The sequence below is a fragment of the Rathayibacter sp. PhB179 genome (assembly GCF_004345345.1).
Classification (GTDB): domain Bacteria; phylum Actinomycetota; class Actinomycetes; order Actinomycetales; family Microbacteriaceae; genus Rathayibacter; species Rathayibacter festucae.
Map to the genome: position 1 here is coordinate 1 of NZ_SLVD01000009.1, position 55,426 is coordinate 55,426.

Below are 55,426 nucleotides of genomic sequence, written 5' to 3' on the forward strand. Positions count from 1 at the left end.
ACCACGACACCACCATCTTCGAACCACACCCGCCCAGCCACAAGCAGTTTTCCCTCACCACCGAGACGCGAAGCGGCTTCGCCGCTCGATACGCCGCGTTCCGCGGCTACTCGACCAGCATGTGCGCGGGCGGAAACGGCGCACTCGGCCGGGGGGCGGGTGGCGGCGGATACGATGGGAGGCATGCCTCGGATTCGACAGACGGATGTCGAGGAGGTCAAGGCCAGGGTCAACATCGCGGACGTGGTCGGCGAGTACGTCACCCTGAAGTCGGCGGGCGTCGGCTCGCTGAAGGGGCTCTGCCCGTTCCACGACGAGCGCAGCCCGAGCTTCCACGTGCGCCCCCAGGCCGGCTTCTACCACTGCTTCGGCTGCCAGGAGTCGGGCGACGTCTACAGCTTCGTCATGAAGATGGACCACACCTCGTTCAGCGAGACGGTCGAGCGGCTCGCCGGCCGCATCGGCTTCCCGCTGCAGTACGAGGAGGGCGGCGGCCAGGCCCCCGAGACCGGCGGACGCGCCCGGCTCATCGCCGCGAACAACGCCGCCGAGGAGTTCTTCCGCGAGCAGCTCGCCACCCCCGGCGCCGACGTCGGCCGCCGCTTCCTCGGCGAGCGCGGCTTCGACCGCGCGGCCGCCGACCGCTTCGGCGTCGGCTTCGCCCCCGACGGCTGGGACGGCCTGACCACCGCGCTCAAGCGCCGCGGCTTCTCCGAGGAGGAGCTCACCACGGCGGGCCTCGTCAGCAGCAGCAACCGCGGCGGCGTCTACGACCGCTTCCGCGGCCGCCTCGTCTGGCCGATCCGCGACGTCACCGGGCAGACCGTCGGCTTCGGCGCCCGCCGCCTGCTCGAGGAGGACAAGGGTCCGAAGTACCTGAACACCCCGGAGTCGCCCGTCTACCACAAGTCGCAGGTCCTCTACGGGCTCGACCTGGCCAAGCGCGACATCTCCCGCGGCCACCGGGTCGTCGTCGTCGAGGGCTACACCGACGTGATGGCCTGCCACCTCGCCGGCGTCACGACCGCGGTCGCCACCTGCGGCACCTCCTTCGGCGTCGACCACATCAAGGTCCTGCGCCGCGTGCTCGGCGACGACAGCGGGGTCGGCGAGGTCGTCTTCACCTTCGACCCGGACGCCGCCGGCCAGAAGGCGGCGATGCGCGCCTTCCAGGAGGAGCACCGCTTCGCCGCGCAGACCTTCGTCGCCGTCGCGCCCGAGGGCCTCGACCCGTGCGACCTGCGGCTCAACCGCGGCGACGACGCCGTCCGCCGCCTCATCGACGACAAGAAGCCGATGTTCGAGTTCGTCATCCGGCAGCTGCTGTCCCGCTACGACCTCGACACGGTCGAGGGCCGGATCGCCGCCCTCCGCGCCGCCGCCCCGGTCGTCGCCGAGATCCGCGACCCGGCGCTGCGCCCCGGCTACTCCCGCGAGCTGGCCCGGATGCTCGGCCTGGACATGTCCGAGGTCAACTCCGCCGTCCGCTCCGCCGGCTCGCGCGCGCGCAACGCCCCGGGCGGCCGGGACGAGCGCCCGCAGGAGGACGCCCCCGAGGCGCCCGCCGGCGCCCGGATCGCCGACCTCCCCGTCGACGTCGTCACGCGGATCGAGCGCGAGGCGCTGATGGCCATGCTCCAGCTGCCGCAGGTGATGGGGGAGTCGCTGCTCGCCCGCGCCGCGCACGCCGCCGTCACGAACGAGACCCTCCGCGTCGTCCGCGACGCCGTGGTCGCCAACCTCGAGCGCGCTCAGGACCGCGACTGGGTCGAGCACGTGGCGGCCGACGTGCCCGGGCCGTTCGCCTCGCTCGTGCACCAGCTCGCCGTGGCGCCCATCCCGGCCGCCGACGAGGCCGGGCTCGCCCGCTACTCGAAGGACGTCGCGATCTCGCTGATCGAGCGCGACCTCCTGCGCGAGATCGCCGAGCTGCGCGGCGCCCTGCAGCGCGCCTCGACCGACCCCGTGCTCTCCCGCGCCGTGCAGGTCCGCCTGGTCGAGCTGGAGCGCGAGAAGCGGGCCCTGCGCACCGAATGAGGGCGCCGCGGGTGCCCCGTGCCCTCGATGAGGGACGTGTTGCAGTCGTGTGAAGAAAGCGCTCGACGGCCCGCGCCGGTTCGGAGAGCGCTTCCGCATGTGTTACCACTGAGGAACAGCAATGCGGGCGCTCAGCGTCGTGGCCCCCGTGCGCCCAGAGAACACCGTGCGCCTGAAGGACAGTGCGCCGGATCGACACCGCTCCGCACGGACCCCGTGCGAGACGGACTCTGCGCCGCGGGACCGCGTTCCACGCCGAGGTCCGCATCCGATTTCTGACAGGAAGAGGCAGACGGAGATGACATCCGGATTCACTCGCGGTTCGCGGGCACTCGGCACGGCAGCAGGCTTCGCCGCGGTCGCGCTCGTGCTGGCGGGCTGCTCCGCCGGCGGCGGGGACTCGACCGGCGGCGCGGCCGGCGGCACGCTCACCATCGGCACCACCGACAAGATCACCACGCTCGACCCCGCCGGTTCGTACGACAACGGCTCCTTCGCCGTGATGAACCAGGTGTTCCCGTTCCTGATGAACACCCCCTACGGCAGCCCGGACGTCGAGCCCGACATCGCCGAGTCGGCCGAGTTCACGGCGCCGACCGAGTACACGGTCACGCTCAAGGACGGCCTGAAGTGGGCCAACGGCCACGACCTGACCTCCTCGGACGTCAAGTTCTCCTTCGACCGCCAGGTCGCCATCGCGGCCGAGAACGGCCCGTCGTCGCTCCTCGCGAACCTCGACAGCGTCGCGGCGCCGGACGACACCACCGTCGTCTTCACGCTGAAGTCGGAGAACGACCAGACCTTCCCGCAGATCCTCTCGAGCCCCGCGGGCCCGATCGTGGACGAGGAGGTCTTCTCGGCCGACGAGCTGACCGCCGACGCGGACATCGTCTCGGGCGACGCCTTCGCCGGGCAGTACACGATCGCCAACTACGACGTGAACAACCTCATCCAGTACAAGGCGTACGACGACTACCAGGGCGTGCTCGGCGCGGCGAAGACCGGCACCGTCAACGTCAAGTACTACGCGGACAGCTCGAACCTCAAGCTGGACATCCAGGAGGGCAACATCGACGTCGCGTACCGGAGCCTCTCCGCGACCGACGTCGAGGACCTCCGCGAGAACGACGCGGTCAAGGTCGTCGACGGTCCCGGCGGCGAGATCCGCTACATCGTCTTCAACTTCGACACGCAGCCGTTCGGCGCGACGACCGCCGAGGCCGACGCGGCCAAGGCGCTCGCCGTCCGCAAGGCCGCGGCCGATCTGATCGACCGCCAGGAGATCGCCGACCAGGTCTACAAGGGCACCTACACCCCGCTGTACTCCTACGTCCCCCAGGGCCTCACCGGCGCGACCGAGTCCCTCAAGGGCCTCTACGGCGACGGCCAGGGCGGTGTCGACGCCGACAAGGCGGCCGCCACGCTCCAGGCCGCGGGCGTCACCACCCCGGTCACCCTCAACCTGCAGTACTCGAACGACCACTACGGTCCGTCCTCGGGCGACGAGTACGCGCTGATCAAGGACCAGCTCGAGTCGACCGGCCTGTTCACCGTGAACCTGCAGACGACCGAGTGGGTCCAGTACTCCAAGGACCGCTCGAGCGACGTCTACCCGGCGTACCAGCTCGGCTGGTTCCCGGACTACTCCGACGCCGACAACTACCTGTCGCCGTTCTTCATCAAGGAGAACTTCCTCGCGAACCACTTCGACGACGCCGACGTGCAGAGCCTGATCGCCGAGCAGGTCTCCACCACCGACGCCGATGCGCGCACCGCGCTGATCGAGGAGATCCAGGACAAGGTCGCGGCGCAGCTGTCGACCCTGCCCTACCTCCAGGGCTCGCAGGTCGCGATCGTCGGCAGCACCGTGAGCGGAGCCGAGGACACCCTCGACGCCTCGTTCAAGTTCCGCTACGCGGCGCTCAGCAAGGGCTGATCCACCCCTCCGGCCGGCGCCTCCCCACCCGGGAGGCGCCGGCCGTTCTCCACGAAAGGCATCACGTGACGACAGCCACGACGGCTGCGGCGACGGCGCCCACCCGGCGACCGCGCGGCTCCGGAGGAGGACTCGGGCGCTATCTGCTCGTCCGCTTCCTGCTCATCATCCCGACCGTCTTCATCCTCGTGACGATGGTGTTCCTGCTCATGCGCTCGACGGGCGACCCGATCACCGCGGCGCTGGGCGGTCGGCTCACCGCCGACCAGCTGGCCGAGCGCGTCGCCGCGGCCGGCTACGACCGCCCGCTGATCGTGCAGTACCTCGAGTACCTCGGCAACCTGCTGCGCGGCGACTTCGGCACCACCCTGAGCGACAACCGCCCGGTCACCGAGGTGCTGGTCACCTACGGCGCCGCGACCGTCGAGCTCGCCTTCTACGCCCTGATCGTGGCGTTCCTGGTCGGCATCCCGCTCGGGATGCTCGCCGCCTACCACCGCGACCGCACGCCCGACGCGGTCCTGCGCATCTTCGCGATCCTCTGCTACGCGACCCCCGTCTTCTTCGCGGGGCTGCTGCTCAAGCTCGTCTTCTCGGTCTGGCTCAAGTGGTTCCCGGTCGCCGGTCGCGCGACCACGAACACCGAGCTCTCGCTGCAGTTCCTCGAGAACAAGACCGGCATCTACCTGATCGACGCGATCCAGACCGGCGACCCCGCCGCCGTGGCCGACGTGCTCTCGCACGCGGTCCTGCCGGCGATCGCGCTCGGCCTGCTCACCGCCGGCATCTTCCTCCGCCTCGTGCGCACCAACGTGATCGGGACCCTCGGCACCGACTACGTCGACGCCGCCCGCTCGCGCGGAGTGAGCGAGTTCCGCCTGGTCCGCACGCACGCCTACCGTCCTGCGCTCATCCCGATCATCACCGTCATCGGCCTGCAGATCGCCCTGCTGCTGGGCGGCGCGGTGCTCACCGAGACGACCTTCGAGTGGAAGGGCCTCGGCTTCCAGCTGGCCGAGTACCTCCAGGCGCGCGACTTCGTCGCCGTGCAGGGCATCGTGGCCCTGCTGGCCGTGATCGTGGCGCTGACCAACTTCATCGTCGACGTCATCGCGGCGCTCATCGACCCGCGAGTGAGGTACTGACCCATGAGCACCACCACTCCGGCGCGCCCGCGCCGCCGCCTCGTCGACCGGCTGCCGGTCGTCCACCAGCTCCGGCAGAGCGTGGGCCTGCAGCGCGGGATGCTCGTCACCGGTCTCGTGATCACCGGCGCGTTCCTCCTCGTCGCGGCCCTCGCCCCGCTGATCGCCCCCTACGGCTACTCGCAGCTGCGCACCGGCACCGAGTCGTTCGGCGCGCAGCAGCCGCCGAGTGCCGAGCACCTGCTCGGCACCACCGTCGGCGGCTACGACGTGCTCTCGCGCGTGATCTGGGGCGCCCAGACGGCGTTCCTCGTCATCGTGGTCGCCGTCGTGCTGTCGATCTTCCTCGGCGTCTTCCTCGGTCTCGTCTCGGGCTACCTCGGCGGCTGGCTCGACCGCGTGCTCGTCGTGATCTGCGACGCGATCTACGCCTTCCCGACCCTGCTGCTCGCGATCGTGATGTCGATCGTGATCTCCGGCGGGCAGTCGAACCTCTGGTCGGGCATCTTCGCCGCCGCGGTCTCGATCACGGTCGTCTACATCCCGCAGTACTTCCGGGTGATCCGCGCCGAGACGGTCCGGATCAAGGGCGACGCCTTCGTCGAGTCGGCGAAGGTCATCGGGGCGTCGACCCCGCGGATCATGTTCAAGCACGTGCTTCGCAACGCCACGCGCACCCTGCCGCTGATCTTCACGTTGAACTCGTCCGAGGCGATCCTCACCCTCGCGGGCCTGGGCTTCCTCGGCTTCGGCATCGAGCCGACCTCGGCCGCCGAGTGGGGCTACGACCTCAACAAGGCGCTGTCCGACGTGACCAGCGGCATCTGGTGGACCTCGGTCTTCCCGGGCCTGGCCATCGTCCTCGTCGTGCTCGGCATCACGCTGGTCGGCGAGAGCCTCAACGACCTCGCCGACCCGCGCCTGCGCGGCCGGCGCGCGGTGGCCGCCGGTTCCGGCGACGTCGCCGCGACGTCCGTCGTCCCGGGCGGTGCGCTCCCCGCGGACGGCCTGGAGACGCCGGGACACGATCCCGTCGCCGGAGTGGAGAAGACCCGATGAGCGTCCAGCGTCCCGCCGACAGCCGTCCCGCCGACGCGGGCTCCCGCCCGATCGTCGACATCCAGGACCTCGAGGTCGCCTTCGCGAGCGATCGCGGCGCCGTCCGCGCGGTGGCCGGCGTCAGCCTCCGCGTCGAGCGCGGCGAGGTGCTCGCCATCGTCGGCGAGTCCGGCAGCGGCAAGACCGTGACCGCCAAGACCATCCTCGGGCTGCTGCCCGAGACGGCGACGGCGTCCGGCGTCATCCTGCTCTCGAAGAAGGACGGCAGCTCGTCGACCGACGTGGTCTCGGTGCCGAAGTCGCGCCTGCGCGAGCTCCGCGGCACCGATGTCGCGATGGTCTTCCAGGAGCCCGGCACCGCCCTCAACCCGGTCTTCACCGTCGGCTGGCAGATCGCGGAGGGGCTGCGCGCGCACGCCTCCGTCTCGCGCAAGGACGCGCGGAAGCGCGCCATCGACGTCCTGCGCACGGTCGGCATCCCCGAGCCGGAGAAGCGGGTCGACTTCTACCCGCACCAGTTCTCCGGCGGCCAGAAGCAGCGCGTCGTCATCGCGATGGCGCTCGTGCTCGACCCGGGGCTCATCGTCGCCGACGAGCCGACCACGGCCCTCGACGTGACGGTGCAGGCCGAGATCCTCGACCTGCTCCGCCGCTGCCGCGACGACTTCGGCACCTCGATCGTCCTGATCACCCACAACATGGGCGTCGTCGCCGACCTGGCCGATCGCGTCGCGGTGATGTACCAGGGCGAGCTGGTCGAGGAGGCGCCGGTCGCCGAGCTGTTCGCCGCTCCGAAAGCCGAGTACACCCGCAAGCTCCTCGCCGCCGTGCCGCACGTGGGCCAGGGCGTCGCCCGGGCGAAGGAGCGCGCCATCGAGCGCGCCGGCGCCCCGGAGGCGGAGACGCTCGTCCTCGCCGAGGATCTGCGGATCCAGTACCCGGGCCGCCTCGGCCGCCCCGGCTTCGTCGCCGTCGACGGCGTCTCCTTCCGCATCCGCGCGGGCGAGGTGCTCGGCCTGGTCGGCGAGAGCGGCTCGGGCAAGACGACCATCGGCCGGGCGATCGCCGGACTGACCACCGTCACCGGCGGCTCGCTGCGGGTGCTCGGCAAGGAGATGCGCGGCATCCGCGAGCGCGCCTTCCGCCCCGTCCGCGGCGACATCGGCTTCGTCTTCCAGGACCCGGCGTCGAGCTTCAACCCGCTGCTGACGATCGCCGAGTGCGTCGCCGAGCCGCTGATCGTGCACGGCCGCGCCCGCGACGCCGGTGCCGCCCGGAAGCGGGTCGACGAGCTGCTCGAGGCGGTGCAGCTGCCGCGCTCCTACGGCGACCGCTACCCGCACGAGCTCTCCGGCGGCCAGCGCCAGCGCGCCAGCCTGGCACGGTCGCTCGCCCTCGAGCCGAAGCTGCTGATCGCCGACGAGCCGACCTCGGCGCTCGACGTCTCGGTGCAGGCGCGCGTGCTCGAGCTGTTCGCGGAGCTGCAGCGCGAGTTCGGCTTCGCCTCGCTCTTCATCAGTCACGACCTCGCCGTCGTCGACCTGCTCGCCGACCGGATCGCCGTGCTCTACCGCGGCGAGCTGGTCGAGGAGGGCACGGGCGAGGAGGTGCTGTCCGCGCCGAAGCACCCGTACACCCAGCGGCTGCTGGCCTCGCTGCCGGTGCCGGACCCGGGGGAGCAGGCCGAGCGCCGCGAGCTCCTGCGCAGCATCGTCGAGGCGGAGCGGAAGGCGTGAGCCGAGCCGCCGCCGCCTCGGCGCCCATCGTCGTCGACGACCTCAGCGTCGAGTACCCGCCGCGCGGCATCAGCGGGCGCTGGACCGCGTTGCGCGGGGTCAGCCTGCGGGTCGAGCCGGGTGAGGTGCTCGGCATCCTCGGCGGCAGCGGCTCCGGAAAGTCGACGCTGGCGCGCGTCCTCGGCGGCGAGGGTCTCGACGGCCCGGCCGGCGCCGGGGCGCGCACGCGGCCGGTGATCATCGGCGGCGAGGCCACCGTCTCCGGCCACCGCCTCCGTGGGATGCCCGCCCGCGAGATCAAGCGCTTCACCTTCGACGTCGCGCACTTGGCGCAGGACGCCGGAGCGGTGCTGCGCCCCGAGCTGACCGTCTCCGAGCTGATCGCCGAGCCGATCTTCCTCCGCGACCGGCACTACGACCCGAAGAGCGCGGCGGTGCGGGTGGCGACGCTGCTCGACTCCGTGCACCTGCCGCTGTTCCTGCTCGACCGCTTCCCCTACGAGCTCTCCAGCGGTCAGCGGCAGCGCGTCGCGATCGCGCGCGCGCTCGTCCTCGGCCCGAAGGTGCTGATCGCGGACGAGCCGACCTCCGGCATCGACGCGACCGTCCGCGAGTCGATCGTGGACCTGCTGACGGATCTGCGCCGGCAGGAGGGCTTCGCCGCGGTCGTCGTGAGCCACGACATCGACGTGCTCAGCCGGGCCACCGACCGGATCGCCGTGCTGGTGGAGGGCGAGGTGGTCGCCTACGGACCGCTGCTCGAGGTGCTGAACGACTCCCGGCACCCGTACGTCCGCGAGCTCGGCGCCGCCTTCGCCGAGTTCGAGCGCTTCGACGCCTCCCGCGCCGCGCGCACGGCGCCCGCGGAGGAGGCCGGATGAGCGCGCCGCGCGTCGCCGTCCTGCCCCGGTCGAAGCAGATCTTCACCGACGCGATCGAGGCCGGCGGCGGGACCGTCGTCGGCGTCGAGGAGGCGGAGGCGCTGCTCTGGCTCTCCTACGGCCGCACCGACGAGCTCGCCGCGGTCCTCGCGGAGCACCCGGGCCTCCGCTGGGTGCAGCTGCCGTGGGCGGGCGTCGACGTGTTCGCGCCCGTGCTGCGCAGCACCGCGCATCGAGGGCTGCGCTGGACGAGCGCGAAGGGCGCCTACGCCGAGCCGGTCGCCGAGCACGCTCTCGCGCTGACCCTCGCGCTGCTGCGCTCGCTGCCCGAGCGCGCGCGTGCCGACTCCTGGGGGGCGAAGCGCGCCAGGACGCTGCACCGCGCGCGAGTCGTCGTCGTCGGCGCGGGCGGCATCGCCGTGGAGCTGCTGCGGCTGCTCAGCGTCTTCGACGCCCACGTCACCGTGGTGCGCCGGACCGACGCCGCCCTGCCCGGAGCCGACCGCACGGTCCCCGCGGAGCAGCTGCCCGACGTGGTCGCCGACGCGGACGTGCTCGTGCTCGCGGCCGCCGCGACCGACGGCACGGCCCGGCTGGTCGACGCCGAGCTGCTGCGGCGGCTGCCGGCCGAGGCCGTGCTGGTCAACGTCGCCCGGGGGAGCCTCGTCGACACGGACGCTCTCGTGACCGCCCTCGCGGAGGGACGGCTCGCCGGAGCGGCCCTCGACGTCACCGACCCGGAGCCGCTGCCCGACGGGCACCCGCTGTGGAGCGAGCCGCGCTGCCTGATCACCCCGCACTCCGCGGACACCCCGGAGATGACGACGCCGTTGCTCGCCGAGCGGGTCCGCGCCAACGTCGCCGCCTTCGCCGCGGGTCGCGAACTGCTCGGCGTCGTCGACCCGGTGCTCGGCTACTGATCCAGGATTTGGAGTTCGCGCAGACTTTGCTAAAGTAGTCACGCGCTGTTCGCCTCCGGGTGAGCGGATGATCCTCGATAGCTCAATTGGCAGAGCAATCGGCTGTTAACCGGTAGGTTCTTGGTTCGAGTCCAAGTCGGGGAGCGAAGGGCCTGGGACTCCACTCCTGGGCCCTTTTTCGTGCCCTCGAGTCGGTCCTCCGGGCCCGGTCTCCGCGCCTCGTTCCCTGCGTGCTCACCGGTCCGCCGTGCTCCCTGCCACGACCCCGACCGGAGCCCCCATGCGCGACGACGTCCTCGACCTCCTCCGCCGCCGGCCCGACGTCGAGGCCCCCGACCTCGTCGCGGTCGACGCGAGCGACCGCCTCCTCCTCGACCTCGCCGCGGGGCACTCCCGGGTCGCCGTCGTCGGCGACGCCTACGGCGCGCTGACGCTGGCCCTCGCCGCCGACGGCGTGGCGGTCTCCTCCGCCCAGGACTCGATCGTCGCCGAGCGGGCCCTCGCCGCCAACGCCGAGGCGGTCCGCGCCGCCGGCATCGAGCTCGCGCCCTTCATGATCGCCGACTCGATCGCCCAGGCCGTCGAGGGCGCCGAGATCGTGCTGTTGCGCCTCCCGCGCTCGCTCGACGCGCTGGCCGCCGTCGCGGCCGAGGTCGCGCTCGCGAACCCCGCCGCGCAGCTCATCGGCGCCGGGCGGATCAAGCACATGTCGCTCGGCATGAACGAGGTGCTGGCCCGCCGCTACGACCGGATCGACGTCAGCCTCGCGCGGCAGAAGTCGCGGGCGCTGCTCGCGAGCGAGGCGAAGGCGGAGCAGCCCGCCGCCGCCGGTGCGGAGCGCCGCCGTCTGGCCGAGCACCGGCTCGAGGTCGTCGCACTGCCCGGCGTGTTCGCCGGCGCCAAGCTCGACCTCGGCACCCGGGCTCTGCTCGCCGCGCTCGACCCGGCCGCGCTGCCCGGGGGAGTCGCGGTCGACCTCGGCTGCGGCTCCGGAGTGCTCGCCGCGTCGCTCGCGCTCGCCCGCCCGGACCTCGACGTGATCGCCACCGACAGCTCCCGCGCCGCCGTGGAGTCCGCCGGCGCCACCGCCGAGGCGAATGGCCTGGGCGACCGCATCCGGCTGCTCCGCGACGACAACGCCTCCACGCTCGCCGACGGCTCGGTCGACGTGGTGCTCTGCAACCCTCCGTTCCACTCCGACGGCGCGGTGACCGACCTCGTCGCGCGCCGGATGATCGCGGCCGCCGGCCGCATCCTCCGCCCCGGCGGCGAGCTGTGGACGGTCTTCAACTCGCACCTCGCGCACCCGGCCGAGCTGCGCCGCTCCGTCGGGCCGACCAAGATCATCGAGCGCAGCGCGAAGTTCACCGTCGCGCGCAGCCGCCGCGAGGGCTGACCGCTCGCCCGAGTCGGGCGAGCCGACCGCAAGCCCCCGCCGCGCCTCCGGCTCTCGCGCCCGCTCCCGGGTACCATCGCTCTCCGGCGTCCCCCCGCGCCGTTCCCTGATGCCCCGGAGGCCGTCGTGCTCGAAGTCGTCCTCGTCCTCGCCCTGATCGTCGCGGCGGGGGCGATCGTCCTGTGGCGCCGCTCCGCCGCCGCCGAGCACCGCGCGCTCGACAGCAGGGCCGAGGAGACGTCGCGCGCCGTCGCCCTCGAGCTGTCCGTCCGGGAGCAGGAGGCGCGGCTGCGCATCGTCGGCGAGCTCGAGCAGCTCGCCGTCCGCGCCGCGTCGAAGGTGGTCGAGGAGGCCGAGAGCGTGCGCCTCACCATCGACCGCGATCCCGCCGCCGCCTCGCGCTCCGCCGGGCGGGCCGTCAGCGCCGCGGAGGCGTCGCTCGCCCAGCTGCGCCGCATCGCGACGGTCGCCGCGGTCGATCCGCGCGAGCTCCCCGCGACCGGCGGGACGGACGCCCTCATCGAGAGCGCCCGCGAGCGCGGCCTGGTCGTGCAGGAGGAGACCTTCGGCGAGCCGTTCCCGCTGCAGGACGGCGCGGACGTCGCCGTGATGCGCGTCCTTGAGTACGCCTTCGACGAGGCCCTCGAGTCCGGCGGCACCGGCACCGAGCTGCGGATCACCTCCCGCTGGACCGCCACGGGCCTCCGCGTCGAGGTCGACGACGACCGCGAGCGCCACGCCGGCGCCGAGTCCGACGCGAGCGCCGTCGACGCCGACCTGCATGCGCTGACCGACCGGATCGACAGCCCGGCGCTCTCGGAGCTGCGCGAGCGGGCCGGCCTCTTCGGCGGCGACGTCGTCGAGAAGCGCACGCCCGGCGTCGGACGCAGCGTCACCGCCTCCTTCCCGACCGTGCGCCACCACAACGGCGTGCACGGCGTCGACCTGGCCTAGGCCAGGGAGCGCCGGCCCGGAATCGGAGCGGAGGCGGGGTGCCTCGGACGCTCAGTCCTCGAGGTGCTCGACGCCCGGGGTCCAGGAGACGCCGGGCACGCCCCAGCCGCGCTTGCGGGTGATCTTCGCGACGGGCTTGGCGTACTCGTGCTCGAGGCGGTCCGTGTAGAGGACGCCGTCGAGGTGGTCGAACTCGTGCTGGAAGACGCGGGCGAACCAGCCCTCCGCCTCGATCTCGATCGGCGTGCCGTCGAGGTCGACCGCGCGCAGGATCGCGCGCTCGGACCGCCGCAGTGGGAAGCGCTCGCCGGGGAACGACAGGCAGCCCTCGGACTCGGTGTCCTCGTCGGCCTCGCCGAGCGGCGTCGGCGTGACGAACAGCTCGGGGTTGATCGCGACACCGCGGCGGGGAGTGCCGTCGTCGGCCTCGTAGTCGTAGACGAAGAGCCGCAGCGGCACTCCGACCTGCGGTCCGGCCAGGCCGACGCCGGGCGCCGTGTCCATGGTCTCGAACATGTCCGCGACGAGCGTGCGGAGCGTGTCGTCGAACTCGGTGACGAGGGCGGCGGGGGAGTGCAGGACGGGGTCGCCGGCGATGCGGATGGGGAGGACGGCCATGGGGATCAGGGTATCGCGGGCCCTGCAGGCGGCCGTCCTGATCGTCATCCGCTGGTTAGCCGAGGTCCCCCGTGCGTCGGAGGATGCGCGGATCGAATCTGGGTAGGGTCGTGCTCATGCCCACTGATCTCACTGAATTGGCGGATCAGTTCACCCTCGATCCCGCGCAGTTCATCGGCATCCCGATCGCACTGGTCGGCGCGGTCTTCCTCTCGCTCGGTGCGCAGTTCCAGCACCGCGGAGTCGTCAAGGTCGAGCGGTTCTCCAAGCGCTCCGGCTCGAGCGGTCTGAGCGGCGGGCAGCTCTTCGCGCTGCTGTCGCGGCCGTCCTGGGTGATCGGCACGCTGATGCTGGCGCTCGCGATCGTCTTCCAGCTCACCAGCCTCGGCTTCTCGCCGCTCATCGTCGTCCAGCCGCTCGGCGCGGTCGCGCTCGTCATCACGGCGATCGTCAACGCCCGGGTGAGCAAGGTGCGGCTGAACGCGTCCTCGATCCGCGCGATCATGCTCTGCGTCGGCGGCGTCGGGGTCTTCGTGCTGGTGGCCGCCTTCAATGCGGTCGACGAGTCGATCCGGACGTCGCAGCTGATCACGATCCTGGTGATCCTCGCGGTCGTCATGACGATCTTCGTGATCGCCTTCCGCGTCTTCCGCAAGAAGGCCCGCGCGATCTTCTACATCCTCGGAGCCGGCGTCGTCTACGGCTTCGTCGCCACGCTCGCCAAGGTCGTCCTCAACCGGATCAAGTTCGGCGAGTTCGACCCGCTGACCGTCGTCTGCATCGTGGCGCTCCTGGCCGCGACCGCGCTCGGCGGCTACTTCGTGCAGAACGCCTACGCCTCCGGGCCGCCGGACCTCGTCGTGGCCGGCCTGACCGTCGTCGACCCGCTGGTGGCCGTGGCGATCGGCATCATCGTCCTCGGCGAGGCGCAGTACGCGGCGCCGTGGGCGATCCCGCTCTTCATCGCGGCGGGAGTGGTCGCCATCTGGGGCGTCTTCCTCCTCGCGAAGCACCACCCGCAGGCCCGCTGAGCCGCCCGACGCGAGGCGCCGCAATCCCGGGATCCGGCGCCCTCCCCGCCTACACTGGGACCGCTTCGAGACGCCGTGCACCCGCCCGAACCCACGCCGATCGCTCCTCTCCCTCGAGCGACACGACATCGTTAGGACCCACTCCGTGTCAGATCCCCGCGACGCGTCACGCCCCGAGTCGTCGACCGGCGACTCCGCTCCGGCGGACGCCGCCCGCCGCCCGCTGACCGTCGTGATCGGCTGCGACACCTTCGCGCCGGACGTCAACGGAGCCGCCAAGTTCGCCGAGCGCCTCGCCGCCGGCCTGCAGGCGCGCGGCCACGAGGTGCACGTCGTCGCCCCGTCCGCCGACGGCTGGAGCGGCACCCGCGTCGAGGACCACGAGGGCCAGCGGATCATCGTGCACCGCCTCTTCAGCCTCCGGTGGCCCCCGCACGACTGGCTGCGCTTCGCGATGCCGTGGCGCATCCGCCAGAACAGCGCGCGGATCCTCGACGAGGTGAAGCCCGACGTCGTGCACTTTCAGTCCCACGTCATCGTCGGCCGCGGCCTCGGTCAGGAGGCGGCCAAGCGCGGCATCCGCATCATCGGCACCAACCACTTCATGCCCGAGAACATGCTCGAGTTCACGCTCCTGCCCAAGGCCGCCCAGGCGAAGGCCGTGGCGATGGCCTGGCGGGCCGCCCGCCGCACCTTCGGCCGCGCGGAGGCCGTCACGACGCCGACCCGCAAGGCCGCGCAGTTCCTCGAAAAGTACACGGGGCTGCAGGGCGTGCACGCCATCTCCTGCGGCATCGACGCCGACAACTACACGCCCGACTTCACTCCGCGCACCGCCAACCGCATCCTCTTCGTGGGGCGCGTCACCGGCGAGAAGCACATCGACGTCCTGCTCCGCGCGGTCTCGCTGCTCGACCCCTCGCTGGATGCGCAGCTGGAGATCGTCGGCGGCGGCGACCAGATGCGCAACCTGCAGCAGCTCGCCACCACCCTCGGCATCGCCGACCGCGTCCACTTCACCGGCTACGTCTCCGACGCCGAGCTGAAGCAGGCGTACAGCCGGGCGACCGTCTTCGCGATGCCCTCCATCGCCGAGCTGCAGAGCATCGCGACCATGGAGGCGATGGCCTCGGCCCTTCCCGTGGTCGCCGCCGACGCGATGGCCCTCCCGCACCTCGTCCACGAGGGCGAGAACGGCCACCTCTTCGAGCCCGGCAGCGCGCAGGCCCTCGCCGACGGCCTCACCGACGTCCTGACGGCCGACCCCGAGCGCCTCGAGGCCTTCAAGCGCAGCTCGCTCCGCATCGTCGCTGCGCACGACATCAACCGCACGATCAGCACTTTCGAGAGCCTGTATCGTGGGGAGCCGGTGGCCGATCCGGCCGCCGACGCAGCGTCCGCTCCGGCAGGCCGAGCCGCCTCCTGACGGCCCGCCCCGCTCGCCTCGGGCGCCGCGGGGCGTTAGCTCAGCCGGTCAGAGCAGCGGACTCATAATCCGTCGGTCACGGGTTCAAGTCCCGTACGCCCTACTTCCGTCCCGTCCCCGTCGCGCCGCCGGCCCGCGCCTCGACTCCGCAAGAGTTGTCGTACTCGCACGCTGAGTACGACAATTCCTGCGCACTCGACGCGACCTCGCCGTCGGTCCCCGCCGCGAGTGCGCGAAAGTCGTCGTACTCGGACGGCGAGTGCGACGACTTCTGCGGACTGAGCGGAGAGGGGGCGTCAGGCGTCCGGGCGGGATTTCTTCAGGCGAGACTTCGCGGCGCGCTCGGTGAGGACGGACAGGTAGTCCTGGACCGGGCGGTCGGCGAGGGAGTCGAGCTCCTTCTGGACGGCCGACTCCACCTCGGCGGCGGGGCGGTCGGGGAAGCGGGTGCGCAGGCGCGCGGACACTTCGGAGACGATCTGGTCGAGGTTCACTTCAGCGGTCACGGGCGGATCTTCCTCCCCGTTGGTTAACGGATGGTGTTCCTTCTGCGTCGACCGCGTCGGCGCTAGCACGTCCGCCGCCCGGAAGCCCGTAGTGGCCGGTCTCCGTACGACGTGGTTCGCTGTTCTCGTGCCTGACCTCCCGATGTTCCCGCTCGGCTCCGTGCTGCTGCCGCACATGCCGCTCCCGCTCCGGCTGTTCGAGCCGCGGTATCTGCGGATGCTCGGCGACGTGCTCGAGGACGACACGCTCTCGTTCGGCGTCGTCCTCATCGAGCGCGGGCAGGAGGTCGGCGGCGGCGACCAGCGCTTCCCGATCGGCACGGTCGCGCGCATCCTGAACATCGACGGCGCCGAGTCGTTCGTCACCATCGACAGCGTCGGCGAGAACCGCTTCGAGGTCGTCCGCTGGTACGACGACGACCCGTATCCGAAGGCCGAGGTGCGCCCCGTCGCGCCGCTGGAGTGGGCGCCCGAGCACGAGGAGCTGCTGCGCTCCGCCGAATCGGCGGTGCGGACGGCGCTGGCGGTCGCGAGCGAGTTCGTCGAGCAGCGCTACGGCGCCGTCGTCGAGCTGGCCGAGGACCCGGCCGCGCACGCCTGGCAGCTCGCGGGAGTCGCTCCCGTGACCGAGCTCGACCGACTGGCGTTCCTGCGCAGCACCTCGATGGTGGAGCTGCTCGAGGCCGTGCGCGAGCGCTCGTCCGAGGCGACCGAGTCGTTCCGGGCCGGCTGGGCCTGATCGTCGCCTCGCGCTGATCTCCGTCAGCCGCTGACCCGGTGTCTCGCGCCGACCGCGAGGGCCCGCCTCATTCCTCGAGCGCGACTCCGCGCTCGGCGGCGAGCTTCGCCAGGTCGTCGACGACGACGAGCGCCATCCGCACCGAGCGGTCTCGCTGATACTCCTCGTCGTCCGCGTCGATCAGCGGCGCCCGGTCGAGGGTCTCCTCGATCGACTGCGACAGCTCGCGCCAGGCGTCCTGCCGAGCGTCGTCGACGAGCGAGGCCAGGTACTGCTCGTCCCGCGCGCGGTGGCGCAGGGAGTCGGCGACCGCGAGCGAGAGCCGCTCGCGGTGGTCGAGGTTGTCGATGTCGGCGGAGCGGTAGTCGTGCACGTGGTCGGAGCGGCCGCCGACCAGGGTCGCGTCCGCGGCGATGGCGCGCAGGCGCTCGGCCGCCGCCTCCGACTCGTCGGCGAGCTTCTCCAGTTCGGCGGCGGCGATGACGGAGTAGTGCCGGACGTCGAAGGGGACGCCCTCGGCCAGGCCGTCCATCAGCACGCGGTTCTTCACGGCCATCCGGCTCGCGTACTGGGCGAGCAGCAGGCCCTCCTCCGCGGCCTCCTCGACCGAGACGGGCTCGCGCGACGGGTTCTCGTCCGGGTCGTACGGCTCCATCTTGAACCTGCGTCGACGGCGGAACCACACGCGCGTCACCTGCACCCTCGGTTCGAGCGCCCCGCCCGCCGGAGCACCTCTTCGAGAATACCGGTCGGGCGGGCGCGATGGTCGGCCGGTCAGGCGTCCCGCCAGTCGTCCTGCAGCAGGTGCGAGCCGGCCTGCGGCCCCATCTGCAGCATGCCGCCGTCGACCGCGTAGGACGCTCCCGTGATGTAGGCGCCCGCGGGCGAGGCGAGGAGGGCGATCACGGCCGCGATCTCGCGCGCGTCGCCGGGGCGGCCGAGCGGGATGCCCGGGCGGTCGATGCTGTGCGGATCCACGTCCTCCGCGTCGTTCATCGGGGTCGCGATCTCGCCGGGCGCCAACGCGTTGGCGGTGATGCCGTAGCGGCCGAGCTCGAGGGCGGCGACCTTCAGCAGCCCGCCGAGTCCGTGCTTGGCGGCGACGTAGGCGCTCGCACCGACGCGGGGCTGGTGCTCGTGCACGCTCGTGACGCCGATGAGGCGTCCGCCGGTGCCCTGCTCGACCATGATGCGGGCGGCGCGCTGGAGGCCGACGAACGCTCCGTCGAGGTTCAGCGCGACGACCTCGCGCCAGCTGGCCAGGCTCTGCTCGAGGAAGGGCTCGCCGCCGCCCCCGCCCGCGTTGTTGACGAAGACGTCGAGTCCGCCGAGGCGCCGGGCGAGGTCGTCGATCACGTCGCGGACCCGATCGAGCTCGGTCGCATCGAGGCGGGCGACCTCGGCGCGGCGGCCGTGCGAGCGCACCTCCTCCGCGGTCTCCAGGGCGCCCTGCTCGTCGCTGTGCCAGGTGATGCCGACGTCCATGCCGGCCTCGGCGAGGGCGACGGCGGCGGCCCGGCCGACGCCGGAGTCCGAGGCCGTGACGACGGCGCGGGTGGGGCGGAAGTCGCGGGGTCCCTGGGTCATGACGTCTCCTTTTTCGAGGCGCGGCGCGTCTCCTCGATCACGATCCCAGCACCGGCGTCGCCCGGCCGGCAGACGCTTGACACGCCGGTCACCGCGGTCGCGGGCGTGGCGGATGTCCGGGCGAGGGCCCGGATCGAGTTGACTGTCCTGATGGACTCCCGACGCATCTCCGTCGTCGTCCCCGTCAAGGACGACGCCCGGCACCTCGAGCGTCTGCTCGCCCTCCTGGCCGAGCAGACCCTCGCCCCCTTCGAGATCGTCGTCGTCGACGACGGCAGCACCGATGACAGCGCGGACGTCGCCCGTGCAGCGGGCGCGCGGGTGATCGTGCACGGCGGGACCGGCATACCCGCCAGCACGGCGCACGGCTTCGACGAGGCGGAGGGCGACGTGCTCGCCCGGCTGGACGCCGACTCTCAGCCGGACCGGCACTGGCTCGCGCGGATCGCCGCGCACTTCGCCGACCCGGGCGTCGGAGCGGTGACCGGACCCGGCCGGTTCGTCGAGCTCGGCCCGGTCGCGCGGAACCTCGCCCGGATCGTCTACATGGACGCGTACTTCGTGCTGATGGGCTCCGCGCTGGCCAACTGGCCGCTCTTCGGCTCGAACTGCGCCGTCCGCCGCTCGGCCTGGCAGGAGATCGCGGGGGAGATGCACCGCGACGACCCCTACGTGCACGACGACGTCGAGATCAGCGTGCACCTGGGCCTGCGCCACCGGATCGTCTACGACCGCCACCTGGAGGTCGGCATCTCGGCGCGACCGTTCGGCGCCGCGGCCGACATGGTGCGGCGCCTCGACCGCGCCCTGCACACGCTGCGCCGGCACCCCGGGCTCGGCGACCCGGTGCAGCGCTGGATCCACCGCACCCGGCGCCGGCACGTCGAGCGGCTGAGGGCCCTCTCCGCCGCCCGCCGCGCTCCGCGCTAGGACTCCGCGGGGGTCGCGGCCGGAGCCTCGGCCGGTCGCGGGTCGTCCTTCGGCATCGCGCGGACCGCGAAGAGCATGCCGACGGCGAGCACCGTCAGTGCGATGCAGACGAAGCGGGTGCCGGCCGCGAGGCCCTCGGGCGTCGGATCGCCGCCACCGGCCTGGGCGTTGACGATCGCGCCGAACACCGCGACGGCGATCGCGCTGCCGATGTTGCGGGCGAAGAAGTTCGTCGAGGACACGACGCCGCGCTCGTTCCACTCGACGCTTGCCTGCGCGCGGATGAGGGTCGGCGTCGCGACCAGGCCCATCCCGGCGCCGATCAGCACGCAGAAGCCCGCGATCTCCCAGAGGCTCGACGAGGCGCCGAGGAGGATCGTCAGCCCGGTGCCGACCGTGACCAGCGCCGCGCCGAGGAAGGCCGTGCGGCGGAAGCCGATCCGCAGGTAGAGCCTGCCGGAGAGGCTCGCCGCGACCGGCCAGCCGATCGTCATCGCGGCGACCGCGAAGCCGGCGCCGAGGGCGGAGCTGCCGAGGACGCCCTGCGCGAAGGTCGGGAAGTAGGAGGTGACGCCGAGCGTGATCGCGCCGACCGTCACCGAGACGAGACTCGTCGAGAGCAGCACCCGCCGCGTGAGCACCCAGAGCGGCAGCACCGGGGCGACCGCCCGGCGCTCGATGGCCACGAAACCGGCGAAGGCGAGCGCCGCGGCGACGAAGACGCCGACGCCCGCGGGCGAGAGCCAGGGCCAGGCGTTGCCGCCCTCGAGCAGGCCGAGGATCAGCAGCGCGGTGCCGACGGCGAGCACCGAGGCGCCCGCGAGGTCGAGCGGGGTGCGCTCGCCGCGGGTGGTCTCGCGGAAGCTGCGGATCAGGAGGAAGGCCGCGAGCAGGCAGAGCGGGATGTTGACCAGGAAGATCCAGCGCCAGGCGCCCAGGTCCGACAGCACACCGCCGAGAGTGGGGCCGACGACCGAGGAGATGCCCCAGACGCTGGCGAGGTAGCCCTGGGTCTTCGCCCGCTCGGCGACCGTGTAGATGTCGCCGGCGATGGTGATGCCCATCGGCTGGATCGCCCCGGCGCCGAGGCCCTGCAGGGCGCGGAAGGCGATCAGCGCGGGCATGCTCCAGGCCAGGCCGCAGAGCAGCGAGCCGACGAGGAAGAGGCCGATCCCGATCAGCATGATGGGCTTCCGCCCGATCACGTCGGAGAGCTTGCCGTAGAGGGGGACGGAGACCGCCTGGGCGAGGAGGTAGATGGAGAACAGCCAGGGGAACTGCTCGAAGCCGCCGAGGTCCGCGACGATCGAGGGCACCGCGGTCGAGAGGATGGTCGCGTCGAGGGCGACCAGCGCGGTCGAGATCATCAGCGCCAGGAGGATCGGACCGCGCTCGGAGCGCAGTCCGACGCTCGCGCGCGTGGGGGAGTCGGTCATTCCGCTCACGCTATTGCAGAGCCGGGCGATGGAACGGGGGCTCGACGCACTCGGTAGACTGGCCCTATGGAACTCGTGCTCTGGCTCGTCGTAGCCGCCATCGCCGGTGTCGGCCTCGTCTCCGGAGTCGCGGCTCTGGTCGCCATGACGAAGGCGCCCTGGTCGGACAGCAAGTAGCGGTCCGACAGCGAGTAGCGGGGTCCGGGGTCGCACCCGCCCGCCCTCACTCGTAGCACCGCACCACGCTCCAGCACGGATCCGTCGAGGCGACGACGTCGAGCACGAACGCTCCGCCCGTCTCGAGATCGGTCGCCTGGAAGCGCCAGCCGCCGATGCTGACCGGCACGCCGCCGAACGTCGGCGGGAAGCCGTCGAGCGGCGCCCACCAGTCGCTGGTGCGCGTCCAGACCGTCGGACGGTCAGTCACCCGGTAGCTGGCGCCGCGCCATTCGAGTGCGACGGGCACTCCGTCACCGTCGGTCGCGACCATCGCCGTCTCCTCGATCACCGCCATCGTGGGTGCTCCCGCCTGCTCCTCTCGACCCGCCGGACTCGACTGGCCGTTCGAACATGTGTTCGATAGTCTGCGAGTGTACGCCGCGGCGCCCGTGCTCGACACGGCAGCGGATCGACCGGGCAGGAGGCGAGATGATCGAGTGGAGTCCCCTCCAGATGCTGCGCAGCAGCGGGCCCGACGAGTGGGTCATGGTGGACGCGATGCGGACCGGGCGGATCGGGCTGATCCGCAGGATCGAGACGGGACCCTACCGCGAGAGCTGGTTCCGGGCGGTCACCTGGGCCGCGGAGCCGGGCAAGCGGACGCTGGTGGGCTACTCGCGGTCGATGGAGACGATCGCGGCGACGCTGTGGGCGCATCAGCCGCTGACCGCGCAGGAGAAGCCGTTCCCGGGCTACCCGGCGTCGAGGCCGGCCGGGGCGCCCGCTTCATGAGTCTGGCGGCGGAGGCCGTCGTCCGAGCTCGCTCTGCCGCGGAGGAGAATGGCCGGATGCTCCTCGCGCTCACCGGTGGCCCCACGGGGCAGTGGCGGGCGGTCGTCGCGGACGGCTCGGGGGCCGAGGTCGGCGGCGGGCGCGGACCGGCCGAGCTGGCCGCCTTCGTCCGGGAGCGGGAGCCGGAGCGTCCGCGCTGGGTCTGGGACGACACCGCCCGCTGGTACCCGGCTCTCCTGGCCGAGGGCGTGCACGTCGCGCGCTGCCACGATCTCCGCCTCGCCCGGGCGATCCTCCGCCGTTCGGAGCAGACGGCGCGCTCGCCGCTCGCCCGCTCGGCTCCCGACGCGTGGGACGCCGGGGCCGCCGCCCCGGTCGCCGGCGACACGCTGCTCGGCTTCGAGGAGGCGCCCGCGGAGGCGGACGAGCTGGACCCGCTGGTCGAGCTCGCCCGGCAGGAGGAGGCGCTGGCTGCGGCCGCGCAGGGCGGGCGCCTGCGGCTCCTGCTCGCCGCGGAGTCGGTCGGCGCGCTGATCGCCCGCGAGATCGCCGCGGCCGGGCTGCCGTGGCGCGCCGACGTCCACGACCGCGTCCTCACCGACCTGCTCGGTCCGCGGCCGCGCTTCGGCGGACGGCCGGCCCGCCTCGAGGCACTGGCCGACGACATCCGCCGCGAGCTGGACGCGCCCGAGCTGAACCCCGACTCACCGGCGGACCTCCTGCGCGCGCTCCGCCGCGCCGGTCTGACCGTCGAGTCGACCCGCTCCTGGGAGCTGACCTCGATCGAGCATCCGGTGATCCCGCCGCTGCTGGAGTACAAGAAGCTCTCGCGCCTGCTCACCGCCAACGGCTGGGCCTGGCTCGACGCCTGGGTGCACGACGGGCGCTTCCGGCCGGAGTACGTCGTCGGCGGCGTCGTCACCGGCCGCTGGGCGACGTCGGGCGGGGGAGCGCTGCAGCTGCCGCGGCAGATCCGCGCCGCAGTGACCGCCGACGAGGGCTGGAAGCTGGTGGTCGCCGATGCGGCGCAGCTGGAGCCGCGCATCCTCGCCGCGCTGGCGGGCGACTCCGTGATGGCCGCGGCCGGGCGGGGCAAGGACCTCTACCAGGGCATCGTCGACGCGGGCGTCGTCCCGGACCGGCCGCGAGCCAAGGTCGCGATGCTCGGCGCGATGTACGGGGCGACCAGCGGCGAGGCCGGGCGGCTGCTCCCGCGGCTCACGCGCGCGTACCCCCTCTCCGTCGCGCACGTCGAAGCGGCTGCCCGCGCCGGCGAGCGGGGCGAGCGGGTGTCGACCCGGCTCGGACGCAGCTCACCGCCCGGCGACGTCGACGCCGGTGGTCAGCGCGCCCGCGACTGGGGGCGCTTCACCCGCAACTTCGTCGTGCAGGGCACGGCCGCCGAGTGGGCGCTCTGCTGGATGGGGGAGCTGCGGGCCCGGCTGCGCGCGGAGGGCGCGCTCGCGCACCTCGTCTACTTCCTGCACGATGAAGTGATCGTGCACGCGCCCGCGGAGGAGGCGGAGCGGGTCGCCGCGGTCGTTCGCGAGGCCGCCGTGCGCGCCGGGCGGGCGCTGTTCGGCGATCAGGACATCGACTTCCCGGTCACCGTCGCGATCGTCGACGCCTACGACGAGGCGAAGTGACGCGACTGCCCGACCGAGGCTCCGGTGCGGTGGCTCAGTACCAGTGCGGCGAGCGGTTGTTCCAGGCCGACCAGGCCGCGCACGGCGAGCCGTAGCGGTCGGAGATGTAGGCCAGACCCCAGTCGATCTGGGTCGCGGCGTTGGTCTGGTAGTCCGCGCCGTAGGTCGCCATCTTGCTCGCCGGCAGCGCCTGCGGGATGCCGTAGGCGCCCGAGGAGCGGTTCAGCGCGTTCCAGCGCCAGCCCGACTCGCCGTTCCAGAGCGGGATGAGGCAGCTGTCGGCCTGGTCCTGGCCCCAGCCGTGGACGCCCATGACGGAGCGCGCGTAGTTCTGCGCCTGCGCCGGCGACATGCCGTCGGTCCGGCCGGCGTAGCTGCCGAGCGCGGCGATGGTCTTCGCGCTGCTGTCCTTGCCGGACGCGTCGTCGTCGCCGAGCTCCACCGGGCCGCCGCCACCGCCTGTCGACGGGGCCGCGGGCGCCGCCGGTGCCGGAGCGGAGGGTGCGGACGGCGCCTTCGCGGCCTGCTGCCGCCGGGCCTCCGCCTCGGCGGCGAGGCGGGAGAGGCGCTCCTGCTCCTCGAACGCGGCCTTCGCCTCCTGACCGGTGGCGAACTCCTCCTCGAGCGCGGCCGTGGTGTTCTTCAGCGAGGCGAGCTGCTCGTAGAGCCCGGCGCTGTACTGCTCCTGGTCGGCGACCTTCGCGTCGGCCTCGGACTGCGCGGCCTGCGCCGTGGCGAGCGCGTCCTGCGCGGCGCTGACGAGGGAGAGCCGCTCCGTGCGCGCCTGCTCCGCCTGCTCGGCGAGGGAGGCGGCGGCGTTCTCGGTCGACTCGGCGTCGCTCTGGAGGCGGCTGGTCTGCAGGGTGAGCTGGCTCATGGTGCCGAGGCGGTAGAGCAGCTTGTCGGACTGATCGCCGCCGACCAGGAGGTTCAGCGTCGCGTCGGTGCCGCCGTTGCGGTAGAGCTGAGCGGCGAGCCGGCCTGCCTGCTCCTTCGCGGCGTCCGCGTCGGCACGGGCCGCGGCGGCGCGCTCCTCGAGGGCGGTCACGCGCTGGGTGGCCTCGTCGAGCGCGCTCTGAGCGGCGTCGGCCTCGGACGCGCGGGAGATGGCGGCGTCGGTGAGGGCGGCGGCCTGATCGCGCAGGTCGGCGAGGATCGCGGTGATGCGGTCGACCTCGGCGGCGGTCGCGGTCTCGCTCGACTTCGCGGCCTCGACGTCCGACCAGGACGGGTAGTCGGCCGGGTCGTAGGCGTTGGCCGCCATCGGCGCGGCCAGGGCGGCGCAGAGGACGAGGACCGTGCCCGCTCCGACTGCGACGAGCCGTCGGCGCGCGGAGGTGGACACGCGGAGGCCGAGAGGCGAACGGATCATAGCCCCCACCCTAGGCGACGGCGCCCGCGCCTGTCTCGTGCCGGTCGTTCTGTGCGCTCAGCGGCCCGTCGGTCGCGGCGTCGTCCCGCGCCGCTGCCTTGCGCCCTCGCCGCGGGCGCTCGAGGGCGTAGCCGCGGACGGCCGCTCCGTCGCCCGCCCCGGCGAGCTCCTCCCTGGCGGCGTCGAGGAGCCGGCGCAGCGCGTCGTCGCGCACCAGCACCGCCCGTGCGGCGAGGCGGCGCTGCGGGTGCTCGTCGAGAGCCTCCTGCTCCTCGGGGAGCGTGCTCGCGTAGGCGTCGAGGACCGCATCGAGGTCGGCGTCGGAGAGGCTCGAGGCGAGGAGGATGCGATCGAGGACGTCGTCCCAGTCCTCCTCGGCGGACGCGCCCTCGCCGCTCAGCCAGGCGAGCGCCTCGGCGCGGCCCTCGTCGGTGAGCGCGTGCAGGGGGAGGCCGTCCTCCGTCGATCCCGCCGCCGCGACGAGGCCGCGCTCGCGCAGCCGGTCGAGCGTGGAGTAGATCTGCCCGACGTTGACGCGACGGCGGTGGGCCGCCCGATCGAGCAGCTCGGCGTGCAGCTGCAGCCCGTACGCGGGGCCGAGGGTGAGGAGAGCGAGCAGACCGTCGCGGACCGACACGGGGCTCCTCTCGAGCGGGTCGCGGGCCCGGAGCCGGGCGACGCCGCGGTTCGGGCGGACTTTCCCGAGTATAGGCAGGGGATCTGCGCGACCCGGCGGCGGGAGCGGCGAGGCGCCTTGTCGTGGCGCGGAGGGTCCTGCATAATCTCGACTGGTGGCTCGTCCACCGCACAAGAAGGCACTGCACGTCGCTCGTGGTCCAGGTCGTTGGGGAAGACGCACCAGGACGGACGGAGGACAGCGTGGTGACGCAACAGACTCGGGGTGTGCTCTTCGTGCACTCCGCCCCCCGCGCGCTCTGCCCCCATCTGGAATGGGGAGCGGGTCGCGCTCTCGGTCGTGCTGTGAACTTCGACTGGATCGAGCAGCCGGTGCAGCGCGGCGCCCAGCGCACCGAGTACGCCTGGGAGGGACCGGTCGGCACCGGTGCGGCGATCGCCTCCGCGCTCCGCGGCTGGGCCGACGTCCGCTACGAGGTGACCGAGGACCCCTCTCCGGGCGTCGACGGCGGCCGCTGGATGCACACTCCCGAGCTGGGCGTCTTCTACGCGCAGACGGACAGCGCCGGCAACACCGTCGTCCCCGAGGACCGCATCCGCTCCGCCATGGAGAGCGCCGGCGCCGACCCCATCGAGCTGCACCGGGAGCTGCGCCTCGCCCTCGGCCAGGCCTGGGAGGACGAGCTCGAGCCGTTCCGCGCCGCCAGCGACTTCGCGCGGGTCATCTGGATGCACAGCGTCGGCTGAGCAGAGCGCTCAGCCGACGCTGTGCCGTGCCGATTTCTGCGCCGCTCCCTGCGCGGCGCAGCGCGGTCGGCTCGGGGAGGTGGTCGCGTTCTGCAGAGCGGGGTGCGAACGGCGACGGCGATTCGCTGGTACGCGAATCGCCGGATGCGCCTCGGGGCGCGCGGCGATACGGTGCGCGCGACTCTCTGAGGGGTGGGCGCACCCGGAGTGCTGCAGCGAGTGTCCGACGGAGCGAGCCGCAGGCGATGCGGTCTGGTTCCCAGGACTGTGGGCGAGGGCTTGCGGTGAACGACCGCCCTCGCGGCACGAGGCGTATCCGGCGATCCGCGTTCCAGCGGATCGCCGTCGCCGCACCGCACCGGCCCTGCGGAACGCGACCATGCAGGGAGCGGACGCGCCTGCGCCGCGCGCTGCGCGGCGCAGCCCGCGTTCCGCTCGGAGTGACGGGGCTACGCCCCGTTACACCGAGCGGAACGCGGCAACAGCATTGTGCCCCCCGAACCCGAAGGAGTTGGAGAGGGCGACGAGGGGCCCTGCTCCGAGGTCGCGCGGGCTGGTGACGACGTCGAGCGGGATCTGCGGGTCCTGCTCGAAGAGGTTGATGGTGGGCGGGGCGGTGCGCTCGTGCAGGGCGAGGACGGTGAAGATCGCCTCGAGGGCGCCGGTGCCGCCGAGGAGGTGGCCGGTGGCGGCCTTGGTGGCGGAGACGGCGATGTTCGGGAGGTGGTCGCCGAACACGCGGGCGAGGGCGCGGTACTCGGCGATGTCGCCGACGGGGGTGCTGGTCGCGTGGGCGTTGACGTGGGTGACGTCGGTGCGGGCGGCGCCGGCCTGCTCGAGAGCCTCGATCATGGCGCGGGCGGCGGCGGAGCCCTCGGGGTCGGGGGCGGTGATGTGGTACGAGTCGCTGGTGACGGCGCCGCCGGCGAGCTCGGCGTAGATGCGGGCGCCGCGGGCGAGCGCGTGCTCCTCGGTCTCGAGGACGAGGGTGGCGGCGCCCTCGCCGAGGACGAAGCCGTCGCGGGAGACGTCGTAGGGGCGGGAGGCGGTGGCCGGGTCGTCGTTGCGGCGCGAGAGGGCCTGCATCGAGGCGAAGGCGGCGAGGGGGAGCGGGTGGACGACCGACTCGGTGCCGCCGGCGATGACGACGTCGGCGAGGCCGCGCTGGAGGTGCTCGTAGGCGTTGGCGATCGCCTCGGTGCTGGACGCGCAGGCCGACACGTCGGTGCGGGCGTAGGCGCGGGAGGGGATCGACATGCTGATCGCGGCCGCGGCGGCGTTGGGCATGAGCATGGGGATGGTCATCGGGAGGACGCGGCGGGGGCCGCGCTCGCGGAGGGTGTCCCACGCGTCGATGAGGGTCCAGAGTCCGCCGATGCCGGTGGAGTAGTCGACGCCGACGCGCAGCGGGTCGACGTCGGTGATGCCGGAGTCGGCCCACGCCTCGCGGGCGGAGATGAGGGCGAACTGGCTGGAGGGGTCGAGGCGCTTGGCCTCGGGCCGGGGGAGGACCTCCTCCGGGCGCACCTTCGCCTGCGCGGCGAAGGTGACGGGGAGCTCGAGCTCGGTCACCCAGTCGGCCTGGATCGTGCTGACGCCGGACTCACCCGCGAGAAGGGCGTTCCAGGACTCGCGAGCGGTGCCGCCGAGGGGCGTGCTGGCTCCGATGCCGGTGACGACGATTTTCTTGGGACTCATGACGACGATCTCTGTTCCGTGACGGGTGGGTTCCGGGCGCACCCCGGCCGGGCTCAGGGCCCTGGCCGGGGTGTCCGCCGCGAGGACGGGAAGCGCGGTGCGCTGGTTACGCGGAGGCCTTGACGATGAAGGTGACCGCGTCGCCGACCGTCTTGAGGTTCTTGACCTCGTCGTCCGGGATCTTCACGTCGAACTTCTCCTCGGCGTTGACGACGATGGTCATCATCGAGATGGAGTCGATGTCGAGGTCGTCGGTGAACGACTTCTCCATCTCGACGGAATCGGTCGCGATGCCCGTCTCGTCGTTGACCAGTTCGGCCAGGCCGGCGAGGACTTCTTCGTTGGACAGTGCCATGGTTCTCTCCTTGAGGGGTGTTCGATCAGGGTGTTTCGACTCGGTGTACGTCGAGATCGAGGTGTTCGTCGTGTGACCGTAGGTCAGTTTAGGGGTGGGCCTGCGCCCCCTAAGGGAGCACCACGACCTGCGCGCCGAAGACGAGTCCGGCGCCGAAGCCGATCTGCAGGGCGAGTCCGCCGCTGAGCTCGGGGTGCTCCTCGAGCAGGCGGTGGGTCGCGAGCGGGATGGAGGCGGCCGAGGTGTTGCCGGTCGTCTCGATGTCGCGGCCGATGGTCACGGTCTCGGGCAGCTTCAGCTGCTTGGCGAGCTCGTCGATGATGCGCATGTTCGCCTGGTGCGGGATGAAAGCGGCGAGGTCCTCGGGCGCGACGCCCGCCTCGGCCAGCGCCTGCTTGGCGACCTTGGCCATCTCCCAGACCGCCCAGCGGAAGACGGAGGGGCCGTCCTGGCGCAGCGTCGGCCACTCGGCGACGCCGTCGCGGTAGGCGGCGAGCGGGTTGTCCATCCCGACGGTGTCCCACTTCGAGCCGTCGGAGCCCCAGACGGTCTTCGAGATGCCGGCGGTATCGCTCGGGCCGACGATCGCGGCGCCGGCGCCGTCGCCGAGGAGGAAGGAGATGCTGCGGTCGGTCGACTTCACGATGTCGGAGAGCTTCTCGGCGCCGACGACGAGGACGTACTCGGCGAGGCCGGAGCGGACGAACGAGTCGGCCTGGGCGATGCCGTAGGTGTACCCGGCGCAGGCGGCGGAGATGTCGTAGGCGGGTGCCGGGTTCGCGCCGATCCGATCGGCGAGGAGCGCCGCCAGCGACGGGGTCTGCACGGTGTTGCTGATGGTGGAGACCAGCACGAGGCCGATCTGGTCGGCGCGGATCCCGGCCTTCTCGATCGCCTCGAGCGAGGCGGTCGTCGCGAGGTCGACGGCCTGGATCTCGGAGGAGGCGCGGCGGCGCTCGACGATGCCGGTGCGCTGGCGGATCCACTCGTCGGAGGAGTTGATCGGGCCGACGAGGTCGTCGTTCGGGACGACGAGGTCGCCGCGGGCCGCGCCGATGCCGAGGATGCGGGTGTACTGGCTGCCGCTGGACTGGGTGAGGGAAGGGGTCGTCATGGGTCTCTCCTGCTAGGCGGCGTGCTCGTCGATGAAGGCGCGGGCGGCGTCGAGGTCGTCGGGGGTCTTGATCGCGAGGGTCGGGAGTCCCTTGAGGCCGCGCTTGGCGAGGCCGACGAGGGCGCCGGCGGGGGCCAGCTCGATCAGGCCGGTGACGCCCGCCTCGGCGAAGGCCGCCATGCAGAGGTCCCAGCGGACGGGCGAGGCGACCTGGCCGACGAGCAGCTCCAGGAAGCGGGAGCCGCTGTCGACGACGGAGCCGTCGTTGTTCGTCCAGAGGCGCAGCGTCGGGTCGGCCGGGGTGATCGAGGCGGCGACGCCGGCGAGGGCGTCGCGGGCCGGCGCCATGTAGCGGGTGTGGAAGGCGCCGGCGACCTGGAGCGGGACGACGCGGGTGCCGCGGAGGGGCTCGTCCTTCAGCGCCTGGAGGGCGTCGACCGCGCCGGCGACGACGATCTGGCCGCCGCCGTTGTAGTTGGCCGGCTCGAGGCCGAGCTCGTCGAGGCGGGCGAGGAGCGCCTCCTCGTCGCCGCCGAGGACGGCGCTCATCGCGGTGGGGGTCGCGGCGGCCGCGGCGGCCATGGCGCGGGCGCGCTCGCGGACGAAGACGAGGGCGTCGGGCTCGGAGAGGACGCCGGCTCCGGCCGCTGCGGTGATCTCGCCGACCGAGTGGCCGGCGATGCCCGCGATGCGCTCGCGGCGGCCGCCCTCGAGCAGTGCGGCCAGGCTGACCAGCCCGGCGGAGACGATCAGCGGCTGGGCGATCGCGGTGTCGCGGATCGTGTCCGCGTCCGAGACGGTGCCGTGGGCGGCGAGGTCGATGCCGACCGCCTCCGAGTGGGCGGCGACCTGCTCGGCCACCGAGGGGACGGCGAGCCACGGCTCGAGGAATCCGGGGGTCTGGGAGCCCTGACCCGGGGCGACGACGACGATCACGCTTTCAGTCTTCCGATCCGCGCCGGTTCGTGCGGCGCTCTGAGGTACTGACAAACCACAAAGAGCTTGTGGCGGTTCTACAACGGGGTGCGAGGAGGGGTGCGGCTCACTTGCGGGTCGGACGGCGGCGGACCGCTCCGTCCGGGTCGCTCATCGAGCCGAGGATGAGGGCCGACTGGAGGATGAGCGCCTCGCGAGCGCCCGTCGCGTCCCAGCCGATCACCTCCGCCACCCGCTTCAGGCGGTAGCGGACGGTGTTGGGGTGCACGAAGAGCTCGCGGGCCGTCGCCTCCAGCGAGCGGCCGTTGTCCAGGTAGGCCCACAGCGTGGTGAGCAGCTCGGTCGAGTGCTTCTGCAGCGGCTTGTAGATCTGGGTGATCAGGCTGTGCCGGGCGAGGGGATCGCCGGCGAGCGCGCGCTCGGGGAGGAGGTCGTCGGCGTTCACCGGCCGCGGGGCGTTGCGCCAGGAGCGCGCGACCGCGAAGCCGGCCAGGGCGGCGCGGGCGCTGCGCGAGGCCTCGACGAGCGTCGGCACCTCGTGGCCGAGGACCAGGTGACCGGAGCCGAAGCCCGGCTCGAGCGCGTTCGCGATCTCGAGGAAGGCGACTGGCGGGCCGGTCTCCTCCGTCGCGTTCTCGCTCGGCTCGGCGCGGCCGATCACCAGCACGAGCCGGCTGCCCTGCACGCCGATCAGCACGTCGGCGCTCATGTGCCGGGCGGTGCGGCGGAGCTGGTCGACGTCGAGCATCTTCGGCGCGGTGCCCACGAGCACCGCGACCTCGCCGTGGCCGTGCCAGCCGAGGGCCGCGATGCGGCTCGGCAGCTCGTCGTCGGCCTCGCCCGTGAGGATCGAGTCGACGACGAGCGCCTCGAGCCGGGCGTCCCAGAGGCCGCGCGCCTCGGCCGCCCGGGCGTAGACGTCGGCCGCGGCGAAGGCGATCTCGCGCGAGTAGAGCAGGATCGCCTCGCGCAGGTCCTCGCCGCGGTTGGTGATCCGCTCCTCGACGACCTCGACGGTGACCTTGATCAGCTGGAGGGTCTGGGTCAGCGAGACGGAGCGGAGCAGCTCGCGGGGAGCCGCTCCGAAGACGTCGGCGGCGATCCACGGCGTCGCCGACGGGTCGTCGAACCAGGAGATGAACGAGGTGATGCCGGCCTGCGCGACCATGCCCACCGCGGAGCGGCGGCCCGGGGGCATGCTGCCGTACCAGGGCAGCGTGTCCTCGAGCTTCTTGATGGTCTGCGTGGACAGCTCGCCCGAGAGGGTCCGCAGCCAGGCGAGGGTCTGCTCCTTCGTGCGCGGAGCGCCCGGCCGGGTGGCCGGACGCTCCGCGGAAGGGGCGGTTCCCCGCGTCGTCGACTGCGCGTCGTCGGAGGAGAGCACCGAGCCGTCCGTCAGTTATCGCCGCCGGCGTTGCCGGTGGTGCCGGCGTTCACGTCGTGGAGGCTGTACTTCTGGATCGCCTGGGCGGAGAGCGAGGGGTCGACCTCGCCGCGCTTGGCGAGCAGCTGCAGCGTGCGCACCACGACCGACGGTCCGTCGATCTTGAAGTGGCGACGTGCGGCGGCGCGGGTGTCCGAGAAGCCGAAGTCGTCCGCTCCGAGCGTCGCGAAGTCGCCCGGGATGAACTGCCGCAGCTGGTCCGGCACATGGTGCGAGAAGTCCGAGACGGCGACGAAGGGGCCCTTCGCGTCGGCGAGCTTCTGCGTGACGTAGGGGACCTGCGCCTCGTCCTCGGGGTAGAGGAAGTTGTGGTGCTCGGCGTTGATGCCGTCGCGCCGCAGCTCGTTCCACGAGGTGACCGACCAGACGTCGGCCGACACTCCCCAGTCCTCGGCGAGGAGCTTCTGCGCCTCGATCGCCCACGGCACGGCGACGCCGGACGCGAGCAGCTGGGCCTTCGGGCCGTCCCACTGACCCCAGGAGACGCGGTGGATGCCGCGGACGATGCCGTCCACGTCCACGTCCTCGGGCTCCTTCGGGTGCACGATCGGCTCGTTGTAGACCGTCACGTAGTACATGACGTTCGGGTCCGGGTGCTTCCCGCCGTACATCCGCTCGAGACCGGACTGCACGATGTGCGCGATCTCGTAGCTGTACGCCGGGTCGTAGCTGACGACGGCCGGGTTCGTGGCGGCGAGGATCGGCGAGTGGCCGTCCGCGTGCTGGAGGCCCTCACCGGTCAGCGTGGTGCGACCGGCGGTCGCCGCGATCATGAAGCCGCGGGCCATCATGTCGCCCGCCGCCCAGATCGCGTCCGCCGTGCGCTGGAAGCCGAACATCGAGTAGAAGACGTAGACCGGGATGAGCGGCTCGCCCTGCGTCGAGTAGGACGTGCCGACCGCGGTGAACGCCGCGAGCGCGCCCGCCTCGTTGATGCCGACGTGCAGGATCTGACCCTGCGGGCTCTCCTTGTAGGCCAGGAGCAGCTCGCGGTCGACCGACGTGTAGTGCTGGCCGCGCGGGTTGTAGATCTTCGCGTTCGGGAAGAACGCGTCCATGCCGAAGGTGCGGGCCTCGTCGGGGATGATCGGGACGACGCGGTTGCCGAAGTCCTTCGAGCGCAGGATGTCCTTCAGGATGCGGACGAACGCCATGGTGGTGGCGATCTCCTGCGTCCCGGAGCCCTTCTTGCCGATCTTGTAGGCCGAGTCGTCCGGCAGCGAGAGCTGGGTGTACTTCGACCGGCGCTCGGGCAGGTAGCCGCCGAGCGCGCGGCGGCGCTCCTGCATGTACTCGATCGCCTCGTCGCCCTGACCGGGGTGGTAGTACGGCGGGAGGTAGGGGTTCTCCTCGAGCTGCGCATCCGTGATCGGGATCCGCATGGTGTCGCGGAAGCCCTTCAGGTTGTCGAGCGTCATCTTCTTCATCTGGTGGGTCGCGTTGCGGCCCTCGAAGCTGCGGCCGAGACCGTAGCCCTTGATGGTGTGGGCGAGGATGACGGTCGGCTGGCCCTTGTGCTCCGTCGCGGCCTTCATCGCGGCGTAGATCTTGCGGTAGTCGTGACCACCGCGGCGCAGGCCCCAGATCTGCTCGTCGCTGTAGTCCTCGACGAGCTTCTTGGCGCGCTCGTCGCGGCCGAAGAAGTTCTCGCGGACGTAGGCGCCGTCCTCGGTCTTGAAGGTCTGGAAGTCGCCGTCGGGCGTCTTGTTCATCAGGTCGAGCAGCGCGCCCTCGGTGTCGCGGGCGAGCAGGTCGTCCCACTCGCGGCCCCAGATGAGCTTGATGACGTTCCAGCCGGCGCCACGGAAGAACGACTCCAGCTCCTGGACGATCTTGCCGTTGCCGCGGACCGGGCCGTCGAGGCGCTGCAGGTTGCAGTTGATGATGAAGTTGAGGTTGTCGAGGCCGTCGTTCGCGGCGACCTGGAGCTGACCGCGCGACTCGACCTCGTCCATCTCGCCGTCGCCGAGGAACGCCCAGACCTGCTGGTCGGAGGCGTCCTTGATGCCGCGGTTGGTGAGGTACTTGTTCGCCTGCGCCTGGTAGATCGCGTTGATCGGGCCGAGGCCCATCGACACGGTCGGGAACTGCCAGAACTCCGGCATGAGGCGCGGGTGCGGGTAGCTGGAGAGTCCGCCGCCCTGGTGCGACTTCTCCTGGCGGAACCCGTCGAGCTGGTGCTCGCTCAGGCGTCCCTCGAGGAAGGCGCGCGCGTAGGGGCCGGGGGAGGCGTGGCCCTGGATGAAGATCTGGTCGCCGCCGCCCGGGTGGTCCTGGCCGCGGAAGAAGTGGTTGAAGCCGACCTCGTAGAGCGAGGCGCTCGACGCGTAGGTCGAGATGTGCCCGCCGACGCCGATGCCGGGGCGCTGCGCGCGGTGCACGAGGATGGCCGCGTTCCAGCGGATCCAGGCGCGGTAGCGGCGCTCGACGTCCTCGTCGCCGGGGAAGTCGGGCTCGTTCTCGGCCGCGATGGTGTTGATGTAGTCCGTCGTCGGCACCATCGGAACGCCGAGGTGCAGCTCCTTGGAGCGCTTGAGGAGGCTGAGCATGACGTCGCGTCCGCGACCGGCACCCCGCTCCTCGACGAGCGCGTCCAGCGACTCGTTCCACTCCGACGTTTCCTCGGGATCCGAGTCGACGTGTCCGACGGAATACGGGTCCTGATCGTTAACAGTCACCCTCGACCTCTCTCTGGGGGCAGATCGTGCCCGAGACATCACTCTCATGAAGCGGTGCGGATCCGCGCGCAGGACCCTCGGATGACGAGGAGCGCGCGGGCACCCGTGCAAGCCTAGCGATTCCGGTCATGTGTGGCGATCCACGACGGAACCGCACAGGGCACTGTGGGATTTCTCCATCCGGACCGCGTCCAGCGGCCGATCGTCGCGGTCCCTTGGCTGATCGGCGGAGCAGGTCTAGCATTGCCCCTCGTGCTCGCGCGACATTCGTGCGCATGGAAGGACATCGTCCGATGGCTCTCGAGAAGCTCACGCTGGCTCCCGACTTCGAACTCGCGAACCAGTACGGCGAGCGCATCCAGCTCGGCGACTTCCACGGGCGGCGCAACGTCGCCCTCGTCTTCTTCCCGCTCGCCTTCTCCGGCACCTGCACCGGCGAGTTCTGCGCACTGCGCGAGAACCTCTCGCTGTTCGAGCACGCCGAGGTCGAGCTGATCGGCATCTCCGTCGACTCCAAGCACACCCTGCGCGCCTGGGGCGAGAAGCAGGGCTACGACTTCACGCTGCTCTCCGACTTCTGGCCGCACGGCGACGTCGCCAAGCAGTACGGCGTCTTCCTCGAGGGCAAGGGCTACGCGACGCGCGCCACCTTCCTCATCGACAAGGAGGGCGTCATCCGCGACACCTTCATCACCGCGCCCGGCGAGGCCCGCTCGATGGACGACTACCGCGCCGCGATCGACGCGCTCACCCCGGCCCACGCCTGACACCCTCCGCGAGATGCCACTTATGATCGCCTTTCACGGCGTGTCGCGCTCATAAGTGGCATCTCGCGGACTGCGCCAGCGCGTCAGTTGAGGATGTTCACGGCTCGGGAGATGACCAGGGCCAGCAGGACGAAGCCGGTGACGCCCTCGAGGGCCATCAGGAGCTTCACCCGGCTGGACAGCGGCATCGTGTCGGTGGGGCTGAACGCCATGGTGTTCGTCGTCGAGACGTAGAGGTAGTCGACGAAGCCGGGACGCCAGTCGGCCTTCTCGGAGGAGCCGACCGCGACCTCGCTGACGGTGTCGCGGTAGGTGTCCTGCGGGAAGGCGAAGTCGGCGGGCGGCAGCTGCGAGCGCTCGAGCGTGCCGCGGGAGACGGGGCCGCCGCGGTCGAGCTCCCAGTAGATCAGCGCGTAGGCGACGACGTTGGTGACCCAGACCTGCAGTGCGGTGAGCAACAGGAGCGGGCCGTCGGCGGATCCGTCGACGAGGTCGATCACGACCCGGCCGACGTTGATCTGGTTCGCCGCGGCGAGCACGACCGCGAGGGCGATCGAGACTCCGCGCGACCAGCGGGTCTCGGTGTCCAGGCGCCGCGGGTTGACCACGAACAGCGGGATCAGCAGCGCGAGCGTCAGGACCGCCGCGGCGATCCGGACGACCGAGGTGCCGGGATCGTGTCCGACGAGGTTGAGCGCCACGGCCACGAGGATCGCGGCGGAGGCCGGCCAGCGGCTCTCGGCCCGGCGCCTCGCGCGGGTGTCGTCCGTGTCCGCCATGCGCCGAGAGTAGCGCTGCGAGCCGTGTCGTAGGATCGATCCGATCGTCCGCGGCCCGGCCGCGACGGGGGCCTTTAGCTCAGTTGGTAGAGCGCCACGTTTACACCGTGGATGTCATCGGTTCGAGCCCGGTAGGGCCCACAGGAGAGCCTCGCGGGACCTCGGGTCAGCGGGACTGGCGGCGCTTGTAGGGCTTGGGCTGGCCCTTGACGACGGGGGCGCGGCCGGTGCCCTTCGAGGCCTTGGCCTTGCCGCCGGACTTGGGGGCCTCCTCCGGCTCGTCGCCGAGGGCGGCGAGCTCCTCGCGGGCCGAGGCGAGGCGCTGGCGGCCGGCGGCGGTGAGGGTCGTGGCGGCGGCGCCGGGCTCGAAGAGCGGGCGGCCGAGGTCGAGCTCGACGGCGGCGACGGAGGAGTCGAGCTTCGCGCGGGAGATGCCGAGCTTCTCGGCGGCGCGCACGAAGTGGAGCTCCTCGGCGACGGCCACGAAGTGACGCAGCTGGCTGATCTTCATGAGGAACCCTTCGCGGCCGCTCGCTGCGACCGCCTCCACCCTAGGCGGACCCCGGCGCGCGGCGGACACGCGCCCCGGCGCGGACGGACCCTCGCGGACACCCGCCCCGGTCGAGACCTGCCCTACGCCGGCCCTACGCGGACGGCGTCAGCCGCTGATCGCCGACGACTCCGAGCAGCCGGAGGGCCTCGGCGGAGGCGGGCGATCCGGCCCGCGGCGTGAGCACCAGCAGCACCTGCGCCTGGTTCTCGGTGAAGAGGGCCTGACAGTCGACGTCGATCTCGCCGACCTCGGGGTGCCGCAGGGTCTTGTGGTCCTCGAAGCGCGCCGTGACCTCCTGGAGCTCCCAGTAGCGGCGGAACTCCTCGCTCCGACCGAGCAGCGACGCGATGATCCGCCCGGCCAGCGGGTCGGCGTCGGGTGCCGCGGCGGCGAAGCGCAGCTGGGCGGTCTGCATCCGCCCCTGGTGCTCGTGCTCGCGCTCGGGGTAGCTGCGGCGGGCCTCGTCGGGGTGCGCGAACCAGCGGTGGATGCCGCTGCGGTCCAGGCCGGTCCCGGCGTCGCCGTCGCCGAAGAGGGCACGGGCCAGGCGGTTCTGCACGAGGGTCTCGCCGAGCTCGGTGATCACCAGCGCGGGAGTGTCGTCCAGCCGGTCGAGGACGCGGAGCAGCCCGGGGGAGACGTGCTCGTCGCGCCGGTGCCGCGCGGGCGGGGTCTGCCCGGCGAGCCGGAAGAGGTGGTCGCGCTCGTCGAGGTCCAGGCGCAGCCCGCGGGCGATCGCGGTGAGCATCTGCTCGGACGGCTGCGGGCCGCGCTGCTGCTCGAGCCGCGACCAGTAGTCGGCGGACATGCCGACGGCGGCGGCGATCTCCTCCCGGCGCAGGCCCGCGGTGCGGCGGCGCGCTCCGGGCGGCATGCCGACGTCGGACGGCTGCAGCCGCTCGCGTCGGCCGCGGAGGAACTCGGCGAGCGCAGGTCTGTCCATGCGCTCATCCTGCCGGTCCGCGCGCATCGCGGACCAGGGAGCGCCGATCCCTGGATCGTCCAGCCCTTCCGGCCCGTGCGGCGCAGGGCGACGCTGGGGTCAGCCGGGCGGGACAGCCCGGGACACGGAGGAGACCACATGAAGACCACGGGCAGCACCATCCTGATCACCGGCGCGACCTCGGGCATCGGCCGGGGCCTCGCCGAGCGCTTCCTCGACGCGGGGAGCACGGTGATCCTCGGCGGTCGCCGCAGCGAGCTGCTGGACGAGTTCACGGCGGCCCACCCCGGTTCGCACTCGGTCGTGATCGACGTCACCGACCCGGAGTCGATCGCCGCCGCGGTCGAGACGGTCACCCGGGAGCACCCCGACCTCGACGTCGTCGTCACGATGGCCGGCATCATGCTGCCGGAGGACCTGCAGGACTCGGGGCACCTCGACACCGCCGCAGCCATCGTCGAGACCAATCTGCTCGGCACGATCCGCACGCTGACCGCCTTCACGCCGTGGATCGCCGCGAAGCCGGACGGCGTGCTGATGACCGTGTCCTCGGGGCTCGCGTTCGTTCCGCTGCCGGCGACCCCGACCTACAGCGCGACCAAGGCCGCGGTGCACTCCTACACGCAGAGCCTGCGGGCGCAGCTCGCGGAGACTCCGGTGCAGGTGATCGAGCTGGTGCCGCCGGCCGTCCAGACCACGCTGATGGGGCAGCAGGACGACCCGAGCGCGATGCCGTTGGACGAGTTCCTCGACGAGACGGTGCGGATCCTCGCCTCCCAGCCGGAGGTGGAGGAGGTGCTCGTGGACCGGGTGCGCTTCCTCCGCGACGCCGAGGCCGAGGGGCGCCACGCCGACGTGCTGGCGCTGCTCAGCGGCCGCCACTGAGCCCGGAGCGGGCCGTCGCCGCCGCGGGGCCGCCGTTCAGCGACTGTTCTCCGACAGGTGTTGCGCTGGAGCGCTCTCACACCTACCCTCGCGGGCGTGGCCGGAACCCGAAGCCGGCCGCGGAGGAGGCCATTGTGGGCGCGCTCGTCTACAGCGGTGTGGCCTCGATCGACGGCTACACCGTCGACGAGACCGGGGACTTCAGCTGGGCCACGCCCCGCCCCGAGGTGCACCGCTTCATCAACGAGACCGAGACCGGAGTGGGCACGTACCTCTACGGCCACCGGATCTACGAGACCATGCGCGGCTGGGACGCGGGCTACGAGCTCGCCGAGCAGTTCGCCTTCATCCACGACTTCCAGGAGATGTGGCGCGCGGCGGACAAGGTCGTCTACTCGACGACCCTGCCCGCCGTGCGCACCCGCCGCACCCGGCTCGAGCGGACGTTCGATCCGGTGGGCGTGGCTCAGGAGGTCCGCTCGAAGCCGCACGACGTCTCCGTCGGCGGCGCGACCCTCGGGGCGCAGGCGCTCCTGGCCGGCGTGGTCGACGAGATCCGCTGGTACGTGGCGCCGATCGCGGTCGGCGGCGGGACGCCGTTCCTCCCCCGCGGCTTCCGCAGCCGCCTCGAGCTCCGGCAGCAGCGCAGCTTCGCGGACGGAACGGTGTTCCTCCGCTACGGCGTGAAGCCCTGAGGAGGAGCGACGCGGGCGCCGGTCAGGCGCGGGCCGGCTCGTCCGCGCCGACCAGTGCGGCGATCCGGGCGGCGATCCGCGCGCCCTGCGCCCGGCCGGCCTGCGCCGCGGCGGGACGGACCTCGGGGTCGAGCGAGTTCGGGCCGAAGGCGGCGATCGACGCCTCGTCCGCATAGACGACCTCGACGCGCGAGCCCGACAGTGCCTCGAGCTCGGCGGTGGGCAGAGTGCCGACACCGGGCGAGCCGATCCCGGACATCGGCGTGATGACGACCACCCAGTCGGCGCCGGCGGCGAGGTCGGCGTTGCTCCCGGAGCGCACGCCGCCGTCCATGTAGCGGACGCCGTCGATGCTCACCGGCGGCCAGACGCCGGGCACCGCGCAGCTGGCGGCGATGGCGTCGACCAGGCCGACGCCGCTCGTGCGGTCGAAGACGGCGAGCGCTCCGGTGGCGGTGTCGATCGCGGTGATCAGGAGGCGCTGCGCGGGCCAGTCGGCGTCGGCGATCCGCGCGGCGATGACGTCGCGGCGGGACTCCTCGGAGAGGGTCGCGGTCTCGAGGGCGAGCACGCCGATGCGGCGACGGGCGTCCTCCGGCGAGGTCGCGCCCTCGATCGCGGCGGCGTAGCTCGCCTGCAGGCGCTCGACGTCGACGACCGCGCCGATCTCGGCGGACTCCTCGCGCAGCTGGGACGCGTAGGCCTCGTCGAGGCCGACGGAGGTGCTCAGCTGCGAGGCGACGGCGGAGCCGGCCGAGGTGCCGATCAGGGTCGTGGCGGGGTCGAGGAGGAGGCGGGCCGCCTCGGGCGAGGCGTCGCTGAGGCCGCGGACGATGCCGAGCTCCCAGGCGATTCCGGCGAGGCCGCCTCCGGCGAGGACGAGGGCTCCGGGCATGGGTGGTCCTTTCGATGGTGCGGTGAGGGGTGCTGCCAGCCTGGCCCCCGAGGCTGGGAGGCGCCGGCCGGTGGCGCGTGTCCGGCGGTGGTCAGGCGCGGGCTGCGGCGATGGCGTCGGCCGCGAGCCGCGTCGAGCTGTCGCGGTCGCGGAGCCAGAGCGGGACCGAGTGGACGCGCAGACCGGTGCCGTCGAGGGCGCCGACGGCCGCCGCGTCCTCCTCGCCGACCAGCCAGGCGTCGAGCAGGCCGCCGGTGGAGCGCGCGCCGTAGTGCCGGCCCACCGCCTCCGCCGAGGTCTCGACCCCGATGGCGGGCAGGCAGTGGTCGGCCATCCCGCGCACCACCGCGCCGCCGATGATCGGCGAGACGCCGACGACCGGGGCCGACGTGGTCCGCACGGCCTCCGCGATGCCGGGCACGCCGAGGATCGTCCCGATCGACACCACCGGATTGGACGGCGCGATCAGGACCGTGTCGGTGTCGGCGATCGCCTCGAGCACACCCGCGGCGGGACGGGCCTCCTCGACGCCCTGCTGCACGAAGCGGCGGGCGGGCACCGAGGCGCGCAGCCGCACCCACCACTCCTCGAAGTGCAGCAGCCGCACGCCCTCGCCGGGCAGGTCGACCTCGACGTGGGTCTCGACGTCGGAGTCGGACATCGGCAGCAGGCGGACGCCGAGCGGCCAGCGCGCGGTGATCCGCTCGGTGGCCTCGGACAGGGTCAGCCCGTCGCGCAGCATCGAGGTGCGGGCGAGGTGGGTGCCGATGTCGAGGTCGCCGAGGGTGAACCACGGCCAGCCGACACCGAAGGCGGTCAGCTCGGCCGAGACGCGCTCGCTCTCGCCGGCCCGGCCCCAGCCGCGCTCGGTGTCGTTGACACCGGCGAGCGCGTAGGTGAGCGAGTCGAGGTCGGGGCAGACCTTCAGGCCGGTCAGCCACATGTCGTCGCCGGTGTTGGCGACGACCGTGATCTCGGAGGGACCGCCGCCGGCCGCCTCGAGGTCGCGGAGGTGCTCGCGGACCGCGGAGGTGAAGCGGGCGCCGCCGACGCCGCCGGCCAGGATCGTGATGCGCATCCGTCGACGCTACCGCGGACCGCGGACACCGCGGATTCCGAAGGACCGGCGCCTTAATGCTGCGGATCCGCGCCGGAAACACCCGGGAAACGTCGGAGGACGACGATGAACCCCTGTCCGGCGCACGGAGCGGAAGCGGTCATTGCCTTCGACCCTCGCGCGGACCACAGTGAGACCACGGCCCCTCGGCCCCGCCTCCCGCGTCTCGCGGGACCTCGGCGGAGCCTCGACCGGGCCGACCGAAGCATGGAGGTACCGATGACCATCGTCCGCGCAGCGATCACCCAGACCACGTGGACCGGCGACAAGGAGTCGATGCTCGACAAGCACGAGCAGTTCGCCCGCGACGCCGCCGCCCAGGGAGCGCAGATCGTCTGCTTCCAGGAGCTGTTCTACGGCCCGTACTTCGGCATCACCGAGGACAAGAAGTACTACCGCTACGCCGAGCCCGCCGACGGTCCGATCGTGCAGCGCTTCGCCGCGCTGGCGAAGGAGCTCGGCACGGTGATGATCCTGCCGATCTACGAGGAGGACATCACCGGCGTCTACTACAACACCGCCGTGGTCGTCGACGCCGACGGCACGATCCTCGGCAAGTACCGCAAGCACCACATCCCGCACCTCGACCGCTTCTGGGAGAAGTTCTACTTCCGCCCCGGCAACCTCGGCTACCCGGTCTTCGACACCGCCGTCGGCAAGGTCGGCGTCTACATCTGCTACGACCGGCACTTCCCCGAGGGCTGGCGCGAGCTGGGCCTGAACGGCGCGCACATGGTGTTCAACCCGAACGCGACCAAGCCGGGCCTCTCGAACCGCCTGTGGGAGGTGGAGGGCCCCTGCGCCGCCGTGGCGAACGGCTACTTCGTGCTCCAGCCCAACCGGGTCGGCCGCGAGGACAACGAATACGGCGAGCTGGCCGTCGACTTCTACGGCACGAGCCAGGTGATCGACCCGCGCGGGAACTTCGTCGGCGAGCGCGGCTCGGGCGACAGCGAGGAGGTCCTGATCCGCGATCTGGACCTCGACATGGTGCAGCAGATGCGCGACGACTGGCAGTTCTACCGCGACCGCCGTCCGGACTCGTACACGAGCATCGCCACGCCCTGACCGCCGACGAACCGACCGCGCGACCGCCGCAGCACCGGAACCACCGAGGAGCATCGATGAAGACCCTCATCACGAACGGCACGGTCGTCAACGCGACCGGCACCGCCACCGCCGACGTCCTGATCGACGGCGAGACCATCGCCGCGGTGCTCGCGCCCGGCTCGACGCTGCTGGGCTTCGACCTCGCGGCGAACGTCGACCGCGTGATCGACGCGGCCGGCAAGTACGTCATCCCCGGCGGGATCGACGCGCACACGCACATGGAGATGCCGTTCGGCGGCACCTTCGCCTCGGACACCTTCGAGACCGGCACCCGGGCCGCGGCCTGGGGCGGGACGACCTCGATCGTGGACTTCGTGGTGCAGTACCCGGGCGAGAGCGTGGTCGACCGCTACCAGGCCTGGCAGGAGAAGGCGGCCGGGAACTGCGCGATCGACTACGGCTTCCACCAGATCCTCTCCGACGTGCAGGACTCGTCCCTGGTGGCGATGGACGAGCTGATGGCCGAGGGGGTGACCAGCTTCAAGCTGTTCATGGCCTACAAGGGCGTGTTCCTCTCCGACGACGGGCAGATCCTCCGGGCGTTCCAGAAGGGCGCGTCGAACGGCGCGATGATGATGATGCACGCCGAGAACGGCGCGATCATCGACGAGCTGGTGAAGCAGTCGCTCGCGGCCGGCAACACCTCGCCCTACTTCCACGGCACCTCGCGGCCGTGGCAGGCGGAGGAGGAGGCGACGCACCGGGCGATCATGATCGCGGACCTCACCGGCGCGCCGCTCTACGTGGTGCACGTGTCGGCGAAGCAGGCGGTGGAGCAGATCGCGCAGGCCCGCGACCGCGGGATGAACGTGTTCGGCGAGACGTGCCCGCAGTACCTCTACCTCTCGCTCGAGGAGCAGCTGGGCGCGCCCGGGTTCGAGGGCGCGAAGTGGGTGTGCTCGACGCCGCTGCGCTCGAAGGCGGAGGGGCACCAGCACCACATGTGGCAGTCGCTGCGCACCAACGACATCCAGATGGTCTCCACCGACCACTGCCCCTTCTGCATGAAGGGCCAGAAGGACATGGGCGTCGGCGACTTCTCGAAGATCCCGAACGGCATCGGCTCGGTCGAGCACCGGATGGACCTGATGTACCAGGGCGTCGTGTCCGGGCAGATCTCACTGCCGCGCTGGGTGGAGCTGACCTCGACCACTCCGGCGCGGATGTTCGGGATGTACGGGAAGAAGGGCGTGATCCAGCCCGGCGCCGACGGCGACGTGGTCGTCTACGACCCGAACGGGCACACCTCGATCGGCATCGGCGAGGGCCGCAGCCACCACATGAACATGGACTACTCCGCCTGGGAGGGCTTCGAGATCGACGGCCACGTCGACACGGTGATCTCCCGCGGCAAGGTCGTCGTCGACTCCGGCGACTACATCGGCACCAAGGGCGACGGCAAATACATCAAGCGAGGTCTCTCGCAGTATCTGATCTGACCTGAAGTCCTCTTTTTCCCACCGCAACGAAGGAAGCCCCATGGACTTCGGAGTCGTCCTCCAGACCAACCCGCCCGCCTCGCGCACCGTCGCGCTCGCCGTCCTCGCCGAGACCTACGGCTTCGACTACGCGTGGACGTTCGACTCGCACCTGCTCTGGCAGGAGCCGTACGTCATCTACTCGCAGATCCTCGAGAAGACCCACCGGATCACCGTCGGCCCGATGGTGACCAACCCGGCGACCCGCGACTGGACCGTCATCGCCTCGCTGCACGCGACCCTCAACGAGATGTACGGCAACCGCACCGTCTGCGGCATCGGCCGCGGCGACTCCGCCGTCCGCGTCACCGGCGGCGCTCCGACCACGCTGAAGACCCTGCGGGAGTCGATCCACGTCATCCGCGAGCTCGCGAACAGCCGCTCGGTCGAGTACAACGGCTCGACCCTGCAGTTCCCGTGGAGCCGCGGCTCCTCGCTGGAGATGTGGGTCGCCGCCTACGGACCGCTCGCGCTCAAGCTGGCGGGGGAGACGGGCGACGGGTTCATCCTGCAGCTCGCCGACCTCGACATCGCACGCTGGATGATCCAGACGGTCAAGGACGCGGCGGCGAACGTCGGCCGCGACCCGGAGTCGCTGCAGTTCTGCGTCGCGGCACCGATGTACATCGGGACCGACCGCGCGCACATGTACGACCAGTGCCGCTGGTTCGGCGGGATGGTCGGCAACCACGTCGCCGACATCGTCGGCCGCTACGGCACGAGCGGCGCCGTCCCGCAGGCACTGACCGACTACATCGCCGGGCGCGAGGGCTACGACTACAACGAGCACGGGCGGGCCGGCAACTCGCACACCGCGTTCGTGCCCGACGAGATCGTCGAGCGCTTCTGCGTCCTCGGCACGGCCGACGAGCACATCGCGAAGCTGACGGCGCTCGCCGAGATCGGCGTCACGCAGTTCGCCGGCTACCTCCAGCACGACAACAAGGAGGAGACGCTGCGCGTGTACGGCGAGCGCGTCATCCCGGCCCTCGGCCCGCACATCGTGGCCAAGGCATGAGGTCGCCGGCCGCGACGCGCGGGGTCCTGCTCGGCGCGGCCGGGCTGCTCCTGCTCGCGGTGCTCTGGGAGGTCTACAAGGCCCTCGGGCCGGAGACGGGCGTCGTCGTCGGCGGGGTCACCGTGCTCCCGCGCACCAGCGCCATCGCGATGCCGCACCTGTGGGAGATCGCCGGGCGGCTCGTCGAGCCGGTGACCGGCGCTCGCAACGCCCCGGTGCTCTGGCTCGCGGTGCTGCAGGCCAGCGCCTTCTCGCTGGGCGTCGCGGCCGTGGGCTGGGTCGTCGGCGTGGTGGTCGGGCTGCTGCTCGCGGTGCTGATGCAGCGCTTCCGCACGGCCGAGTCCGCGGTGCTGCCGTGGATCGTGCTGAGCCAGACGGTGCCGCTGATCGCGATCGCACCGCTGGTGCGCCGCTGGGGCTCGCAGCTCGAGCTCGGCGCCTTCACCTGGGAGAACTGGATGTCGGTGGCGCTGATCGCCTCCTACCTCGCCTTCTTCCCGGTTTCGATCGGGGCGCTGCGCGGGCTGAACGCGCCGTCTGCGCACCAGGTCGAGCTGATGCGCGTCTACGGCGTGGGCTGGTGGAAGACGCTGCTGCGGCTGCGCCTCCCCGCGAGCGTGCCGTTCCTCCTGCCGGCGCTGCGGCTCGGTGCCGTCAGCGCCGTGATCGGCACCGTCGTCGCGGAGGTCTCGATCGGCCTGCGCGGCGGCATCGGCCGGATGATCATCGAGTTCGCCTCCTCCGCCGGGGGAGACCCCGCCAAGCCCTGGGCGCCGATCCTGGGCGCGGTACTGGTGGGCCTCGCGGCCGCCGGCGTCGTCGCGCTGATCGGCACCGCCCTCCGTCCGTTCCGCAGAGGGGAGCAGCCCGCATGAGCGCTGCCGAACCGGCCGTCGTCGTCGACTCCGTCACGAAGACGTTCACCACGAAGAAGAGCACGAGCGTCACCGCGCTCGACACCGTCTCGCTCGAGATCGCCGCGGGGGAGTTCGTGTCGCTGATCGGACCCTCCGGCTGCGGCAAGTCGACGCTGCTGCGCCTGATCGCCGACCTGGACGAGCCGACCTCCGGCTCGATCTCGGTGTTCGGCAAGACGGCGCGGCGGGCCCGGCTCGACCAGGAGTACGGAATCGCCTTCCAGCAGGCGGGGCTGCTGCCGTGGCGGAGCATCCGGGCGAACATCGCGCTGCCGCTCGAGCTGCACGGCGTGGGCACCGCCGCCCGCCGGTCGCGGGTCGAGGAGCTGCTGGCGCTCGTGGGGCTCGGCGACTTCGCCGACTCCTACCCCGACCAGCTCTCCGGCGGGATGCAGCAGCGGGTCGCCATCGCGCGCGCCCTCGCCGAGAGCCCCCGGCTGCTGCTGATGGACGAGCCCTTCGGCGCCCTCGACGAGATGACCCGCGAGCGGATGCAGACCGAGCTGCTGCGCATCCGGAGCGAGACGGGAGCCGCCGTGGTCTTCGTGACACACTCGATCCCGGAGGCGGTGTTCCTCTCCGACCGCGTCGTCGTGATGTCGCCGCGCCCCGGGCGGATCCGCGACGTGCTGCGGATCGCGCTGCCCGACTCCTCCGAGCGCGAGGCGGGGGTGCGCGAGGACGCGGCGTTCTTCGCCGACGTCGGGGCCGTGCGCGAGCTGCTGCACGGCGACGCCGCCGCGGTGCCGCGCGGGGTGGAGAACCGGTGAGCAGCCCCGCGCTCGCCCGGGCGGTCGTCGCGCCGCTCGTGCTCGGTGTCGCGGCGCTGCTGCTCTGGCAGGTCGGCGTCACGGCGCTCGACGTGCAGCCGTTCGTGCTGCCCTCGCCGCTCGCGATCGGGGCGGAGTTCGCGCAGAACGCGGGCTCGGTCCTGGCGGGGAGCCGGGTGACCGGCGGCAACGCGCTGATCGGGCTCGTCGCCGGGGCGGTGCTCGCGGTGCTCGTCGCCGGGGTGTCGGCGCTGGTGCGGGTCTTCGACGGGCTGACGGCGGCGATCGTCGCCGCCGCGGCCGTCGTGCCGATCGTGGCGCTCGCCCCCGTGCTCTACACGATGTTCGGCGCCAACGTCGAGACGGCCCGGCAGCTCGTGGCGGCGCTCGCGGTCTTCGTGCCGGTGTACGTCAACACGCTGCGAGGGCTCCGCCAGGCGGCGCCCGTGCACCGCGATCTGATGCGCGCCTACGCCGCGTCGCCGTGGCAGACGGCGCGGACGATCACGCTGCCCGGGGCGGTGCCGTTCTTCTTCACGGGGCTGCGGATCGCCTCCTCGCTCGCCGTGATCTCGGCGCTGGTCGCCGAGTACTTCGGCGGGCCGATCGGCGGGCTCGGCAAGTCGATCACCTCGGCCGCGTCGGGCAGCGACTACGCGCTGGCCTACGCCTACGTGCTCGGGGCCGTGCTCGTCGGCCTCGTCTTCTACTGCGTCACCGCGGGCCTCGAGGCGCTCGCACTGCGGCGCAGCCACGCGCGCTGAGACGCGCCCCTCCGCTCCCGCCGGCTCGCGCCGGACGGGCACTTCGGCACCACCCGAACGCACCACCCGCACCACTGCACTCGCACCACCGCACTCGCTCCATCCGCTCCACCGCTCCATCCGCACCACGGCACTGACGGCCCGTCCGGGCCGCATCCCGCACCGCACCGCACCAGGAGGAACAGTGAACAGACGCACGCGCATCGCGATGACGACCACGGCGGGGCTCGCCGCCGTCGGCCTCGCGCTCACCGGCTGCAGCGCATCCAGTGACACCGGCTCGGGAGCCTCGGGGGGCTCCGGGGATCTCACCCCCGTCACCCTGCAGCTCCAGTGGGTCGCCCAGGCCCAGTTCGCCGGCTACTACGCCGCCGTCGACCAGGGCTACTACGAGGACGAGGGCCTCGACGTGACCATCGCCGAGGGCGGCGGCGACATCGTCCCGCAGGACGTCCTCGCCTCCGGAGACGCCGACTACGCGATCTCCTGGGTCCCGAAGGTCCTCGGCTCGATCGAGAACGGCGCGAACATCACCGATGTCGCGCAGATCTTCGAGCGCAGCGCCACCACGCAGATCTCGTTCAAGGACAAGGGCATCACCTCGCCCGCCGACCTCGCGGGCAAGCAGGTCGGCAGCTGGGGCTACGGCAACGAGTGGGAGCTCTTCGCCGGCATGCAGAAGGACGGCGTCGCGCTCAGCGACATCTCGCTCGTGCAGCAGCTCTTCGACATGAACGGCTTCCTCGCCGGCGACATCGACGCCGCGCAGGCGATGACCTACAACGAGTACGCGCAGGTCCTCGAGACGGTGAACCCCGACACGGGCGAGCTGTACACGCCGGACGACCTCAACGTGATCAGCTGGAACGACGTCGGCACCGCGATGCTGCAGGACGCGATCTGGGCCGACGCGGACAAGCTCTCGAGCGACGACGCCTACGCCGAGCAGACCGTCGCCTTCATCAAGGCGTCGATCAAGGGCTGGATCTACGCGAAGGACAACCCGCAGGAGGCGGCGGACATCGTGACCGCGGCCGGCTCCACGCTCGGCACGAGCCACCAGCTCTGGATGACCAACGAGGTCAACAAGCTGATCTGGCCCTCGACCGACGGCGTCGGCATGATCGACGAGGCCGCCTGGGACCAGACGGTCGACATCGCCAAGACGACGGAGAACGAGACCGGCGCGACCATCATCAGCGAGGACCCGCCGGAGACCGCCTACTCGAACGAGTACGTCGAGAAGGCGCTCGCCGAGCTCGCGGACGAGGGCGTCGACACCAGCGGCGCCGACTACGAGCCGATCGAGGTGACCCTGCAGGAGGGCGGCGCCTGACGCGTCCCCTTCCACTGACCACCCTCTCCACTCCGCAGAAGTTGCGGTAGTCGATCCCGGCTACCGCAACTTCTGCGTACTCGCCCGCAACTTTTGAGGAGTGGGGGTGCGGGGTGTCGGCGGGATCCGGGTGACCTCCGCCCGGGCGTGGCGCGGGGGACTAGGCTCGATCCTCGTGACTACTTTCAAGAAGACGCCGTTCACCGTGAACGTGCGCGACATCGTGAACCGCCCGGGGGAGATGCGCGAGCACCGTCTCGACCTCGAGGCGCCCGAGGCCTTCGGCGAGGGCATCGTCGCCGTCCGCCAGGGCGCGCCGCTCGATCTCGACGTCCGGATCGAGTCGGTGCACGAGGGCATCCTGGCCAGCGTCCAGGTGTCCGCGGAGGCCGTCGGCGAGTGCAGCCGCTGCCTCACCGACATCTCCCTGCCTGTCGATGTCGAGTTCCAGGAACTTTTCGCGTACTCTTCTGACGAAGCTTTCGACTATGAGGTTCACGACGACCACGTGGATCTTGAACCTCTGGTCAGGGATGCGGTGGTGCTGTCGCTGCCGTTCCAGCCGGTCTGCCGGCCGGATTGTCCGGGCCTCGACCCTGTCACGGGGGAGCGGCTGGCCGAGTCCTCCGTGTCCGAGCCCGAGGCTCCGCGCGACTCCAGGTGGGCCGCGCTCGCCGGGTTGGGCGAGTCGGGGACCGGTGGGGCCGCAGCGCCCGGAGCTTCCGCAGACAGTGGTGCCGGCGCCGAGCCGCGCACCGAAGACGACCGAACCTGATCAGCCCCGCCTGATCCGACCGAGCTAGAGAAGAGAGAATCATGGCTGTTCCCAAGAGGAAGAAGTCCCGCGCGAACACCCACGCTCGTCGTTCGCAGTGGAAGGCGGAGGTCCCGCCCCTGGTGAAGACCGTCGAGAACGGCAAGACCGTCTACAGCCTCCCGCACCGCGCCAAGGTCGTCGAGGACTCCGCGGGCACCGCGCTGTTCCTCGAGTACAAGGGCCGCAAGGTCGCGAACGTCTGATCCAGTCCCTTCGGCTCCGCGTCGCCCCGCGACACGAGCCGTGCGGTCCATGGTGAACCAGACTTCCGCAACACCCTCCAGCGACGACCGGTCGCGTCTGGAGGCCACGCTCGGCGTGAGCCTCGACGGTGAGCTCTTCGAGCTCGCCCTGACGCACCGGTCGTTCGCTTTCGAGCACGGCGGCCTCCCGCACAACGAGCGTCTCGAGTTCCTCGGCGACTCGATCCTCGGGCAGGCCGTGACGGTCATGCTCTACACCGAGTACCCCGCGCTGAGCGAGGGCGACCTGGCCAAGCGCCGGGCGAGCCTCGTCTCGACGGTCGCGCTGGCCGAGATCGCCCGCGGCATCGGCCTGGGCGAGCACCTCCGCCTCGGCCGCGGCGAGGAGATGACCGGCGGCCGCGACAAATCGTCGATCCTCGCGGACACCGTCGAGGCGATCATCGGCGCGGTCTACCTCGGCACCGGCCCGGACGCGGCGCGCGATCTCGTGCTGCGGCTGATCGCCCCGCTGACCGCGGATCCGCTGCGCTTCGGCGTCTCGATGGACCCGAAGACGAGCCTGCAGGAGGCGGCGGCCGAGCGCGGTGCGCCCGCGCCCCGCTACGAGATCGCGGCGACCGGACCGGACCACAGCAAGGTCTTCGTCGCCACCGTCATCGTCGGCGGGCTCGTCACCGCCCGCGGCGAGGGGACGAGCAAGAAGGCGGCCGAGATGGCCGCCGCTCTCGACGCCTGGACGCGCCTCTCGGCGACGGCTCCCGGCGAGCCGGTCGCTCCCGCCGCTCCGATCGAGGGCTGACCGTGCCCGAGCTGCCCGAGGTCGAGGTGGTGCGGGCCGGGCTGGCTCCCGCCGTCACCGGCTCGCTGGTGACGAGCGTCGAGATCGTCGACGAGCGCTCGCTCAAGCGCCACGTGCACCCGCTCGGTTCGTTCGAGGGGCTGCTCGTCGGGCGGCGGCTGCGCGGTGCGGTGCGGCGCGGGAAGTTCCTCTGGCTGCCGGCCGGTCGTGGCGAGGCGCTGCTCGTGCACCTCGGAATGAGCGGGCAGGTGCTGCTGCGGACGGCCGACGCGGCGCTCGCGAAGCTGACGAGGATCCGGATCGGCATCGAGCATCCGGAGCACGGCGAGCTCGCGCTGCACTTCGTGGACCAGCGGATCTTCGGTTCGATGGCGATCGACTCGCTGGCTCCCACCGCGGACGGCGCGCCGGGCGGCTACGCGGGCGACGACGCGGTCGACGGCGACTGGCTGCGGGCCGTGCCCTCGCAGGTCGCGCACATCGCCCGCGATCCGCTCGACCCGTTCTTCGACCTCTCGGCCGTCCTCGCCGTGCTGGCCCGCCGGAACAGCGGCATCAAGCGCTCCCTGCTCGACCAGACGCTGGTCAGCGGCATCGGCAACATCTACGCGGACGAGTCGCTCTGGGCGGCCGAGCTGCACCCCGAGACGCCCAGCTCGTCGCTGACCGAGGCGCGGATCCGCCGCCTGTTCGCCGAGGTCCGCTCGGTGCTCGAGCGCGCCCTGGCCGAGGGCGGCACCAGCTTCGACGCCCAGTACGTCAACGTGAACGGCGCCTCCGGCTACTTCTCGCACAGCCTCAACGCCTACGGCCGGACCGGCAAGCCCTGCCCGCGCTGCGGCGAGCCGATCGTCCGCGTGCCGTTCATGAACCGCTCGTCGCACCTCTGCCCGCACTGCCAGCGCGCACCGCGCTGAGCGGCGCGGAGACCAAGAATCCAGAACCTACGTCGTCGCTCGCCTTCAGCGGGCAGCGGTGACGACCGCCTCGAGTCGCGGCCCAACCGACTCGGCCATCATGCTGATCTCTCGTTGAGCGATGCCGTTGGCCCGGGCGGACTCCTGCCAGGGCGCCAGCGACTCGGCGATGCGGACCATCCGCTCACGGCCTTCCCTCGCCGAGAGGCTGAATCCCTCGGCGAGCGCGATCAGCGCCTCCGCCTCGTCAGGCGGTGCATCGGCTCCCATGACCGAGGTGGAACGAGCACGCCACGGATCAGGGTTCGGATTCACGTCGAACGCCGGGCTCAGCCGCCACGCACCGCGCTCAGCGAGGAAGCCGTGATTCCGCAGGTGGTCGTCGGTGTTTCCGAGTGCCACGCTCGCGACGATGCGGTCGAAGAGCTCGTGATGGTCTGCGCGCGGCGAGAAGGAGAGATCGCGGATGGCGTCGGAGAGGTCGGCGTAGTCTCGGTGGTCGCCGTCGACGGCGCTGAGAGCGGTCATCGCGCTGATGTAGCCGATCCGCCGGCCGTCCTCTGTGCGGTCGAACCGGCGCAGGATCAGCACGCTGCGTTCCCCTACGCGGCTGAGTCTCCGTTGGGGCGTTCGAAGACCCGCGCGATCCAGGAGGTCCAGGGCGGTCGATTCCCAGGCCATGACGTCCCATTCGTCGCTTCCATGGGGGAACTTCGCGATCGCCAGCGAGCCGTCCTCGAGGCGCACCGACGCCTTCGGTCGCGCCCCGCCCAGACCGGTCGTCCCCGTGTCGAGAAGCTGCTTGACCGCGCGGCTGGGGTCCTCGTCCCCGGAGACGTCGTCCGCGGCACGCAGGAGCGTCGGCAGGGACAGCAACGGGGGGACCGTCGAGGGCTCCCCGCTGAACGCTGCGCTGCCGGGAAGGCGGTAGCGGAGTGCGCCCTGCCGGGTGTCGTCACTCACGCCGAGAAGGAAGTCGACGTCGTCGAGGCGGCGGGGTGCGCGGTTCTCCTCGCGCGCGCGGATCCGCTCGGCCTTCTCGACGAGGTTCCGTCCCCAGCGGTCGGGGGCGCTGTCGGAGAAGGCACGGACGAGGCCGGTCTGATGTTGCGAGCCGCTCACGAGTGGCAGCACGGGGTCGATGCTCGTACCTCCGCTTGCGAGGTAGTCGGCGTCGTAGAGGAAGGTCGTGGAGACCTCGCCTCGCGTGCGGGTGAAGTGCGCTCGACCGACAGGCCGGGAGCGGCCGTTCTCGTCGACCAGAACGTCCACGGTGGTCATCGGGCGCGTTTCTTCGTCAGACGGCCGGCGCGCAGTCGGCCGATGTCGCTGGCGAGGGGGTCGGTAGCGGCGATGGTCTGATCGAGCACTCCGAGGGCTCGGAGGACCTGAGCGACGCTTCCGAAGCGCACACCGGGGTCACCCGCCTCGATCTTGTGCACTGTCGCGCGAGTGATGCCGGCGCGCTCCGCGACCTGCTGAGCGGTCAGGCCCAGCACCATGCGCCAGCCGCGTACGTTCTCACCGAGCTCTGCGAGCTGCGAGTCGATTCGGTAGCCGGGCATCCTGTTCCTCCAACGCTATGGTCGGAATCCTACGCACAACGCCGTGGTGTGCAAAGGAACGTGTGCATAACTGGGAGAAGGAAGGCAGGACCCGGCGAGGTCAGGCCGCGGCCTTTTCCTCCGCGGGGGTCGCGTGCTTGACGTGGGCGATGAGGTGGCCGAGGAGCGAGGCGATCAGGGTGATCGCGGCGGCGATGGCGAGGCCGAGCCAGAGGCCGACGTTCAGGGCCAGGGCGCCGACTCCGGCGCCGGCGGCGATCAGGACGACGGCGGTGGCGCGGCGGAACCAGGGCTGGCCCTTGCCGCCGCCGAGGCGGGAGTCGGCGGCGAGGCCGGTGATGGTCGAGGTGACGACGACGGTGGTGACGTCCTTGACCGCGATGTGGCGGGCGGTCGCGGCCTGGAGGCCCATCGCGAGGCCCAGGACGCCGGTGACGGTCAGGGCGAGGGGCTCGGGGTGCTCGGGGACGACGCCGAGCACGACGGCGAGCACTGTCATCAGCAGGCCGACGACGGTGAAGAGCCAGGAGGAGCGGGTGGTCCAGCCGGCCTTCACCGGGCGCAGGACGCGGCCGCCGATCGCGGCGCCGAGCATGAAGCCGGCGAGGGCGATGATCGGGCCGACGATGGGGAGGTCGTCGGCGCCGGCGAGCGCCATGCCGAGGATGACCACGTTGCCGGTCATGTTGCCGGTGAAGACCCGGTCGAGGCCGAGGTAGCCGACGGCGTCGATGATGCCGGTCGAGAAGGTCAGGGCGAGCATGAGGCCGAGGTGGACGTTGTCGGTGCGCGTGCGCAGGCGTCGGAACACAGGGGTCCTGTCGTCGGAGGGGTGGGCGGGTGCCGCGAGATGCCACTTGTGAGCGCCTCCGTCGGCGTGTCGCGTGCACAAGTGGCATCTCGCGGGAGGGAGCGAGGGTGGTGCGGGGCCGATACTGCCATGGATGCGGCGGGCGGCCGGGACACGAGGGCGCAACACGGCGCCGCTACTGTCGGACGGAGTGCGGGGCGGGCCCGCGCGGAGAGGCGGCCATCGTGCAGGACGTGCAGAGGCGGGACGCGCAGGGGCGGCCTGCGCAGGAGCAGCCGGCGGTGTGGGCGGTGCAGCCCGGGGAGGGACTTCCGGAGGGGGTCGAGTACCTGCCGGCCGGTCCGGGATCGGTGCTGTGGGGGCGGCTGCCCTGCGCGAGCGACCGGGCGGTGCTCACCGTGGACTCCGGTGCGGAGGTCGTCATCGACACGCTGAGCCACGAGGGGGTCCTCGAGGATCAGGGACGCGATCCGGTCGCGTTCTTCGGGGCGCACGGTGTGGCTCCCGAGGGGGTGCTTCGCGACGCGATCGAGCTCGCCGCGGCCGGGCCCTTCCGCGACACCGCCGTCGACGGGCCGCACGTGGTGACCGGGCCGATCGCGGTGCGCGGCGCGCAGCCGGGCGATCTGCTCCGGATGACGCTGCTCGAGGCCGAGCCGCGGGTCCCGTACGGCGTGATCTCGAACCGGCACGGGCGCGGCGCGCTGCCGGGGGAGTATCCGCTGGCCGCGGGGTCGTTCAGCGCCTTCGCTCGGGTGGAGGAGGGCGCCGACGGCATCCGGCGGGGCGTGCTGCCGCTGACCCCGGGCGGTGAGCGCTCGGCGCGGTTCGAACTGCACCCGTTCCTCGGGATCATGGGCGTCGCGGTGGCGGGCGACGAGCGGCCGCACTCCGTGCCCCCGGGCGCGCACGGCGGCAACATCGACATCTCGCTGCTCACGGCGGGCACGAGCGTGTACCTGCCGGTGCAGGTGCCGGAGGCGCTCGCCTACGTCGGGGACCCGCACTTCGCGCAGGGCGACGGCGAGGTCGCGCTGACCGCGATGGAGGCGAGCCTGCGGGTGCGGGTGCGCTTCGAGGTGATCCCGCGGGCGGAGGCGCTCGCCGCGTTCGGCGAGATCGCCGGGCCGCTCGGCGAGACGGCCGAGTTCCTGGTGCCGACCGGGATGGACGAGGACCTCGACGTCGCCGTGCAGAACTGCGTGCGGGCGGCGATCGCGCTGCTCCAGGCCCGCTACGGGATGGACGCGAGTCTCGCCTACGCGTACCTCAGTGCCGCGACGGACTTCAACATCTCGCAGGTCGTCGACCTGGTGAAGGGCGTGCACGCCCGCGTGCGGACGGCGGACTTCGATGACTGAGCAGCACGGCCCTGATCCGCGGGTCACGACGCTGGAGGGGGAGCTGCCCGACGGGCTCGTCGACGCGGTGCTCGTCTACGAGGCCGCGCTGGCCGCCGACGACGTGCCGGCGCTCGCCGACGCCTTCGTCCGCGAGACGACGACGCTGCGCGGCGACGGCTCCGGGCTGCTCGTGGGGCACGAGGCGATCACGGGGTTCCGCGGGCGGCGGGGCGGGACGCCGCCGAGGGCTCTCGCGGAGCTGCACGTGCGGGCCCTCGGGGAGGACGACGCGCTGGTCGTGACGGTGAACCTGCCGGCCCGCGGGGGGCGCGGGCTGGTGACGCAGCTGTGGACGCGGGACTCCGGAACCTGGCGGGTGCGCGCCGCGCAGGTGCAGGCGCCCGCGCCGGCGCTCGACGTGCGGGTGTGGCGGGCGGTCGGGGCGCCGCTCGTGCCCGCCTCCGCGTCGGGGCCGCTCGACGGGCTGGACGTGGCCGTGAAGGACCTGTTCGCGGTCGAGGGGCAGCGGATCGGTGCGGGGATCCCCGCGCGGCTGGCGGAGGCCGAGGTCGAGCGATCCACCGCTCCTGCCGTCGCGATGCTGCTGGGCGCGGGGGCGTCGGTGCGCGGGATCGCGCAGACCGACGAGTTCGCGTACAGCATCGCGGGGCGGAACTCCGGCTACGGGACGCCGCCGAACGCGGCGGTCCCGGGGGCGATCCCGGGCGGCTCCTCGAGCGGACCCGCGACCGCGGTCTCGCTCGGGCAGGCGGCGGTCGGGCTCGCCACGGACACGGCGGGGTCGATCCGCGTGCCCGCGTCGTACCAGGGGCTCTGGGGGCTGCGGACGACGCACGGCGCGGTACCGGTCGAGGGGCTGCTGCCGCTCGCGCCGAGCTTCGACACGGTGGGGTGGCTGACGCGGGATCTCGAGACGTTGCGGAAGGTCGCCGCGGTCGCGCTGACCGGGCCTGCGGAGTCGCCGGTGAGTGGCTTCGTCGTGGCCGAGGCGCTGCTCGAGAGGGTC

The 55,426-nt window shown here is 72.1% G+C and carries 54 protein-coding genes, 3 tRNA genes and 1 pseudogene (1 of these 58 cut by a window edge); 35 read left to right on the forward strand and 23 right to left on the reverse strand.

The window, feature by feature from the left end:
- The first annotated feature begins 183 nt into the window (after window positions 1-183).
- The 10 genes from dnaG to EDF43_RS16790 all read left to right on the forward strand — a co-directional run bounded on the left by dnaG (window position 184) and on the right by EDF43_RS16790 (window position 12,064).
- A complete protein-coding gene (gene dnaG / locus EDF43_RS16745; protein WP_123735465.1) occupies window positions 184-2,037 on the forward strand; it encodes a DNA primase in 1,854 nt (617 codons plus the stop codon).
- A 298-nt stretch (window positions 2,038-2,335) separates the two neighbouring features.
- The gene (locus tag EDF43_RS16750) at window positions 2,336-3,973 is read left to right on the forward strand and encodes an ABC transporter substrate-binding protein (RefSeq protein ID WP_132437781.1); all 1,638 of its coding nucleotides are present in this window, start codon (window positions 2,336-2,338) and stop codon (window positions 3,971-3,973) included.
- 65 nt (window positions 3,974-4,038) lie between these two features.
- A complete protein-coding gene (locus tag EDF43_RS16755) occupies window positions 4,039-5,118 on the forward strand; it encodes an ABC transporter permease (protein ID WP_123735467.1) in 1,080 nt (359 codons plus the stop codon).
- A gap of 3 nt (window positions 5,119-5,121) precedes the next feature.
- Window positions 5,122-6,177 (forward strand): ABC transporter permease, encoded by a 1,056-nt coding sequence (locus EDF43_RS16760; RefSeq protein ID WP_123732121.1) that lies wholly within the window; start codon window positions 5,122-5,124, stop codon window positions 6,175-6,177.
- Window positions 6,174-7,913, forward strand: coding sequence for an ABC transporter ATP-binding protein (locus EDF43_RS16765; RefSeq protein WP_132437782.1), 1,740 nt, complete (start codon window positions 6,174-6,176; stop codon window positions 7,911-7,913). Before EDF43_RS16760 ends, EDF43_RS16765 begins: the two co-directional genes overlap by 4 nt.
- A complete protein-coding gene (locus EDF43_RS16770; RefSeq protein WP_243646352.1) occupies window positions 7,910-8,794 on the forward strand; it encodes an ATP-binding cassette domain-containing protein in 885 nt (294 codons plus the stop codon). The genes EDF43_RS16765 and EDF43_RS16770 overlap by 4 nt, the downstream gene beginning before the upstream one ends.
- Window positions 8,791-9,714: an NAD(P)-dependent oxidoreductase gene (locus tag EDF43_RS16775; RefSeq protein ID WP_132437783.1), complete on the forward strand. Its 924-nt coding sequence runs from the start codon at window positions 8,791-8,793 to the stop codon at window positions 9,712-9,714. Before EDF43_RS16770 ends, EDF43_RS16775 begins: the two co-directional genes overlap by 4 nt.
- A gap of 71 nt (window positions 9,715-9,785) precedes the next feature.
- Window positions 9,786-9,858 (forward strand) — tRNA-Asn (locus tag EDF43_RS16780).
- Between the two features lie 136 nt (window positions 9,859-9,994).
- On the forward strand, window positions 9,995-11,110 hold the full coding sequence (locus EDF43_RS16785) for a class I SAM-dependent methyltransferase (RefSeq protein ID WP_132437784.1): 1,116 nt from the start codon (window positions 9,995-9,997) through the stop codon (window positions 11,108-11,110).
- A gap of 126 nt (window positions 11,111-11,236) precedes the next feature.
- Window positions 11,237-12,064, forward strand: a complete 828-nt coding sequence (locus tag EDF43_RS16790) for a hypothetical protein (RefSeq protein ID WP_123735471.1) — start codon at window positions 11,237-11,239, stop codon at window positions 12,062-12,064.
- Window positions 12,065-12,115: 51 nt separating this feature from the next.
- Here EDF43_RS16790 and def read toward each other — a convergent pair whose 3' ends face one another.
- On the reverse strand, window positions 12,116-12,682 hold the full coding sequence (gene def, locus EDF43_RS16795; RefSeq protein WP_207901817.1) for a peptide deformylase: 567 nt from the start codon (window positions 12,680-12,682) through the stop codon (window positions 12,116-12,118).
- A gap of 116 nt (window positions 12,683-12,798) precedes the next feature.
- Between def and EDF43_RS16800 the strand changes: the two genes are divergently transcribed.
- From EDF43_RS16800 to EDF43_RS16810, 3 genes are all read left to right on the forward strand, one after another.
- On the forward strand, window positions 12,799-13,713 hold the full coding sequence (locus EDF43_RS16800) for a DMT family transporter (protein WP_123735628.1): 915 nt from the start codon (window positions 12,799-12,801) through the stop codon (window positions 13,711-13,713).
- Between the two features lie 235 nt (window positions 13,714-13,948).
- Window positions 13,949-15,139: a glycosyltransferase gene (locus tag EDF43_RS16805; RefSeq protein ID WP_123735629.1), complete on the forward strand. Its 1,191-nt coding sequence runs from the start codon at window positions 13,949-13,951 to the stop codon at window positions 15,137-15,139.
- Window positions 15,140-15,168: 29 nt separating this feature from the next.
- Window positions 15,169-15,242, forward strand: a tRNA-Ile gene (locus EDF43_RS16810).
- Window positions 15,243-15,435: 193 nt separating this feature from the next.
- Here the strand turns inward: EDF43_RS16810 and EDF43_RS16815 are convergent.
- Window positions 15,436-15,645, reverse strand: coding sequence for a hypothetical protein (locus tag EDF43_RS16815; protein WP_132437785.1), 210 nt, complete (start codon window positions 15,643-15,645; stop codon window positions 15,436-15,438).
- A gap of 127 nt (window positions 15,646-15,772) precedes the next feature.
- On the opposite strand from EDF43_RS16815, the gene EDF43_RS16820 reads away from it, so the two are divergent.
- Window positions 15,773-16,384: an LON peptidase substrate-binding domain-containing protein gene (locus tag EDF43_RS16820; protein WP_243581747.1), complete on the forward strand. Its 612-nt coding sequence runs from the start codon at window positions 15,773-15,775 to the stop codon at window positions 16,382-16,384.
- A gap of 67 nt (window positions 16,385-16,451) precedes the next feature.
- Here EDF43_RS16820 and EDF43_RS16825 read toward each other — a convergent pair whose 3' ends face one another.
- Together EDF43_RS16825 and EDF43_RS16830 are read right to left on the reverse strand one after the other, a co-directional pair.
- Window positions 16,452-17,039: a hypothetical protein gene (locus EDF43_RS16825; protein ID WP_123445650.1), complete on the reverse strand. Its 588-nt coding sequence runs from the start codon at window positions 17,037-17,039 to the stop codon at window positions 16,452-16,454.
- 119 nt (window positions 17,040-17,158) lie between these two features.
- The gene (locus tag EDF43_RS16830) at window positions 17,159-17,971 is read right to left on the reverse strand and encodes an SDR family oxidoreductase (RefSeq protein ID WP_123735473.1); all 813 of its coding nucleotides are present in this window, start codon (window positions 17,969-17,971) and stop codon (window positions 17,159-17,161) included.
- Window positions 17,972-18,121: 150 nt separating this feature from the next.
- On the opposite strand from EDF43_RS16830, the gene EDF43_RS16835 reads away from it, so the two are divergent.
- Entirely contained in the window at window positions 18,122-18,901 is a 780-nt protein-coding gene (locus tag EDF43_RS16835) for a glycosyltransferase (RefSeq protein ID WP_123735474.1), read from the forward strand.
- Here the strand turns inward: EDF43_RS16835 and EDF43_RS16840 are convergent.
- Both EDF43_RS16840 and EDF43_RS16845 read right to left on the reverse strand, forming a co-directional pair.
- Window positions 18,898-20,337 carry an MDR family MFS transporter gene (locus EDF43_RS16840; RefSeq protein WP_123735475.1) on the reverse strand — a complete coding sequence of 480 codons (1,440 nt, stop codon included), beginning with the start codon at window positions 20,335-20,337 and terminating at the stop codon, window positions 18,898-18,900. The two genes, EDF43_RS16835 and EDF43_RS16840, sit on opposite strands and share 4 nt — an antisense overlap.
- A 223-nt stretch (window positions 20,338-20,560) precedes the next feature.
- Entirely contained in the window at window positions 20,561-20,827 is a 267-nt protein-coding gene (locus EDF43_RS16845) for a hypothetical protein (protein WP_243581743.1), read from the reverse strand.
- Between the two features lie 158 nt (window positions 20,828-20,985).
- Here EDF43_RS16845 and EDF43_RS16850 point away from each other — a divergent pair, with 158 nt between their 5' ends.
- Window positions 20,986-21,288, forward strand: a complete 303-nt coding sequence (locus tag EDF43_RS16850; protein WP_123735477.1) for a hypothetical protein — start codon at window positions 20,986-20,988, stop codon at window positions 21,286-21,288.
- A 56-nt stretch (window positions 21,289-21,344) separates the two neighbouring features.
- The gene (locus EDF43_RS16855; RefSeq protein WP_123735478.1) at window positions 21,345-22,934 is read left to right on the forward strand and encodes a bifunctional 3'-5' exonuclease/DNA polymerase; all 1,590 of its coding nucleotides are present in this window, start codon (window positions 21,345-21,347) and stop codon (window positions 22,932-22,934) included.
- 34 nt (window positions 22,935-22,968) lie between these two features.
- On the opposite strand, the gene EDF43_RS16860 is transcribed toward EDF43_RS16855, so the two are convergent.
- Together EDF43_RS16860 and EDF43_RS16865 are read right to left on the reverse strand one after the other, a co-directional pair.
- Window positions 22,969-24,306, reverse strand: coding sequence for a hypothetical protein (locus tag EDF43_RS16860; protein ID WP_132437786.1), 1,338 nt, complete (start codon window positions 24,304-24,306; stop codon window positions 22,969-22,971).
- A gap of 10 nt (window positions 24,307-24,316) precedes the next feature.
- Entirely contained in the window at window positions 24,317-24,943 is a 627-nt protein-coding gene (locus EDF43_RS16865) for a PadR family transcriptional regulator (RefSeq protein WP_165909161.1), read from the reverse strand.
- Window positions 24,944-25,209: 266 nt separating this feature from the next.
- Here EDF43_RS16865 and EDF43_RS16870 point away from each other — a divergent pair, with 266 nt between their 5' ends.
- On the forward strand, window positions 25,210-25,689 hold the full coding sequence (locus EDF43_RS16870) for a DUF3145 domain-containing protein (RefSeq protein ID WP_123703159.1): 480 nt from the start codon (window positions 25,210-25,212) through the stop codon (window positions 25,687-25,689).
- 459 nt (window positions 25,690-26,148) lie between these two features.
- Here EDF43_RS16870 and EDF43_RS16875 read toward each other — a convergent pair whose 3' ends face one another.
- The 6 genes from EDF43_RS16875 to aceE all read right to left on the reverse strand — a co-directional run bounded on the left by EDF43_RS16875 (window position 26,149) and on the right by aceE (window position 33,914).
- A complete protein-coding gene (locus EDF43_RS16875) occupies window positions 26,149-27,387 on the reverse strand; it encodes a beta-ketoacyl-[acyl-carrier-protein] synthase family protein (protein ID WP_123703161.1) in 1,239 nt (412 codons plus the stop codon).
- Between the two features lie 106 nt (window positions 27,388-27,493).
- Window positions 27,494-27,742, reverse strand: a complete 249-nt coding sequence (locus EDF43_RS16880) for an acyl carrier protein (RefSeq protein ID WP_123445660.1) — start codon at window positions 27,740-27,742, stop codon at window positions 27,494-27,496.
- A 109-nt stretch (window positions 27,743-27,851) separates the two neighbouring features.
- Complete coding sequence (locus EDF43_RS16885) at window positions 27,852-28,856, reverse strand: beta-ketoacyl-ACP synthase III (RefSeq protein ID WP_123445661.1); 1,005 nt, start codon at window positions 28,854-28,856, stop codon at window positions 27,852-27,854.
- 12 nt (window positions 28,857-28,868) lie between these two features.
- Entirely contained in the window at window positions 28,869-29,792 is a 924-nt protein-coding gene (locus EDF43_RS16890; protein WP_123735482.1) for an ACP S-malonyltransferase, read from the reverse strand.
- A 106-nt stretch (window positions 29,793-29,898) separates the two neighbouring features.
- Complete coding sequence (locus EDF43_RS16895) at window positions 29,899-31,065, reverse strand: helix-turn-helix domain-containing protein (RefSeq protein WP_207901826.1); 1,167 nt, start codon at window positions 31,063-31,065, stop codon at window positions 29,899-29,901.
- A gap of 122 nt (window positions 31,066-31,187) precedes the next feature.
- Complete coding sequence (gene aceE, locus EDF43_RS16900) at window positions 31,188-33,914, reverse strand: pyruvate dehydrogenase (acetyl-transferring), homodimeric type (RefSeq protein ID WP_132437788.1); 2,727 nt, start codon at window positions 33,912-33,914, stop codon at window positions 31,188-31,190.
- A gap of 293 nt (window positions 33,915-34,207) precedes the next feature.
- Here aceE and EDF43_RS16905 point away from each other — a divergent pair, with 293 nt between their 5' ends.
- A complete protein-coding gene (locus EDF43_RS16905) occupies window positions 34,208-34,681 on the forward strand; it encodes a peroxiredoxin (RefSeq protein ID WP_123445665.1) in 474 nt (157 codons plus the stop codon).
- An 83-nt stretch (window positions 34,682-34,764) separates the two neighbouring features.
- Here the strand turns inward: EDF43_RS16905 and EDF43_RS16910 are convergent, their stop codons facing one another.
- Window positions 34,765-35,460, reverse strand: coding sequence for a DUF1345 domain-containing protein (locus tag EDF43_RS16910; protein WP_132437789.1), 696 nt, complete (start codon window positions 35,458-35,460; stop codon window positions 34,765-34,767).
- Window positions 35,461-35,528: 68 nt separating this feature from the next.
- Here EDF43_RS16910 and EDF43_RS16915 point away from each other — a divergent pair.
- Window positions 35,529-35,601 (forward strand) — tRNA-Val (locus tag EDF43_RS16915).
- 25 nt (window positions 35,602-35,626) lie between these two features.
- On the opposite strand, the gene EDF43_RS16920 is transcribed toward EDF43_RS16915, so the two are convergent.
- Together EDF43_RS16920 and EDF43_RS16925 are read right to left on the reverse strand one after the other, a co-directional pair.
- A complete protein-coding gene (locus EDF43_RS16920) occupies window positions 35,627-35,971 on the reverse strand; it encodes a LysR family transcriptional regulator (protein WP_123445667.1) in 345 nt (114 codons plus the stop codon).
- A 133-nt stretch (window positions 35,972-36,104) separates the two neighbouring features.
- Window positions 36,105-36,956, reverse strand: a complete 852-nt coding sequence (locus EDF43_RS16925; protein WP_132437790.1) for a helix-turn-helix transcriptional regulator — start codon at window positions 36,954-36,956, stop codon at window positions 36,105-36,107.
- A gap of 138 nt (window positions 36,957-37,094) precedes the next feature.
- Here EDF43_RS16925 and EDF43_RS16930 point away from each other — a divergent pair, with 138 nt between their 5' ends.
- Together EDF43_RS16930 and EDF43_RS16935 are read left to right on the forward strand one after the other, a co-directional pair.
- Entirely contained in the window at window positions 37,095-37,841 is a 747-nt protein-coding gene (locus tag EDF43_RS16930; protein WP_132437791.1) for an SDR family NAD(P)-dependent oxidoreductase, read from the forward strand.
- Between the two features lie 134 nt (window positions 37,842-37,975).
- A complete protein-coding gene (locus EDF43_RS16935) occupies window positions 37,976-38,536 on the forward strand; it encodes a dihydrofolate reductase family protein (protein WP_132437792.1) in 561 nt (186 codons plus the stop codon).
- A gap of 22 nt (window positions 38,537-38,558) precedes the next feature.
- Here the strand turns inward: EDF43_RS16935 and EDF43_RS16940 are convergent, their stop codons facing one another.
- Entirely contained in the window at window positions 38,559-39,431 is an 873-nt protein-coding gene (locus tag EDF43_RS16940) for a patatin-like phospholipase family protein (RefSeq protein ID WP_132437793.1), read from the reverse strand.
- Window positions 39,432-39,522: 91 nt separating this feature from the next.
- A complete protein-coding gene (cofD, locus tag EDF43_RS16945) occupies window positions 39,523-40,509 on the reverse strand; it encodes a 2-phospho-L-lactate transferase (protein ID WP_132437794.1) in 987 nt (328 codons plus the stop codon).
- Window positions 40,510-40,767: 258 nt separating this feature from the next.
- On the opposite strand from cofD, the gene EDF43_RS16950 reads away from it, so the two are divergent.
- From EDF43_RS16950 to mutM, 11 genes are all read left to right on the forward strand, one after another.
- Window positions 40,768-41,616: a nitrilase-related carbon-nitrogen hydrolase gene (locus EDF43_RS16950; protein ID WP_123735492.1), complete on the forward strand. Its 849-nt coding sequence runs from the start codon at window positions 40,768-40,770 to the stop codon at window positions 41,614-41,616.
- Window positions 41,617-41,672: 56 nt separating this feature from the next.
- Complete coding sequence (hydA, locus tag EDF43_RS16955) at window positions 41,673-43,097, forward strand: dihydropyrimidinase (RefSeq protein ID WP_132437795.1); 1,425 nt, start codon at window positions 41,673-41,675, stop codon at window positions 43,095-43,097.
- Between the two features lie 40 nt (window positions 43,098-43,137).
- Window positions 43,138-44,154 carry a TIGR03842 family LLM class F420-dependent oxidoreductase gene (locus EDF43_RS16960; protein WP_123735494.1) on the forward strand — a complete coding sequence of 339 codons (1,017 nt, stop codon included), beginning with the start codon at window positions 43,138-43,140 and terminating at the stop codon, window positions 44,152-44,154.
- Window positions 44,151-45,029: an ABC transporter permease subunit gene (locus tag EDF43_RS16965; RefSeq protein ID WP_132437796.1), complete on the forward strand. Its 879-nt coding sequence runs from the start codon at window positions 44,151-44,153 to the stop codon at window positions 45,027-45,029. The genes EDF43_RS16960 and EDF43_RS16965 overlap by 4 nt, the downstream gene beginning before the upstream one ends.
- The gene (locus tag EDF43_RS16970) at window positions 45,026-45,841 is read left to right on the forward strand and encodes an ABC transporter ATP-binding protein (RefSeq protein WP_132437797.1); all 816 of its coding nucleotides are present in this window, start codon (window positions 45,026-45,028) and stop codon (window positions 45,839-45,841) included. Before EDF43_RS16965 ends, EDF43_RS16970 begins: the two co-directional genes overlap by 4 nt.
- Window positions 45,838-46,605, forward strand: a complete 768-nt coding sequence (locus EDF43_RS16975; RefSeq protein WP_123735497.1) for an ABC transporter permease subunit — start codon at window positions 45,838-45,840, stop codon at window positions 46,603-46,605. Before EDF43_RS16970 ends, EDF43_RS16975 begins: the two co-directional genes overlap by 4 nt.
- Before the next feature lie 184 nt (window positions 46,606-46,789).
- Entirely contained in the window at window positions 46,790-47,941 is a 1,152-nt protein-coding gene (locus tag EDF43_RS16980; protein ID WP_243646353.1) for an ABC transporter substrate-binding protein, read from the forward strand.
- Between the two features lie 241 nt (window positions 47,942-48,182).
- Entirely contained in the window at window positions 48,183-48,716 is a 534-nt protein-coding gene (locus EDF43_RS16985) for a YceD family protein (protein ID WP_123446003.1), read from the forward strand.
- A 41-nt stretch (window positions 48,717-48,757) separates the two neighbouring features.
- Entirely contained in the window at window positions 48,758-48,961 is a 204-nt protein-coding gene (rpmF, locus tag EDF43_RS16990) for a 50S ribosomal protein L32 (protein WP_123445680.1), read from the forward strand.
- 49 nt (window positions 48,962-49,010) lie between these two features.
- Window positions 49,011-49,763: a ribonuclease III gene (gene rnc, locus EDF43_RS16995; protein WP_132437798.1), complete on the forward strand. Its 753-nt coding sequence runs from the start codon at window positions 49,011-49,013 to the stop codon at window positions 49,761-49,763.
- Between the two features lie 2 nt (window positions 49,764-49,765).
- A complete protein-coding gene (gene mutM, locus EDF43_RS17000; protein ID WP_132437799.1) occupies window positions 49,766-50,680 on the forward strand; it encodes a bifunctional DNA-formamidopyrimidine glycosylase/DNA-(apurinic or apyrimidinic site) lyase in 915 nt (304 codons plus the stop codon).
- A 45-nt stretch (window positions 50,681-50,725) separates the two neighbouring features.
- Here the strand turns inward: mutM and EDF43_RS17005 are convergent, their stop codons facing one another.
- The 4 genes and pseudogenes from EDF43_RS17005 to EDF43_RS17015 form a co-directional block, all read right to left on the reverse strand.
- Window positions 50,726-51,556: a HipA domain-containing protein gene (locus EDF43_RS17005; protein WP_243646356.1), complete on the reverse strand. Its 831-nt coding sequence runs from the start codon at window positions 51,554-51,556 to the stop codon at window positions 50,726-50,728.
- 147 nt (window positions 51,557-51,703) lie between these two features.
- Window positions 51,704-51,961, reverse strand: a pseudogene (locus EDF43_RS22420) (HipA N-terminal domain-containing protein); the annotation flags it as partial.
- Window positions 51,958-52,245: a helix-turn-helix transcriptional regulator gene (locus EDF43_RS17010; protein WP_123735501.1), complete on the reverse strand. Its 288-nt coding sequence runs from the start codon at window positions 52,243-52,245 to the stop codon at window positions 51,958-51,960. The pseudogene EDF43_RS22420 and the gene EDF43_RS17010, both read right to left, overlap by 4 nt.
- A 100-nt stretch (window positions 52,246-52,345) precedes the next feature.
- Window positions 52,346-53,056 carry a YoaK family protein gene (locus tag EDF43_RS17015; RefSeq protein WP_347812545.1) on the reverse strand — a complete coding sequence of 237 codons (711 nt, stop codon included), beginning with the start codon at window positions 53,054-53,056 and terminating at the stop codon, window positions 52,346-52,348.
- Between the two features lie 233 nt (window positions 53,057-53,289).
- Between EDF43_RS17015 and EDF43_RS17020 the strand changes: the two genes are divergently transcribed.
- Both EDF43_RS17020 and EDF43_RS17025 read left to right on the forward strand, forming a co-directional pair.
- A complete protein-coding gene (locus tag EDF43_RS17020) occupies window positions 53,290-54,417 on the forward strand; it encodes an acetamidase/formamidase family protein (RefSeq protein WP_207901828.1) in 1,128 nt (375 codons plus the stop codon).
- Window positions 54,410-55,426, forward strand: partial view of an AtzH-like domain-containing protein gene (locus EDF43_RS17025; RefSeq protein WP_132437801.1) — the 5' portion only. The gene runs 522 nt beyond the window's last position; only the first 1,017 of its 1,539 coding nucleotides appear in the window; the start codon lies at window positions 54,410-54,412; its stop codon lies off the right edge, out of view. Before EDF43_RS17020 ends, EDF43_RS17025 begins: the two co-directional genes overlap by 8 nt.

Excerpts from the sequence above, each read along its gene's own strand:
- dnaG (WP_123735465.1), top strand. The coding sequence starts at position 184 with ATGCCTCGGATTCGACAGACGGATGTCGAGGAGGTCAAGGCCAGGGTC.
- EDF43_RS16750 (WP_132437781.1), top strand. The coding sequence starts at position 2,336 with ATGACATCCGGATTCACTCGCGGTTCGCGGGCACTCGGCACGGCAGCA.
- EDF43_RS16760 (WP_123732121.1), top strand. The coding sequence starts at position 5,122 with ATGAGCACCACCACTCCGGCGCGCCCGCGCCGCCGCCTCGTCGACCGG.
- EDF43_RS16765 (WP_132437782.1), top strand. The coding sequence starts at position 6,174 with ATGAGCGTCCAGCGTCCCGCCGACAGCCGTCCCGCCGACGCGGGCTCC.
- EDF43_RS16775 (WP_132437783.1), top strand. The coding sequence starts at position 8,791 with ATGAGCGCGCCGCGCGTCGCCGTCCTGCCCCGGTCGAAGCAGATCTTC.
- EDF43_RS16785 (WP_132437784.1), top strand. The coding sequence starts at position 9,995 with ATGCGCGACGACGTCCTCGACCTCCTCCGCCGCCGGCCCGACGTCGAG.
- def (WP_207901817.1), bottom strand. The coding sequence starts at position 12,682 with ATGGCCGTCCTCCCCATCCGCATCGCCGGCGACCCCGTCCTGCACTCC.
- EDF43_RS16800 (WP_123735628.1), top strand. The coding sequence starts at position 12,799 with ATGCCCACTGATCTCACTGAATTGGCGGATCAGTTCACCCTCGATCCC.
- EDF43_RS16825 (WP_123445650.1), bottom strand. The coding sequence starts at position 17,039 with ATGGAGCCGTACGACCCGGACGAGAACCCGTCGCGCGAGCCCGTCTCG.
- EDF43_RS16830 (WP_123735473.1), bottom strand. The coding sequence starts at position 17,971 with ATGACCCAGGGACCCCGCGACTTCCGCCCCACCCGCGCCGTCGTCACG.
- EDF43_RS16835 (WP_123735474.1), top strand. The coding sequence starts at position 18,122 with ATGGACTCCCGACGCATCTCCGTCGTCGTCCCCGTCAAGGACGACGCC.
- EDF43_RS16840 (WP_123735475.1), bottom strand. The coding sequence starts at position 20,337 with ATGACCGACTCCCCCACGCGCGCGAGCGTCGGACTGCGCTCCGAGCGC.
- EDF43_RS16845 (WP_243581743.1), bottom strand. The coding sequence starts at position 20,827 with ATGGTCGCGACCGACGGTGACGGAGTGCCCGTCGCACTCGAATGGCGC.
- EDF43_RS16850 (WP_123735477.1), top strand. The coding sequence starts at position 20,986 with ATGATCGAGTGGAGTCCCCTCCAGATGCTGCGCAGCAGCGGGCCCGAC.
- EDF43_RS16855 (WP_123735478.1), top strand. The coding sequence starts at position 21,345 with ATGCTCCTCGCGCTCACCGGTGGCCCCACGGGGCAGTGGCGGGCGGTC.
- EDF43_RS16860 (WP_132437786.1), bottom strand. The coding sequence starts at position 24,306 with ATGATCCGTTCGCCTCTCGGCCTCCGCGTGTCCACCTCCGCGCGCCGA.
- EDF43_RS16875 (WP_123703161.1), bottom strand. The coding sequence starts at position 27,387 with ATGAGTCCCAAGAAAATCGTCGTCACCGGCATCGGAGCCAGCACGCCC.
- EDF43_RS16880 (WP_123445660.1), bottom strand. The coding sequence starts at position 27,742 with ATGGCACTGTCCAACGAAGAAGTCCTCGCCGGCCTGGCCGAACTGGTC.
- EDF43_RS16885 (WP_123445661.1), bottom strand. The coding sequence starts at position 28,856 with ATGACGACCCCTTCCCTCACCCAGTCCAGCGGCAGCCAGTACACCCGC.
- EDF43_RS16905 (WP_123445665.1), top strand. The coding sequence starts at position 34,208 with ATGGCTCTCGAGAAGCTCACGCTGGCTCCCGACTTCGAACTCGCGAAC.
- EDF43_RS16910 (WP_132437789.1), bottom strand. The coding sequence starts at position 35,460 with ATGGCGGACACGGACGACACCCGCGCGAGGCGCCGGGCCGAGAGCCGC.
- EDF43_RS16920 (WP_123445667.1), bottom strand. The coding sequence starts at position 35,971 with ATGAAGATCAGCCAGCTGCGTCACTTCGTGGCCGTCGCCGAGGAGCTC.
- EDF43_RS16925 (WP_132437790.1), bottom strand. The coding sequence starts at position 36,956 with ATGGACAGACCTGCGCTCGCCGAGTTCCTCCGCGGCCGACGCGAGCGG.
- EDF43_RS16930 (WP_132437791.1), top strand. The coding sequence starts at position 37,095 with ATGAAGACCACGGGCAGCACCATCCTGATCACCGGCGCGACCTCGGGC.
- EDF43_RS16940 (WP_132437793.1), bottom strand. The coding sequence starts at position 39,431 with ATGCCCGGAGCCCTCGTCCTCGCCGGAGGCGGCCTCGCCGGAATCGCC.
- cofD (WP_132437794.1), bottom strand. The coding sequence starts at position 40,509 with ATGCGCATCACGATCCTGGCCGGCGGCGTCGGCGGCGCCCGCTTCACC.
- EDF43_RS16950 (WP_123735492.1), top strand. The coding sequence starts at position 40,768 with ATGACCATCGTCCGCGCAGCGATCACCCAGACCACGTGGACCGGCGAC.
- hydA (WP_132437795.1), top strand. The coding sequence starts at position 41,673 with ATGAAGACCCTCATCACGAACGGCACGGTCGTCAACGCGACCGGCACC.
- EDF43_RS16960 (WP_123735494.1), top strand. The coding sequence starts at position 43,138 with ATGGACTTCGGAGTCGTCCTCCAGACCAACCCGCCCGCCTCGCGCACC.
- EDF43_RS16965 (WP_132437796.1), top strand. The coding sequence starts at position 44,151 with ATGAGGTCGCCGGCCGCGACGCGCGGGGTCCTGCTCGGCGCGGCCGGG.
- EDF43_RS16970 (WP_132437797.1), top strand. The coding sequence starts at position 45,026 with ATGAGCGCTGCCGAACCGGCCGTCGTCGTCGACTCCGTCACGAAGACG.
- EDF43_RS16985 (WP_123446003.1), top strand. The coding sequence starts at position 48,183 with ATGCGCGAGCACCGTCTCGACCTCGAGGCGCCCGAGGCCTTCGGCGAG.
- rpmF (WP_123445680.1), top strand. The coding sequence starts at position 48,758 with ATGGCTGTTCCCAAGAGGAAGAAGTCCCGCGCGAACACCCACGCTCGT.
- rnc (WP_132437798.1), top strand. The coding sequence starts at position 49,011 with ATGGTGAACCAGACTTCCGCAACACCCTCCAGCGACGACCGGTCGCGT.
- EDF43_RS17010 (WP_123735501.1), bottom strand. The coding sequence starts at position 52,245 with ATGCCCGGCTACCGAATCGACTCGCAGCTCGCAGAGCTCGGTGAGAAC.